The sequence below is a fragment of the Paraburkholderia oxyphila NBRC 105797 genome, from assembly GCF_000685075.1.
GTDB lineage: Bacteria > Pseudomonadota > Gammaproteobacteria > Burkholderiales > Burkholderiaceae > Paraburkholderia > Paraburkholderia oxyphila.
Genome location: NZ_BAYD01000025.1, coordinates 1 through 43,009 on the forward strand (window position 1 = coordinate 1; position 43,009 = coordinate 43,009).

35 protein-coding genes and 1 pseudogene are annotated in these 43,009 nt (G+C 67.1%); 17 read left to right on the top strand and 19 right to left on the bottom strand.

The window, feature by feature from the left end; all coding sequences use genetic code 11:
• Together BO1_RS17790 and BO1_RS17795 are read right to left on the bottom strand one after the other, a co-directional pair.
• Positions 1–612: SH3 domain-containing protein (locus BO1_RS17790; RefSeq protein WP_028218743.1), on the bottom strand; the 612-nt coding region annotated here is incomplete at its 3' end.
• A gap of 172 nt (positions 613–784) precedes the next feature.
• Entirely contained in the window at positions 785–1,114 is a 330-nt protein-coding gene (locus BO1_RS17795; RefSeq protein ID WP_028218714.1) for a carboxymuconolactone decarboxylase family protein, read from the bottom strand.
• A 324-nt stretch (positions 1,115–1,438) separates the two neighbouring features.
• Here BO1_RS17795 and BO1_RS17800 point away from each other — a divergent pair, with 324 nt between their 5' ends.
• Positions 1,439–2,515: a porin gene (locus BO1_RS17800; RefSeq protein WP_043285289.1), complete on the top strand. Its 1,077-nt coding sequence runs from the start codon at positions 1,439–1,441 to the stop codon at positions 2,513–2,515.
• A 48-nt stretch (positions 2,516–2,563) separates the two neighbouring features.
• Here BO1_RS17800 and BO1_RS17805 read toward each other — a convergent pair whose 3' ends face one another.
• The 3 genes and pseudogenes from BO1_RS17805 to BO1_RS61210 form a co-directional block, all read right to left on the bottom strand.
• Entirely contained in the window at positions 2,564–2,983 is a 420-nt protein-coding gene (locus tag BO1_RS17805; RefSeq protein WP_028218716.1) for a DUF3830 family protein, read from the bottom strand.
• Positions 2,984–3,108: 125 nt separating this feature from the next.
• Positions 3,109–3,474, bottom strand: coding sequence for a DUF488 domain-containing protein (locus BO1_RS61205; protein WP_167338360.1), 366 nt, complete (start codon positions 3,472–3,474; stop codon positions 3,109–3,111).
• Positions 3,475–3,543: 69 nt separating this feature from the next.
• Positions 3,544–4,119, bottom strand: a pseudogene (locus tag BO1_RS61210) (uracil-DNA glycosylase family protein); the annotation flags it as partial.
• A 176-nt stretch (positions 4,120–4,295) separates the two neighbouring features.
• Here BO1_RS61210 and BO1_RS59235 point away from each other — a divergent pair.
• The 5 genes from BO1_RS59235 (at position 4,296) to dld (ending at position 10,595) form a co-directional block, all read left to right on the top strand.
• Positions 4,296–4,445, top strand: a complete 150-nt coding sequence (locus tag BO1_RS59235) for a hypothetical protein (protein WP_156992306.1) — start codon at positions 4,296–4,298, stop codon at positions 4,443–4,445.
• The gene (locus BO1_RS17815) at positions 4,442–5,932 is read left to right on the top strand and encodes a GntP family permease (protein WP_043285271.1); all 1,491 of its coding nucleotides are present in this window, start codon (positions 4,442–4,444) and stop codon (positions 5,930–5,932) included. The genes BO1_RS59235 and BO1_RS17815 overlap by 4 nt, the downstream gene beginning before the upstream one ends.
• Before the next feature lie 184 nt (positions 5,933–6,116).
• On the top strand, positions 6,117–7,661 hold the full coding sequence (hpnR, locus tag BO1_RS17820; RefSeq protein ID WP_028218718.1) for a hopanoid C-3 methylase HpnR: 1,545 nt from the start codon (positions 6,117–6,119) through the stop codon (positions 7,659–7,661).
• A gap of 93 nt (positions 7,662–7,754) precedes the next feature.
• Positions 7,755–8,654, top strand: a complete 900-nt coding sequence (locus BO1_RS17825) for a LysR family transcriptional regulator (protein ID WP_028218719.1) — start codon at positions 7,755–7,757, stop codon at positions 8,652–8,654.
• 192 nt (positions 8,655–8,846) lie between these two features.
• Entirely contained in the window at positions 8,847–10,595 is a 1,749-nt protein-coding gene (dld, locus tag BO1_RS17830; RefSeq protein WP_028218720.1) for a D-lactate dehydrogenase, read from the top strand.
• Positions 10,596–10,662: 67 nt separating this feature from the next.
• Here the strand turns inward: dld and BO1_RS17835 are convergent, their stop codons facing one another.
• The 4 genes from BO1_RS17835 to BO1_RS17850 form a co-directional block, all read right to left on the bottom strand.
• Positions 10,663–11,424: a DUF4410 domain-containing protein gene (locus BO1_RS17835; protein WP_028218721.1), complete on the bottom strand. Its 762-nt coding sequence runs from the start codon at positions 11,422–11,424 to the stop codon at positions 10,663–10,665.
• Positions 11,425–11,625: 201 nt separating this feature from the next.
• The gene (locus tag BO1_RS17840; protein WP_028218722.1) at positions 11,626–12,984 is read right to left on the bottom strand and encodes an ATP-binding protein; all 1,359 of its coding nucleotides are present in this window, start codon (positions 12,982–12,984) and stop codon (positions 11,626–11,628) included.
• Between the two features lie 14 nt (positions 12,985–12,998).
• The gene (locus tag BO1_RS17845; RefSeq protein ID WP_028218723.1) at positions 12,999–13,712 is read right to left on the bottom strand and encodes a response regulator; all 714 of its coding nucleotides are present in this window, start codon (positions 13,710–13,712) and stop codon (positions 12,999–13,001) included.
• A 299-nt stretch (positions 13,713–14,011) separates the two neighbouring features.
• Positions 14,012–15,055 (bottom strand): hypothetical protein, encoded by a 1,044-nt coding sequence (locus BO1_RS17850; RefSeq protein WP_028218724.1) that lies wholly within the window; start codon positions 15,053–15,055, stop codon positions 14,012–14,014.
• A 266-nt stretch (positions 15,056–15,321) separates the two neighbouring features.
• Between BO1_RS17850 and BO1_RS17855 the strand changes: the two genes are divergently transcribed.
• Both BO1_RS17855 and BO1_RS17860 read left to right on the top strand, forming a co-directional pair.
• Positions 15,322–16,230 (top strand): sterol desaturase family protein, encoded by a 909-nt coding sequence (locus tag BO1_RS17855; RefSeq protein ID WP_028218725.1) that lies wholly within the window; start codon positions 15,322–15,324, stop codon positions 16,228–16,230.
• Between the two features lie 190 nt (positions 16,231–16,420).
• Positions 16,421–17,131 (top strand): SDR family NAD(P)-dependent oxidoreductase, encoded by a 711-nt coding sequence (locus BO1_RS17860; protein WP_028218726.1) that lies wholly within the window; start codon positions 16,421–16,423, stop codon positions 17,129–17,131.
• 18 nt (positions 17,132–17,149) lie between these two features.
• Here BO1_RS17860 and BO1_RS17865 read toward each other — a convergent pair whose 3' ends face one another.
• Positions 17,150–17,461 carry a hypothetical protein gene (locus BO1_RS17865; protein WP_028218727.1) on the bottom strand — a complete coding sequence of 104 codons (312 nt, stop codon included), beginning with the start codon at positions 17,459–17,461 and terminating at the stop codon, positions 17,150–17,152.
• A gap of 213 nt (positions 17,462–17,674) precedes the next feature.
• Between BO1_RS17865 and BO1_RS17870 the strand changes: the two genes are divergently transcribed.
• A complete protein-coding gene (locus BO1_RS17870; protein WP_028218728.1) occupies positions 17,675–18,235 on the top strand; it encodes a hypothetical protein in 561 nt (186 codons plus the stop codon).
• 89 nt (positions 18,236–18,324) lie between these two features.
• On the opposite strand, the gene BO1_RS17875 is transcribed toward BO1_RS17870, so the two are convergent.
• From BO1_RS17875 to BO1_RS17885, 3 genes are all read right to left on the bottom strand, one after another.
• Positions 18,325–21,807, bottom strand: a complete 3,483-nt coding sequence (locus BO1_RS17875; RefSeq protein ID WP_028218729.1) for a hybrid sensor histidine kinase/response regulator — start codon at positions 21,805–21,807, stop codon at positions 18,325–18,327.
• Positions 21,807–22,469, bottom strand: a complete 663-nt coding sequence (locus BO1_RS17880) for a response regulator transcription factor (RefSeq protein WP_028218730.1) — start codon at positions 22,467–22,469, stop codon at positions 21,807–21,809. Before BO1_RS17880 ends, BO1_RS17875 begins: the two co-directional genes overlap by 1 nt.
• 193 nt (positions 22,470–22,662) lie before the next feature.
• Positions 22,663–23,139: a hypothetical protein gene (locus tag BO1_RS17885; protein WP_028218731.1), complete on the bottom strand. Its 477-nt coding sequence runs from the start codon at positions 23,137–23,139 to the stop codon at positions 22,663–22,665.
• 411 nt (positions 23,140–23,550) lie between these two features.
• On the opposite strand from BO1_RS17885, the gene BO1_RS17890 reads away from it, so the two are divergent.
• The 4 genes from BO1_RS17890 (at position 23,551) to BO1_RS17905 (ending at position 28,638) form a co-directional block, all read left to right on the top strand.
• Positions 23,551–24,141, top strand: coding sequence for a BPSL1445 family SYLF domain-containing lipoprotein (locus BO1_RS17890; protein ID WP_028218732.1), 591 nt, complete (start codon positions 23,551–23,553; stop codon positions 24,139–24,141).
• A 213-nt stretch (positions 24,142–24,354) separates the two neighbouring features.
• Complete coding sequence (locus BO1_RS17895; protein WP_028218733.1) at positions 24,355–26,622, top strand: thiamine pyrophosphate-dependent enzyme; 2,268 nt, start codon at positions 24,355–24,357, stop codon at positions 26,620–26,622.
• Between the two features lie 30 nt (positions 26,623–26,652).
• Positions 26,653–28,158, top strand: a complete 1,506-nt coding sequence (locus tag BO1_RS17900) for an indolepyruvate oxidoreductase subunit beta family protein (RefSeq protein WP_028218734.1) — start codon at positions 26,653–26,655, stop codon at positions 28,156–28,158.
• A 27-nt stretch (positions 28,159–28,185) separates the two neighbouring features.
• Positions 28,186–28,638 carry an acyl-CoA thioesterase gene (locus BO1_RS17905; RefSeq protein ID WP_028218735.1) on the top strand — a complete coding sequence of 151 codons (453 nt, stop codon included), beginning with the start codon at positions 28,186–28,188 and terminating at the stop codon, positions 28,636–28,638.
• Positions 28,639–28,683: 45 nt separating this feature from the next.
• Here the strand turns inward: BO1_RS17905 and BO1_RS17910 are convergent, their stop codons facing one another.
• Complete coding sequence (locus BO1_RS17910) at positions 28,684–29,133, bottom strand: MarR family winged helix-turn-helix transcriptional regulator (RefSeq protein ID WP_028218736.1); 450 nt, start codon at positions 29,131–29,133, stop codon at positions 28,684–28,686.
• 195 nt (positions 29,134–29,328) lie between these two features.
• On the opposite strand from BO1_RS17910, the gene BO1_RS17915 reads away from it, so the two are divergent.
• Complete coding sequence (locus tag BO1_RS17915; RefSeq protein ID WP_028218737.1) at positions 29,329–30,108, top strand: cyclase family protein; 780 nt, start codon at positions 29,329–29,331, stop codon at positions 30,106–30,108.
• A 53-nt stretch (positions 30,109–30,161) separates the two neighbouring features.
• On the opposite strand, the gene surE is transcribed toward BO1_RS17915, so the two are convergent.
• Entirely contained in the window at positions 30,162–30,950 is a 789-nt protein-coding gene (gene surE, locus BO1_RS17920) for a 5'/3'-nucleotidase SurE (RefSeq protein WP_028218738.1), read from the bottom strand.
• Between the two features lie 232 nt (positions 30,951–31,182).
• Between surE and ydiK the strand changes: the two genes are divergently transcribed.
• Entirely contained in the window at positions 31,183–32,247 is a 1,065-nt protein-coding gene (ydiK, locus tag BO1_RS51520; protein WP_043285274.1) for an AI-2E family transporter YdiK, read from the top strand.
• Positions 32,248–32,609: 362 nt separating this feature from the next.
• The gene (locus BO1_RS51525) at positions 32,610–35,285 is read left to right on the top strand and encodes an ATP-dependent Clp protease ATP-binding subunit (RefSeq protein ID WP_043285277.1); all 2,676 of its coding nucleotides are present in this window, start codon (positions 32,610–32,612) and stop codon (positions 35,283–35,285) included.
• A gap of 99 nt (positions 35,286–35,384) precedes the next feature.
• Here BO1_RS51525 and BO1_RS17935 read toward each other — a convergent pair whose 3' ends face one another.
• From BO1_RS17935 to BO1_RS17950, 4 genes are read right to left on the bottom strand one after another with little or no spacing between them, the layout of a single operon-like run.
• Complete coding sequence (locus BO1_RS17935; protein ID WP_043285279.1) at positions 35,385–36,554, bottom strand: DUF2827 domain-containing protein; 1,170 nt, start codon at positions 36,552–36,554, stop codon at positions 35,385–35,387.
• Positions 36,551–37,714, bottom strand: a complete 1,164-nt coding sequence (locus BO1_RS17940; protein ID WP_043285281.1) for a DUF2827 domain-containing protein — start codon at positions 37,712–37,714, stop codon at positions 36,551–36,553. The genes BO1_RS17935 and BO1_RS17940 overlap by 4 nt, the downstream gene beginning before the upstream one ends.
• Positions 37,711–38,892: a DUF2827 domain-containing protein gene (locus tag BO1_RS17945; RefSeq protein WP_084688030.1), complete on the bottom strand. Its 1,182-nt coding sequence runs from the start codon at positions 38,890–38,892 to the stop codon at positions 37,711–37,713. The genes BO1_RS17940 and BO1_RS17945 overlap by 4 nt, the downstream gene beginning before the upstream one ends.
• Positions 38,889–40,046, bottom strand: coding sequence for a DUF2827 domain-containing protein (locus BO1_RS17950; RefSeq protein ID WP_028218742.1), 1,158 nt, complete (start codon positions 40,044–40,046; stop codon positions 38,889–38,891). The genes BO1_RS17945 and BO1_RS17950 overlap by 4 nt, the downstream gene beginning before the upstream one ends.
• A gap of 467 nt (positions 40,047–40,513) precedes the next feature.
• Between BO1_RS17950 and BO1_RS59240 the strand changes: the two genes are divergently transcribed.
• The coding region (locus tag BO1_RS59240) for an ESPR-type extended signal peptide-containing protein (RefSeq protein WP_043285285.1) at positions 40,514–43,009 on the top strand (2,496 nt) is incomplete at its 3' end.

The following is a 43,009-nucleotide window of genomic DNA, read 5'->3' on the forward strand; positions in this document are numbered from 1 at the left end:
GTTGCCCGGCGGGCGTCCACCGCCTTGTCCCGGTGGCCTCGCGCCGCCTTGTCCTGGTGGCCGCGCGCCCTGGTTGGGTGGGCGATGGTCGTGTCCGTTGCCGCCGCCGGGCCGGTTGCCGTGATGGCCGCCGGGGGGCGGCGGCTTCGGGCCATGCGCGGGTGGCCGCCCGGGCGGGCGGATGGCCGGGGGCGGCCCCGGACGCGGCCCGGGATGCCGATACCAGCGCGATTGATTGCCATACCACGGGCGGTCGCGGTAATAGCTGCCCCAGTACGCGCCGAGCGTGAATGTGACGATGGGCAAGCCGATGGCCGCGCCATAGTTCATCAGCGGCACTCTCGCACCCTGATACGGATACGCGATATAGGCGCCGTAGACCCAGCCGCGCAGGCCGGGCAGGCTCACATCGCACCAGCTGTAACCGGCCACGCAGCCCATCACGGCGAGCGAGACGCCGCCCGGAAGTTGCGCCACGACGGGATAGTCGCCGGCCGGTCCGGCATAGAGATTGACGGTTGTGTTGGTGAACGCCTGGGTCTGCGCGAGCGCCGGTGTTGCCGACACTGCGGCCAGACCGGCGAGCGCCGCGCCGACGAGCTGCTTGCGCATCGCTGTTCCTCCTCGATGGGTACTGCCCGACGACTATTTATTGCGATTTCAACCAATTCGTAACCGTAACGGTAGCAGATATGCGTCCGGAGGCGCGGCTGCGTATGTAACGGGAGATTGCTTCGCGAGGCCGGCTCGCGCTGGATGCGTGCGGCCGGCCTTGCGCAACCGCTCAGTCGCCGAGCGCGTCGAGCACGCGTGCCGAATACACGAGCGCCGCGCCCGCGTTCAGCGCGACCGCCACACCGAGCGCCTCCGCAATTTCATCCCTGGTCGCGCCATGCTTCTTCGCCTCCGCCGTATGCACCGCGATGCAGCCGTCACAGCGCGTCGTGACGGCGACGGCAAGCGCGATCAGCTCGCGGGTCTTCGCGTCCAGATGGCCCGTCTTCGCCCCGGCTGTGGACAGCGTCTTGTAGCCCTCGAGCGTGCCCGGAGACAGCTTGCCCATTTCGCCGACGCGCGTCGCCAGCTCCTTGCGGTATTCGTTCCAGTTCAGCATCGGAAGTCCTTTTCAAAGTTGGGCGATCCCGGCCCATGCCCGGATCGCGGGGTAAGGCCCGCCTATTCTGAGCGCTTCACGGCGCACGTGCCACACGCTCGATGTATTCAATTTTCAACTGAATTTCAGTTGAATATTTAAATTTTTAATGGGAATTGGCTTCGCTAACATCCGCTCCGCTGACGAAGTGATCCCCTGCGGCTCGATCTGCAAACGGGGCGCAACGATCGTCGCAGACCAGAACAATCAATAACGAGATCGCATTCTTCAAAGGTGGAGAGACAGGTGAGCAATACCCTCAAGATCGCAGCGGCAGGCGTCGTAATGAGTTGCGCGTGCGCTCAGGCCGCCAACGCGCAGTCGACGGTCACGCTGTACGGCATCGTCGATGCCGGCGTGCTTTACACGAATAATCAGCAAGGCCATTCGTCGTGGCAGTTGGCGGGCGGCAACGAGTCGGGCCCGCGCTGGGGCCTGATTGGCTCCGAGGATCTCGGCGGCGGCACGAAGGCAAACTTCCGGCTGGAAAACGGCTTTAACGTCGCGAACGGCGCACTGGGCCAGGGCGGCCGAATGTTCGGCCATCAGGCTTGGGTCGGCCTGAGCAGCGTCAACTGGGGCGCGTTGACACTCGGCCGCCAGTACAACTCGACGCAGGACGTGCTCGGCACGCTGCAGATGAGCAGCTATCTGGCACAGTACTCGACGCACCCGTTCGATAACGACGACATCAACAACACGTTCCGCACGAACAATGCGGTCAAGTACGTGTCGCCAACGTGGGCCGGCCTGCAGGCGAACCTCGTGTACGGCTTCTCGAACGCCACCGGCTTCGCGGACGACAACAGCTGGAGCGCCGGCGTCACCTATGCGAACGGGCCGCTGAACGCGGGCGCTGCGTATGCGCGGATGAACCGTCCGGCGACGAGCGCGTCGGGCGCGGTTGCCTCGGACAATTACTATCCTTCGTCGGCGAGCGTGTTCGGCGCGAGTCTGGCGAGCACGACGCGCCAGCAGATCTGGGGCGCGGGCGGCACCTACGCGTTCGGGCAAGCCACGCTCGGCCTGCTCTACACCGGCACGAACTTCGAGATGGAGACAGGCGGCGCGCTGCGCTTCAACAACTACGAAGGCAGCGTGCGCTACATGCTGACGCCCGCGCTGATGGCGATGGTCGGCTACACGTACACGCAGGTGGCGCGAGGCGACGACGACGGCCACTATCATCAGGTGTCGGCGGGCGTGCAGTATCTGCTGTCCAAGCGCACCGACCTGTACCTGAACGGCTTCTACCAGAAGGCCTCATCGGGTATCGGCAGCGCGTGGATCGACGGCACCGGCGGGCCATCGTCGACGACTACGCAGGTCGCGGTGGTCGCCGGCATCCGCCAGAAGTTCTGAGCGAAGCAAACGGCTGCGGGACATCCACGACCTGAGCTCACGCCGGCGTCATTCGTCGGCGAGGCGGAACTCGATGTCCTGCGCGCCTGCCCACAGCACGAGCTTGCCGAACGCGGCGAGATGCTCGTGGCCTTCGAGCAGCGTGAAGAAGTGATTGCCGGCGAGCTGGCCCATCTTGCTCGCGAAGATCGAGCTGCCATACACGAACAGGAACTCGGTCTCGCTGAATCCGCCCGGATAGAGCAGGATGTCGCCGCGCGACGCGTGGCTCGTGTGATTTTCGAAATCGAGGCCGGTATCGAAATCGCCGAGCGGAATCCACACCGCTTCGCCGCTCCAGCGCGAATGGATCACCTTGTTCTTGAACGGCAGCAACTGCAGGAAGCGCTGGCAGGTCAGCGGCGCCTTCTCTTCCTCGAGGCGGCCAACGAAGCGGTACGGGCCGGCGTTCACGACGATCTTTTTCATGTGGGGTTCTCCATGGGATACGCATTTGCACGCACGTACATTAGCGCACTTTGCAGGCGTGCCGGTGGTCGAATAGTGGAGTTTCGTCGGGCCGGGATGTTGCTGCTCGAGGAAGGCACGCGGCGCTATTTGCGCCGCTTCTTCATCAAATAGTCGCGCAGCACGGTGGCGTTGTTGCGCACGGTCTCGTGCGAGCTATAGAGCAGCACGACCGGGCGCGTTTTGCTCGCCTCGGCGATCGGCTCCCATGCGGCCCGGTTCGCATCGAGCTCGGCGATGTAGCGCCGCTCGAACTCGTCCCATTGCGCGGGGTCCTTGTGGAACCACTGGCGCAACTCCGTGCTCGGCGCGACGTCCTTCACCCAGCTCACATGCGCGAGCTTCTCCTTGCGCATGCCGCGCGGCCACAGGCGGTCGACCAGAAAGCACGCCTGTCCGTCTTCGGGCAGCGCTTCGTAGACACGCTGGACGGTGATCGCTGGTTGGGTCATCTTCTGCTTCTCCTTGTTGTGCGGATCCACGGCCGATTGCTGCCTGTGCTGTGTTTGGGATAAAGCCTCGGCGACGCGCTCGCGCAGCGCGGGCAGCACGTCGTGCGCAAACCACGGATGCCGCTGGAGCCACGGCGTATTGCGTGGCGAGGGGTGGGGCAGCGGCACACAGGCGGGCGCGTACTCGCGCCAGGCCTCCACGGTCTCGGTCAGCGAGGCCTTGCGCCGGTTGCCGAGGAAGTAGCGCTGCGCATACTGGCCGACCAGCAACGTGAGGCGCACGTCGGGCATCAGCGCGAGCAGGCGTTCGTGCCAGAGCGGCGCGCATTCGGGACGCGGCGGGTTATCGCCGCCGCCGCCACGGCCCGGATAGCAAAAGCCCATCGGCACGAGGGCGATGCGCGCGGCGTCGTAGAAGGTCTGCGCATCGATGCCCATCCAGTCGCGCAGGCGCTCGCCGCTCGCGTCGTCCCACGGCACGCCCGAAGCATGGACCTTCGCGCCGGGCGCCTGGCCGACGATCAGCAGACGCGCACTGGCGCTTGCCTGCAGCACCGGACGCGGGCCGAGCGGCAAGCTCCCGGCACAGACGCGGCAAGCGCGGATTTCGGTCAAGAGGCGCGGGAGCGAGCGGGTATTCGACACGGCGCGATGGCGATACGGACAGTGGGCGAGAGCGGGAGTCCCAGTCTACCAAAGCAGCGCCGCGCTTTTGGCGTCTCCTGACCGGCAGGCGAGGCCGTGCAGCGCGGGCGTCGCGCGTGCGCCGGTTTTGGCTTTTCCTGTAACCTCGCGGCTGGTCGACCTTCAACGGAGCCGCCATGGCCGCCGAAAGTGACACGACACCGCTAAGGGCGCGCGCGTTTCGCAGGGCCCGCCGCACGCCCGATGCGCTGCTGGCCTCCCTGTGCCTGGTCACGCTGTTGCGAGCCCTGGAGATCGGCGGCGTGCGGCCTGGAGCCGGGCAATGAGCGCGGCCGCGCTTGCGCTGGGCCTCGGCGGCATGCTCGCGAGCCTTGCGCTGCTCATCTGGCTCGCTTATCGCGGCTGGAGCGTGCTGCTGCTTGCGCCGCTCTGCGCGATGCTGGCCGCACTCATCTCGGGCCAGCCCGTGCTCGCGCACTGGACCCAGACCTTCATGGGCAGCACAGGGCGTTTTCTCGCGCAATTCTTTCCGCTGTTTCTGCTCGGCTCGCTGTTCGGCAAGCTGATGGAGGACAGCGGCTCGGTGGACGCCGTCGCACAGTTCATGATCGACAAGCTCGGCACGCGTCACGCGCTCGCCGCCGTGGTGCTGGGCGGCGCGCTCGTCACCTATGGCGGCGTCAGCCTGTTCGTGGCGTTCTTCGTGCTCGCGCCGATGGCGCAGGCGCTCTTTCGCTCGGCCAATCTTCCGCGCCGCCTGATGCCGGCCGCGATCATGCTGGGCACGGCAACCTTCACCATGTCCGCGCTGCCCGGCACGCCTGCGCTGCAAAACGCCATTCCAATGCCGTTTTTCGGCACCACGCCGTTCGCGGCGCCGGGGCTCGGGATCATCGCGGCCATCGTGATGGCAGGCTTCGGTCTCTGGTGGCTCGGGCGCATGGCTGCCGTGGCGCGCCGCAATGGCGAGGGCTTCGTCGAGCCCGCGGGCGGCGGCGCCGACGATACGGCGCGCGGCAAGTCGGCGCTCGTGCGCGAGCGCGCGAGCCTCGCACAGACCTTCGATCCCGCCGAAATCGACAACGGCGCCGTTGCGTCGGACGACGCGGGCCCGCCGCCCCCCTTCGTTGCGCTCGCGCCGCTCGCGGTGGTGGTGGCGACGAACTTCGTCATGAACGTCGTGGTGTTTGCGCACATGGACGCCGGCTATCTTGCCGAGCCGCGCTGGGGCGCGACCTCGCTTTCGGCGGTGGCAGGCGTATGGGGTGTTTCGGTGGCGCTCGCGGTGGGGATCGCCGTGCTCATCGCCCTGAACCGCGGGCGCCTCGCCGCGTTGCGCGAAAGCGTGGATGCGGGCGCGAACGCCGCCGTGCTGCCGGTCCTCAGCGTGGGCAGCCTCGTGGGCTACGGCGCCGTGATCGCCGCGCTGCCGGCGTTCGAGGCGGTGCGCGACTGGGTGCTCGGCATCGGCGGCGGTCCGCTCGTCTCGCTCGCGGTCGCGGCGAACCTGCTCGCGGGGCTCACCGGCTCGGCCTCGGGCGGGCTCACCATTGCGCTCGACGCGCTCGGCGGCACCTATATGCAGCTTGCCGCGCAGCATCATATCGATCCCGCGTTGCTGCATCGCGTCGCCGTGATGTCGTCGGGCACGCTCGACAGCCTCCCGCACAACGGCGCCGTGGTGACACTGCTGGCCGTTTGCGGGTCGACGCATCGCGAGAGCTATCGCGATCTCGTGGTGGTCAGCATCGTGGGCGCGCTGATTGCTCTAGCCGTGGTGATCGTGCTGGGGTCGTTTTTCGGCAGCTTCTGATTATCGGCGTCACACGGGCTCGAGGCGGGCGTGATGCCGGAAGTGGCGGCGCCGCGAGCGCCGCTGTGTGAAGGCGCGTAGACTCGCACGAAGCAGCAGTGCCGGAGCAGTGCCACAGCAGTGCCATACCGCAGGCGCGCCGCGATGCACACCGCGTCGGGCAGGCGCCTCGCAAGGAGGCTTCATGAGATTGCTCGCTGTCCACCCGAGCGGCCTGATGTATACGCGCGTGTTCCTGCGCCTCGAGCCGCTGGGTCTCGAATCGGTTGCCGGCACCGCGCGCGACGCGGGCCACGACGTGCGCCTGATCGACCTGCAAGTGGAGACCCATCGCGACCTGATGCGCAGGGTGCGCGACTGGCAGCCCGAGGCGCTCTGCTTTTCGGGCAACTATCTGGCGAACATTCCCGAGATCGTCGACCTCTCCCGGGCCGTGAAGGCCGCGCTGCCTGCGTGCTTCGTGTTCGTGGGCGGCCATAGCGTGTCGTTCACGGCGCACGATCTGCTGCGTCACGCCGATGGCGCCATCGACTGCGTCCTGCGCGGCGAAGGCGAGGCGTCGGTCAACATGCTGCTCGAGGCCGTCGCGCAAGGCGGCGATCTGCTCGCGGTGCCGGGCGTGGTCACGCGCGAAGGGTCCGGGCCGCCGCCGCGCTTCGTCGAAAATCTGGACCCCGTGCGGCCCGCGCGCGACCTGCTGCGGCACCGGCGCAAATATTTCATCGGCACGCTCGACCCGTGCGCGTCGATCGAATTCGCGCGCGGCTGCCCGTGGGACTGCACGTTCTGCAGCGCGTGGACCTTCTATGGGCGCAGCTACCGCACGCGCAGCCCCGAGGTCGTGGTGGAGGAACTCGCGTCGCTGCGCGAGCCGGGCGTCTTTATCGTCGACGACGTGGCCTTCGTGCACGCCGAGCACGGCATGGCGATCGCCGATGCGATCCGCAAACGCGGCATCCAGAAGCGCTACTACCTCGAAACGCGCGGCGACGTGCTCCTGCGCAACAAGGAGGTGTTCCGCGCGTGGCAGACGCTGGGCCTCAAGTACATGTTCCTCGGCCTCGAGGCGATCGACGACGAGGGGCTCAAGGCGTTTCGCAAGCGCATCAGCCTCGACCGCAATTTCGAGGCGCTGGAGTTCGCGCGTTCGCTGGGCATCACGGTCGCGGTCAACCTGATTGCGGACCCCGACTGGGACCATGCGCGCTTCGAGACGATACGCCAGTGGTGCATGGAGATTCCCGAGATCGTGAACATCAGCGTGAACACGCCGTATCCGGGTACCGAGAACTGGCAGCAGGAGGCGCGGCGCCTGACGAGCCTCGATTACAGGCTCTACGACATCCAGCATGCGGTGGTGCCGACGAAGCTGCCGTTGCCCGAGTTCTACGCGGAACTGGTGCGCACGCAACAAGTTCTGAATCGCAAGCACCTCGGCTGGACGGCGCTGCGCGGCGCGCTCGGGCAGGCGACGCATCTGCTGTTGCGCGGCCAGACCAATTTCGTGCGCATGCTGTGGAAGTTCAACTCGGTGTTCGATCCGCGCCTGCAGCTCGCCGACCACGCGCGCGAGGTGCACTACGAGATGACGCCGCCGCCCGGCATGACCGGCGAGCGCCATGTCGACATGAAGACCATCTATATTCACGGCCCGGCAGGGCGCAAGGGCCGCAAGATCGACGACGCCACCGAGAAGTTCGTCGACGAGACCCGCATGGGCACGGGCTGAACGCATAGCCCATTGCTCCGGATGGACGCCCGCGCAGTTTCGGTTCACACTGCGCGCTCCATCCTGCGCGGGTCGAATCAAGACGAAAAACCTATGGAATTGCGCCAGCTACGCTATTTCCTCGCTGTCGCCGAGCATCTGCACTTCAGCGAAGCCGCGCGCGTGCTCGGCATTGCACAGCCGCCGCTGAGCCAGCAGATCCAGAAGCTCGAAAAGGAGCTTGGCACGCGCCTGTTCATGCGGCATTCGCGGCACGTCGAGTTGACCGAGGCCGGGCGGCTCTTTCGCGAGCGCGCGCGGCGCATCGTGGAAGACGCCGATCTCGCGCTGGCCGAGGCGCAGAACGCGGGACGCGGCGAGACGGGCCGGCTGATGCTGGGTTTCGCGGGCTCCACGGTGTTCCATCCGCTCGTGGCCACGCTGCTGCAGCGCTATCGCAGCGCGTATCCAGGCGTGGCGATCGGCTGCGAGGAAAGCAATAGCTCGGTGCTGCTCGAGCGCGTGAGCGAGGCGAAGGTGGACGCCGCCTTCGTGCGCCTGCCGCTCGACTGCCGGGGGCTCGCCACCGAGCCGCTCGTGGAGGAGGACGTGCTCGCGGTGCTGCCGCCGCGGCATCGTCTCGCGCGGCGGCGCAGCATCGATCTCGCCGATCTCGCAGGCGACCCGCTGATTCTCTTTCCGCGCCCGATCGGCCCCGATCTCTACGATTCGATCCTCAGCGCGTGCCGTGCCTCGGGCTTCAATCCGGTCATCAGCATGGAGTCGCCGCAAATCTCCTCGGCCGTCAACATGGCGGCGGCCGGCTTCGGCGTCACGCTCATTCCGTCTTCGATGCGGCAGATCCGGGCGCTCGGCGTCACTTATCACGCGCTCAAGGGCGGGTCGCTCCATACCACCATCGCACTCGTGCACCGGCCGGGCGAGCGCTCGCCGACGGTGCAGCATTTCGTGCGCATCCTGCGCGAGACGGCCCGGCACGCTTCGCGCGATTGAGTCCGGCGTCATGCGCGGGCGCTCGAATCCCGCTTGCGCGGCGAATCTATATGTTTTTCATATCGATTGACCGCATCCGCGATATTGGACGTAATGGATCGCGCGGCCTATGCTCGGCTCCTTTGATTCGAAGGCAAGCGAACCGCCGCGTGAATGTGGCGTCCGCATGCCGGCCCAGCAGGAGTTGCCCGCATGTCCGCCGTTTCCGATCGTTCTGACTCGCCGCGCGCGCAGCGTGGCGAGGGGCGAGCGCCGCTCGTCGACGCCTTGCAATCCATCGTCGGCCGCCGCCACGTGCTTACCGGCGACGAGGCAACGCTTCGATACCGCAAGGGCTTTCGCTTCGGCGAGGGCAAGGTGGCGGCGGTGGTGCGCCCCGGCTCGCTCGTCGAGCAATGGGCCGTGCTGCAAGCCTGCGTGAGCGCGAACGCCATCGTCATTTCACAGGCCTCCAACACGGGCTTGACGGGCGGCTCGACGCCCGATGGCGACGGCTACGACCGCCCAATCGTGATCGTGAGCATGGCGCGCATGCGCAAGGTCTACGTGATCGACGGCGGCAAGCAGGTGGTCTGCCTGCCGGGCGCCACGCTCGATCAACTCGAGAAGGCGCTCAAGCCGTTCGGCCGCGAGCCGCATTCGGTGATCGGTTCGTCGTGCCTCGGCGCATCGGTGGTCGGCGGCATCTGCAACAACTCGGGCGGCTCGCTCGTGCGGCGCGGGCCGGCCTACACGGAGATGAGTGTCTATGCACAGGTCGATGCGCAGGGTCAGCTCAGCCTCGTCAACCACCTCGGCATCCGCCTTGGCGAGACGCCCGGGCAGATCCTCGCGCGCCTCGATCGCGGCGAACTGCCCGAAGCGGACAGCCGCCACGACGCCGGCGCAGCCTCGGACCGGCACTACGCCGAGCACGTGCGCGACGTGGACGCGGCGACACCGGCGCGCTACAACGCCGATCCGCTGCGCCTCCACGAAGCCTCGGGATCGGCCGGCAAGGTGATGGTGTTCGCGGTGCGGCTCGACACGTTTCCTGTGGAGAAAGGCGCGAAGGTGTTCTACATCGGCACCAACGCGACCCCGGAGCTGACCGACGTGCGCCGCCATGTGCTCTCGGCACTGTCCAGCCTGCCGATTGCGGGCGAGTACATGCACCGGGACGCGTTCGATATCGCCGAGCGCTACGGCAAGGACGTGTTCCTCATGATCCAGTATCTGGGCACCGAGCGGCTGCCTGCCTTGTTCGCGCTGAAGAGCCGCTGCGATGCGTTTTTCGAGCGCTTCGGCTTCTTGCCCGCGCATCTCACCGACCGCGTGGCGCAGGCCGCGAGCCGGCTGTTTCCGAGCCATCTGCCCGCGCGCCTGAAGGACTATCGCAACCGCTACGAGCATCATCTGATGCTCAAGGTGTCGGCCGATACCGCCGATGAGACGCGCGCTTATCTGCAGCGCTACTTCGCGCAGGCGGGCGGCGACTTTTTCGAATGCACGGCCGAGGAAGGCGCCAAGGCCTTCCTGCACCGCTTCGCGGCGGCGGGGGCGGCCGTGCGCTATCGCGCGGTGCATGGCGACGAAGTGGAAGATATCGTCGCGCTCGACATCGCCTTGCGGCGCAACGACCGCGAGTGGTTCGAAAAGCTGCCCGAGGCCGTCGAGCGGCCCATTGCGGTCAAGCTCTATTACGGGCATTTCCTGTGCCACGTATTTCATCAGGACTACATCGTCCGCAAGGGCAACGATTGCCTCGAACTCGAGCACGCGATGTGGAAGCTGCTGGACGCGCGCGGCGCCGAGTATCCGGCCGAGCACAACGTCGGCCATCTCTACCCCGCGAAGCCCGCGCTCAAGGCGTTTTATGAAAGCCTCGATCCGTGCAACTGCTTCAATCCGGGTATCGGGCAGACCTCGAAGTTCGCGCATTACCGCGAGACCGCGCAATAGAAAAGAGAACGGCGGCGCATGTGCGCCGCCGTACGGGTCTACAGATTGCCGCGTTGTCGGGCTGTGATCAGCTGGCCTTGCTGACCGGCACCCAGCCGTATTGCGTGGCCGCTTGCGCAAGCTGCTTCGCGATCGAGGTGGCGAGCTTGCCGGCGTCGGCGGTGGTCGTGTCGCGCTTGGCCTCGGACACGCCGTGCAGCCCTGCGCCTGCCGCCGCCGACATGGCCACCTGGCCCGCCGCCGCGCCCACGCCCGCCGTTTCGGCCATGCCGGGCATATGGCCGCTGTCCGCCTTCGCCTCGAAGGTGACGAGCGATTGCGGCGCGCCGTTGGCCGGCAGGTACGACACGGCAATGGTCGCGCCCACTTCGCTCTTGCCCGCGCCTAGCCCGATCAGGACGCGGCGGCGACGGCTGCCAGCATCGACGGTATCGATGCGGCCTTCGACCACGATCGCGCTGCGTCCCGCCGGCACGGGGCCTTCCACGCGCAGGGCGGGCAGGCCCATCTTCTGCAATTGCGCGACGATGTTGTCGGCCAGCTTCTCGCGCGCCGCGAGCGCCATCTGTTGCTGCTGCTGCGCCGACGACTCGCCGCTCGCCATCATCTTGAGCTTTTGCGCCATGCCGCTGTCGAGCTTCACGACATCGGGCGAGATCTCGAACGCGGACACGTAGATCACCTCGGCGCGCACTTGCGGCAGCGGGCCGGCTGCCTGCAGCGCATTCGCGGCCGAGGCGCAACCCGAAGCGAACAGCGAGCCTGCGAGCAGGGCTGCGCCGGCGAAACGACGGGTCTTGTTGAAGAGGGATTGGAGCATCGTGTTCATCTCGGGTTGCCTGGGTGCTGGATCCGCTATTCGCCAGTTAATCAGGATGTCGAAATAATGGATCGGGTTCATGAGGGCCGGCGGGACGTCTTGCCTGCTCTTGTCTCGTGGCAGCGCGTGTCGCTCGGTACAGGCGCAAGTATGGGAGAAGGCGCGTGCTGACGCCACGCGCGAATTATGTCGCTGTATGTCGCCCGCGCGTCACCCGTGCGCGGCGGGCTCCGGAAACGGGGCGCGTTCGAGTGGCAGCCTCACCACAGCTTCGAGCCCGCCGCCCGCGCGGTCGGCGAAGGTCAGCGAGCCGCCATGCAACCGCGCGATTCGTTCGACGATTGCAAGGCCCAGGCCGGTGCCGCCCGTGTGGCCGCGCGCGTTGGTCCCGCGGCTGAACGGCGATTTGAGCCGCTCCAGCTCTTCTGCGCGGATGCCGCTGCCGCGGTCGCAAATGGCCACGCAGGCGTGGCCGTCGGCCTGCCACGTGCGCACGCAAAGGCCCGTGCGGCCATAAACGACGGCGTTCTGCATCAGGTTCATCAACAGGCGCATGACGGCCACGGGCCGGAACGCGAAATGGGGCAGATCGCCTTCTTCGAAGTCGAATTCGTGCCCGAGCCCCGCGAAGTCGGCCACGAGCTGCCCGACGAGCGCATTGAGGTCGCCCGGCTGCGGTGCTTCGCGCTCGCCGCTGCCCGCGTAGTCCATGAACTGCTGGAGGATCGTGTCGATGTGGTCGAGATAGCCCTCGGCCGAATCGACGAGCTTGTCGTTGGTGCCGCGCGGCAGCGCCATGGCGATGGCGAGGCGCAGCTTGGTGAGCGGCGTGCGGATGTCGTGCGAGACGCCGGCGAGCATCAGCGCGCGCGTCGCTTCCGCTTGCTGCAGCGCAGCGGTCATCTGGTTGAACGCCTGGCTGACCTGAGCGATCTCGGTCGGGCCGTCGGTGGGCAGGGGCGCGGGTGCATCGCCTGCGCTCACGCGGCGCGCCGCGTGAGCCAGATCGCCGAGCGGGCGGTTCAGATGGAGCTGGATCAGCCAGCCCGTGAACGCCGCCAGCAGCGCGAGGCCGATCGACAGCGCGATGGCCGTGGTGATGCCGCTCGCGCGTGCGTCGGCGGTCATCGGCAGGGCCACCCAGACGGGCTCGCCCGCCGCGTGCACGCGGATCCAGAGGCGCTCTTCGTCTGAGATTTCCCAGCGCACCGGCATGTCGCCGGGCAGATGGCGCCGGAGCGCCTCGATGAAGACGTCGCGCTGCCAGGTCTGGAAAACATGCAGCGGATTCACGCCGGGCAGGTCGACGCTCGCGTTGGGCGCCTCGCGGTGCGCATTCAGGCGCGCGGTGGCGGCGCGGCCTTCGGCCGGCGGCATCGAGGCGAGCGTGCCGTCGAGCATCTTGACGTAGTCGGCGAAGATGATCGAGGCGCGCTCGATATGCGGGCGCTGCACGAAATGCAGCAACGCCGCCAGCGAGCACACCTGGGTGAGCGCGACGAGCGCCACCAGCAACGCGATATTGCGCGAGAGGAGCGAGCGCGGCAGCCAGCGCGAAAGCGTACGCATGAACGAGTGACGCATCAGGCGTCGACGCCGGCCACCAGCATGTAGCCGATGCCCCAGACGGTCTTGATGAAGCGCGGCTTGGCGGGATCTTCCTCGACGATCTGGCGCAGCCGCAGGATCTGCACGTCGACGCTGCGGTCGAGCGCGGCATGGTCGCGCCCGCGGGCGCGCGCGAGCAGGTTCTCGCGGCTCACGGCGCGGTTCGGTGAGGAGCCGAGCGCGTGCAACAGCAGCATTTGCGCCGAATGGATCTCGATGGGCACGCCGTCGCGCAGGAGCGTTTGCTGGCCGACGTCGAAGACGAAATCGCCGAAGCGCAGCCGCTGCGTCGTGACCGTGGGGTCGCCCGCGGCCATCTTCTGGCGGCGCAGCAGCGCCTTCACGCGCGCGACGAGCTCGTCGGGCAGGAAGGGCTTGGCGAGGTAGTCGTCGGCGCCGGTTTCGAGGCCGATCACCTTGTCGGCGGCATCGCCCTTGGCCGTGAGCATGAGGATCGGCAGCGTATGGCCTTCCGCGCGCAGCCGGCGGCATACGCTCAGGCCGTCTTCGGGCTCCATCATCAGATCGAGCACGAGCAGGTCGTAAGGCTCGCGTTGCAGCATGCGGTCGAGGCGCTTGCCGTCGGCGACGGCGCGCACTTCGAAGCCATGCCCGCTCAGGAAGCGCTGCAGCATGTGGCGCAGCTCGGCTTCGTCGTCGAGCACGATGATCCGGTTTGCCTGCTCCATGGGCCGCCTCCGGCGTTGCGCTACGGGGTCGGGATGCGTCCGGCGCCATGCGGCGCCGTCATTCAGGCGCGCGACTCAGACGCATTGATAAGGGGTGCTATCGGCTTGCGGCCGCTCCTTCGATATTAGATGAGATGAGCGAGCACGAACGTCGTGTCGCGCACGTTGCACGGGAACTCGCGACGCCGTGGGCGGGCAGTGCGCTCGTGGCCGTGGCGCCCGGATGTGCCGGTTGGGCGCTCGGGCCGCAGCGGGGCGGCCGGCGCGCGCCCGTGGAAACGGGCGCCGCGCGTTCGCGATCAGGCCCAATGCGCGGGCACCCAGACACCGCCTGCCCAGTGGCCCGGCACCCAGATCGCGGCGCGCGGGGCGGGCGCGACGTAGACCGGACGCGGGGCGACATAGACAGCGTGCGGCAGCGGGCGGCCGACATACACGACGCGCGGCGCGGGCGGCGCGACGTACACGACCTTGGGCGCGGGCGGCGCGACATACACGACCTTCGGCGCGGGCGGTGCAACATAAACCGGCTTCGGCGGCGGGGGCGCGACGTAGACGGTCTTGGGCGCCTGGGCGACGACGACGGTGCTCGGCGCCGGCGGCGGGGCCACATAGACCGTGTTGGCCGGCGGCGGGGGCGGCGGCGTGACGACCACCGGCGCAGGCGCGACGGCCACCGTGGCGCCCACGGCTACCGTGGTCCCGCCCTGGACCACCGTGGTCCCGCCCGTCGTGACCGTGCCGCCGTGGACGACGGTCGAGCCGCCCGACGTCGTCACCACGCCCGGTGCGACGCTTGTCGCGCTGCCCGAGTGCGTGACCGTGCCGCCTTCGCTGCCCGTGGCCGTGCCCGAGCGATAGCAGGTCGAGCCCGCGCAGCTGGTCGAGGCGTTGTGGCTCACGCTGTTGCCGTTCGCGGCGGTGACCGTGCCCGAAGACGAGTACTGGCCCGGCGCCGTGCGCGTCACGCTGCCCGAGGTCGATGCGCTGCGGCCGTCCTCGCCCGTCATGGTGCCGGTGTGCGAGCAGGTGCCCCCTGCGCAGCTCGTGTCGCCGGAATGCTGGACCGAACGCCCGTTCGGGCCGACTGCCGTGCCGCTGTTCGAGAACTGTCCCGGCGCGGTGCGCGTGACGGTGCCCGTGTTGGTCGCGACGCCGCCCCATGGGCCGGCCACGCCGCCCGCGTGCGAGCAGCTGCCGCCGCCGCACGAGCCGTAGTGCGCGCCGTTGTACGTGCCGCGCGGCGTGTAGGCGGTGCCGTGGCCGGACCAGCCTGCGAAAGCCGGTGCGCTGGCGAGGGCGAGGAGGGCGGCGGCGAGGGCGGAGCGGGTGAGCGATTTCATCGGGGATCCTTGCGTTTCGGTTCGGAGCACGCAGTCGGCGTGTCAGCGGAACGAACTATAGGGCGATCCCTTGTGCGAGTCTCGCGCAAAACCATGTCGCGGTATTTCACGCCGGGCGCACGACATGCGGCGACATACTTTGTCAGTGGTTCTGCGCGTCGCGCGTCACTACAGTGCGGTTCATCCGACGCGACGCCCGATCCAGCAGCGCACGACGCGTCCTTTTCAACACCGCGCCAGGCGCTTCTACTCGCACACTGTTCATCATGCTATCGACAGGAAAACTCGCGTCTTATGTCACGCTCTTCATCGTTGCCGCCTCGCTGATCGAGGCGGCGGTGCTCTCGCTGCGCAAGCGCTGCGACGGCCAGGCGCCATTCAACTGGTCCGAGGTCTGGCTCTCGCTCGCCGATCTCGTCGGACGAAAACTGTTGGCGTTCCTGCCCATTTCACTCGCCACGCCGGTCTTCCACTTCGCCTGGGAGCATCGTCTCTTTACGCTCACGATCGATAACGTGCTGCTCGTGCTGCTCGTGTTCGTCGGCCAGGAATTCTGCTACTACTGCTATCACCGCGCCGCGCACCGCATGCGTTTTTTCTGGGCCTCGCACGCGGTGCATCATTCGCCCAACCAGCTCACGCTGTCTTCCGCGTATCGGCTCGGGTGGACCAGCAAGCTTGCCGGCCCGGTCTTCTTCTTCGCGCCGCTCGTCTGGCTCGGCGTACGCCCGGAAATCGCAGTGGCGATTCTCTCGTTCAACCTGCTCTATCAGTTCTGGCTGCACAACACCTGGATGCCCAAGCTCGGCTGGCTCGAATACGTGTTCAATACGCCTTCGGCGCATCGCGTGCATCATGCGTCCAATGTCGATTACCTCGACGCGAACTATGGCGGCGTGCTGATCGTGTTCGACCGGCTGTTCGGCACCTACGTGGCAGAGCGCGCCGAGGAGCCGTGCCGCTACGGGCTCGTCACGCCGACGCGTTCGCGCAATCCGCTCGTCGTCGAGTTCGAGCACTGGGCGAGTCTCGCGCGTGACATCGTCGCCGCGCCCAATCTGTGGACCGCCGTGTGCCACGCGATCCTGCCTCCGGGCTGGCGCGCGGACGGCAAGGGCGAAACCACCGAGGAGCTGCGTCGGCGCAGTCTGGCAGCGGCGCGGACCGAGGCCTGAAATAGCGAGCCGTTGCGACACCAGGCGCCCGTGAGCACGGCTGTGCATCGATCATGCCGCGCAGGATGCGGCAGTTGATGGGATCGGCGCGCTCGGCTAACGTTGCGGCTCGCGGCGGCCACGAGCCGCCGCGGCGATTTTCAACCCATCGTTCGAAACCACCCGAACGAAAGACTGGCAGGCGCTCAAGATGGATAACTCAGTGAATGGCAAGATGGTGGCGATCACCGGCGGCTTCGGCAGTCTCGGCATGGCGAGCGCGCAGTTTCTCGCGGTGCGCGGTGCGCGCGTGGCGCTGATCGGCCGGGGCGCGGCACCCGGCGGCGACGCGTGGCCCGCCACGCTCGCCCAGGCGGTGCGCATCGGCGGCATCGACCTCGTCGACGCCGGCGCGGCGAATCAGGCGCTGGAGACGGCGAGCGAGGCACTCGGCGGGCTCGATGCGCTCGTCAACATTGCAGGTGCGTTCCGCTGGGAAACGATCGTCGAAGGCGACGCACGCACGTGGGATCTGATGTTCGATCTGAACGTGAAGACCGCGCTCAATGCGTCGAAGGCGGCGCTGCCGCACCTGCTCGCGCGCGGCGCGGGCTGCATCGTGAACATCGGCGCGGGCGCGGGCCAGAAGGCCGGGCTCGGCATGGGCGCCTACGCCGCTTCGAAGGCCGGGGTGGCGCGGCTCACCGAGGCGCTGGCCGAGGAGCTCAAGGACAAGCGCGTGACGGTCAACGCGATTCTGCCGAGCATCATCGACACGCCGCAGAACCGCGCCGACATGCCCGACGCCGATTTCACGCGCTGGGTGCAGCCTGATGAAATCGCGGCGGTGATCGCTTTCCTGATTTCGTCGGACGCGCGCGCGGTCACCGGCGCCGAGATTGCGGTGAACGGGCGGGTATAAGGGGCGTTGGGTGCGGGGCTAATGCCCGTGTCCGCTGCCGTGACTGCCGCCGCTTTCCCAGGTGTCGCCACCGCCGTGCCAGCCGCCGCCGCCATGCCAGCCTCCGTGCCCGCCATGGTAGTGGTAGCAGCATGCGCCGCCACCGCCAAAGTACGCGAAGCCGAAACTCGGCCCGTAATAGTAGGCGGGGTAGCCGTACCCGTACGGATAGCCGTAAGCGTAAGGATAGGGATAGCCATAGCCGTACGTGGCGTCGTAGTAGCCAGGGTAGGGCGCGACGCAGCCCGCAAGCGCCGCGGCTATCCCCAATGCAGAAATGAGCCGGAACACTGTTGTCTCCTGTCGACCGGCATTGGCGCAACGCGCTGACTCCGGTCCCATGCTTCGCGGTCGATCAGGGCTCGCGCAAAATGCCTGAGTCTGATCCCATGCAAGGCCTCGATATAGCTTAGAAACCCGATTGCAGGGTCGGGTTCAAGGGCAATTGTGTCCTCAGATTACCGCAGCTCGCTCGAAGCTGCTCTGTCGTGACGGCGAGCCTGCATGGGCGCGATCGTCTTTCTGTCAGGAAGGCGAAAGATTTTGCGGGCGACCGAATGCGAGCCGGTGTGGGTAAAGCAACGGCTCGATCTGCGGCTGGAAGCGCCTTTTCGTGGGCTGGAGCCGGCCTTTTCGAAGACGTTCTATGGCGAGCGCCGCTATGGCGAGCGACTATTGTTGCCGTCTGCAACGATTATGGCGCCGCGGGCTTCGCGGCGAACGATCATGCCTGTCTTTTCAATACGCCAGGCGCCCAGCCTGAAATGGATGGCCCGCACTGCCGAGCCCAGCGGTGTACGCGCACTGCGCCATGACGGCGGCGCGACGCGGGACCATGCGGCGCTCAAACGCGAAAGCGGTGTGCGGGCGACCCGCTGCGGCATCGAATTGCCCGACGCGTACGCGTTGCGGCTCGAGGCGCGCACGCATGCCACGCCGCACAATCCCGTCGGCTGCCCCCTCGAGGGCAGCGCGCTGCGTCTGTGGTGCGTACGCAGACAGCACGGTGAGTGCCCCGAGCAGGCGCCTGCGACGACTCCTGCATTTCTTCAGAAGCTCACTTGAGCGAGGCTCGAGGCGGGCTTGTGCCGCGCGTGTAGCGGCTGCGTCCCGGTCGGAACAAATCGGGCCACCTTGAGCCCCATCGGGCTGATTTACGCCGAATCGCGCGTCGCGGCCTGCTCGCGCAACGCCTCCAGTTCGGCCGCTACCGCCTCCGAGAGCTCGCCCACTTCATCGGTCCACCGTCCGGCTTCGCGCAGCGTCGCGCGCAGTTCCAGACAGGCTTCGTTGAGCATCGAAGGGCCCAGCACGGCCAGGCCGCCCGAGACGCGATGCGCCCAGTCGCGCAGGCGCTGGAAATCGTGCGCGGACGCGATCTGCGCATAGTCGGCGATATCGTGGTCGGCTTGCTCGACGAACAGCGGCACGAGCGCGGACGATAACGCGGGAAAGCGCGGCACGCCTTCGCCGGCATCGTCGTCGGGCTGGCCCATCTGGGGCTCGCCGATCTCGGGATGGCCCATCCTGGGCTCGTCCATAGCAGGCTGCACCATCTTGAACTGACTCCCGGTGTGAGCGGCAAGGGGTTGTACCGTCGCCGGCGGTGCGACAGCGCTCTGCGCCGCGCTGCGCAGATTCGCCGCCACGTCGGCGAGCACGCGTGCGAGCTCCGCGAGCGGCACAGGCTTGCTCAAATAGTCGGTGAAGCCGGACTGGCGGCCCTGCGCGATCTGTTCGGGCAGGGCATTGCCGCTCACCGCGTAGACGGGCAGCGCCGCCTGTTTCGCGCGCGCGGCCTGCAGCAACTGGTAGCCGTTCATCTTTGGCATGTTGAGGTCGGTGAGCACGACGTCGATGTGCGCGTCGTCGAGCCGGGCGAGCGCTTCTTCGCCATCCTTCGCGTCGGTCACGTTCGCGCCGAGCGTGCGCAACTGATCGCGCAGCAGGCTGCGGTTGAGGAGGTTGTCTTCCGCGATCAGCACGTTCAGCCGCCGGGAGTCGTTGCCTTGCGGCGCTTGCGTCTCGGCGGAACCGGCGCGGGAGCCAACGCCAGTTCCAGCACCAGGCCCAACGCCAGCCAGCATGGCGGGCGCGTTCGACGCCGCGTCGGGCCGGGCGCGCAGCATCTGCGTGGCGGTGCGAATGCCCGCGAGACTGTAGAGGCTCACTTCCACGCCGCCGTCCGCGCGCGCGAGCGGCACGAGCGGCCCGTCCTGGCGCAGCCACACGACGTTGGCCGTGCTGCCCCACAGGCGCTCGACTTCCTCGACCGAATGCTCGCCCGTCGCCAGCAGGTAATCCCACGTGCCTTCGCGCGGCGGTGCTTCGTTTGCGTTCAGCCAGGTCGGCGTGCTGACCGTGGGGTCGAAGAGATTCGTGAGCCATTCGTGGTTCTCGGGCGCGCGGCACAGCATGGCCGGATGCACGTCGGGCAGGGTCCATTCCTCGCCCGCCGTGAGCGCGCCGTCCGTGCGCAGCGGCAGGGTCACGATCACACGCGTGCCCACGCCGAGCGTGCTCTCCACCTCGCAGCGCCCGTGCATGAGCTTGGCGAGCCGCCCGCAGATCGACAGGCCGAGGCCGGTCCCGCGCGCCTCGGTGAGCCGGTGTTCGTCGCCTTGCGTGAACGGCTGGAACAGCCGCGCCTTGAGGGAGTCCGGCATGCCCACGCCCGAGTCGGCCACGCTGATTTCGAGTGCCTCGTCGCGCCAGTGCGCGCGCAGCACGATCTTGCCGGAGTGCGTGAACTTGAACGCGTTGCTCAAGAGGTTGTTGACGATCTGGGCGAGCCGCACGGGGTCGAAATACAGCCGCGCGGGAATGGCGCGGTCCACCACGAGGTAGAACGGCAGCTGCGAGCGCGCGGCGAGCGGCGCATGCGCGAGCGCGATGCGCACCAGCAACACGGCAATCGATTCGGGTTCCTCAGAAAGCGTCATCGCGCCGACGTCGATCTTCGAGAAGTCGAGCACGTCGCTCACGATCTGCAGCAGCTCCGAGGCGGAGATCTGCATGGCCCCGACGCGCGCCTCCTGCTCGGGCGCGAGCGGCCCGCGCGCCACCAGCTCGATGTTGCCTACGAGCGAGGCGAGCGGCGTGCGGATCTCGTGGCTCATCGCCGCGAAGAAGCTCACCTTGCTGCGCGCGGCTTCATCGCTCGTGCGCTTCGCTTCGCGCAACAGGCGCTCGGCCTCGTAGTGCTTCGACATGTCGGCGAAGGCGCAGAACATGACGTCCTCGCGGTTCATGGAGGCGGGGGCGTAGGTGATTTCCAGATGCACGCTTGCGCCGTCTTCGCGCACGAGCGAGAAAGGCAGGACGTGGATGGGGGTTTCCGCGCCCGTCGCGGGCGCATCGGGCATGTGCTTCTCGAACTCCACGCACAGCGCGCCGGGTAGCCGGGTGGCGTGAGCGTCGAGACCGAGCACGTTGCGCACGATCTGGTTCGCGATCACGATTTCGAAGTCGCGCTGGCGCACGATGCACAGGCCAACCGGCGTCGCGTGCACGAGCAGGTGGTTGAGCAATTCGCCTTCGAGCGCGCGCGTGGCCTCGGCATAGGTGCGCTCGAGCACATGCCGGTTCCAGTAGCGCGCAAGCGCCAGGAGCAGCGCCATGAGCGCTGCCGTCATCAGCACGATGATCGCGAGCGGCGTGCGGATCAGCGCGAATTGCGCGTCCCAGGGCAGCGCAAGCGTGTAATGGCCGAACTGATATTCGAGCGGCCGCTCGCGCAACACCCAGCCGAAGCGCGGCAGCAAATGAAAGCGCTCGACGGGCAGCGCCGCGACCACGCGGTCGACGTACTGCGCGGCGGGCGCTGATAAGGTGCCGGCCAGCATCGCGCCGTCGCCGTCGAACAAGGTCGGCTCGATGCCCGGTGCGTTCGCGGCTTGCGCGTGCGGCAGCGCGGCCAGATCGACGCTCGTGATCACGAGCGCATACGGTTTGTCATCCTTAAGAACGGTCGCCGCCGCCAGCACGAGCCGGGGCGAAAAGCCGAGCCCGGCCGGCGGGCGGAACCAGGTCACGTCGCGCCAGCGGCCCGAGCCCAGCGGGTCGATGCCGCGCGCACTCATGCGCAGGAGCGCGGCGTCCACCAGCATGCGTGCGTCGTCCGCGCCCTCGCGCAGCGGCTCGCGTCTGGCGCTGTGCGGGTCTGGCGCGAGCTGATATTGCCATGCGGCGCTGCCGTCGAGCAGCACGAAGAGCATGGGCGCGTCCAGGCTGATTTCCGAAGCCCGCTGCGCCGCGCGCTCGCATAGCGTGTGCAGCTCGGGGGCGCCCGCGAGGCCCGCGAAGGCCGGCGCGCAGCGTTGCGGCGTCGCGGGAGCGGGCGGCGGCGTGAAGATGCCTTCCTCCTGCAGCGAGAACAGCAGCCTCAGGCTCGACAGGAAGTTATAACGTCGCGCAACGTACTCGTTCGTTTGCGCCGTGATCGTGCGCAGCTGCGCAGCCTGGCTCGAGAGCGCGGCCGCGCCGATGCTGAATGCCGCCACGCACGCGGCAACGAGGCCCGCGAAGGCGAGTAGCGCGATCAGCATCGCGAAGACGCGCCGCTCGCGCTTCAGATTGCGCTCGAGCGCCTTGAGTGCGCCAAGGGGCGAAGCCAGCGAGGCGATGCGCCGTTCCATTATGCGAACCCGTGTTCACTCGCGTAACGGATCAGATCGGCATTGGAATCGAGATGGAGCTTGCGCATGGCCGCCCGCTTCTGGGTGGCGACGGTCGTCACCGAGCGGTTCAGGCGCCTGGAGATTTCCGTGACGCTCAGGCCGAGCGCAAAGAGCCGCACGACTTCGAGCTCGCGCGGCGAGAGGGGATGGGTGCGGCGGAATTCGTCGGCGGTCGAGCCTTCGGTGGCGAGCCGCTCGGCGATGCGCGCCGAGAGCGTCGTGCCCGGCTCGACGAGCGCGCGCTGGCAGACTTGCGCGAGCGTCGGAATGGGCTCGTCCTTGCCGACGAGACCGGCTACGCCCAGCTCGGCGAGCTCGTGCAGGATGCCGCCGTTGGTGAGCATCGTGAACACCACGACGGGGGTGTCTGGATAGAGCCGGCGCAGGCGGCTGATGAGGCGCAGGCCGTCTTCGTCCTCGATCTCGCCTTGCATCGAGAAGTCCGTGACGATCAGGTCGCACGGGGTGTTGCGCAATGTTTCGATAAGATCGGCGCCCGACCCGGCGGTCGCCACGACCTTCTGTCCGGGAATCTGGTCGAGGTAGTCGGTGACGGCCGTGAGCACGACAGGATGGTCGTCGGCCACCACGATCCGCAGGTCTTGTGTTGCGTTCGTCATGAGCGTGTGCGTTTTGCCTGGATTCGCAGTCTGAATGAGGCCGCGTGGAGCCGGGCCGTATGCCCCGCGGCTATACCGGATAGCTATCTCATTATATGTCAGGGGATTATTTGGCCTCCCGCAGGATGTCGGCGTATTCATGTCAGTTCCCGGCATGGGCACGGTCCGTTCGAACAAGGGCGGTTGCGATGCGTTATCGATCGGCTTGCGACGGTTCGTGAGCGATGCCGGGCGCATCGCCGGTGTTGGCCGTGGGGCAACGCGCGTGGAAGCAGGCGACCGCAAAGCGGGCTTCACCGCCCGTTGGCGTGCCGCAGGCCTGGTTGCACGCGCGCGTGGGCATCTGCACGAAACGCAGCGGCTCGGGGCGCACGCGCGGCTGAGGCGCGTGGGCCGGTTCCGCGCGGCCATGCACGGGCGCGGGCGCGGACCGCATGCTGGCCAGGCAGAACACGATCGCCCACGCCGTCATCGTCCAGCAAAGAGCGCCGCCCGCCGCCATCAGCCAGAAGGTGGAGCGGGGCTCGCGCCAGAGCAGATACAGCGCGGCGAAGAAGGCGATGTAGAAGACCGGCAGGAGGTAGACCCCAAAGCCGCTCGCCCATTCGCAAGCGCTCAGGATCCACGACGCGGCGGGTCGATTCCGACGAAGGGGTTTGGCGATGGACATGACGGTATCGGATTCAAGATGGCTGGGAGCAGAGGCGTGGAGCGCCCCCACGTCTTGACTCTATCGACCAGGGCTGACAGAAAAAATCGGACGATTTCGAGAAACCAGGAGATCGGCGTACGCAAAGTCGGACAACGCAAGATGAATGCAGGCGAGGGTGTTGCGTCGCAGCATTGCGCTGCGGCCGGCGCGGGCGCCGGGGATTTTGGGCCGGACGGCGCGAACTCGATGCGCGGCGCATGGTCCTATATCGCCAGAGGAAGGCGGGCATGGCCGCCGTGGCTGCCCGCGCGGGCCTGCAAGGCGTGCCGTTGCAGCGGCCGGCGACCACGCACGCTATCCTCAGGCGCTTCGCGCGGCACGTGTGCGCGGGCATCGACTTCACGGATCCGTCTCGACAGGAACACCTCAATGCGCCGACGTCAATTTCTCCTCAACTCCAGCGCCGCGCTCGCCGCGGGCGGCCTTGCGCTTGCCGGCTGCACGACGACCCCGCCAGGCTCGGGAAGCAGCGCCGCCCAGAACGCGGCCAGGCGCAATTCCATCGACGCGAGCGTGGACGCCACGCTCACGCGCCTCTACAGCACGGTGACCGGCTCGCGCGAGCTGCTCTCGAAGTCGAGCGGCGTGCTCGTCTTTCCGGGCGTGATCGCGGCGGGCTTCTGGGTCGGCGCGCAATACGGCACCGGCGCGCTGCGCGTGAACGGGCGCACCGAGGGCTACTACAGCACGCTCGGGGGCTCGTTCGGCCTGCAGATCGGCGCGCAGTCCAAGGACATCATCTTCGCGTTCATGAACCAGGGCGCGCTCAACGACTTCGTCAACAGCCAGGGCTGGTCGGCCGGCGCCGACGCCACGGTGGCGCTCGTCACCGTGGGGGCGAACGGCAATATCGACACGTCGACTGCGACCAGTCCCGTCGAGGCGTTCGTGCTGACCAACGCCGGCTTGATGGCCGGGGTCTCGCTCGAAGGCGTGAAGGTCTCGCGGCTGGTGATCTAGGGTCAGTTCACGCTGAAAACAGGCCCTGACGGGCCTGCCGTTTCCTCTCGCGCCGCGCGTCCGTCCCGCAACCGGGCGCGCAGGCGCGTTCCGCCGGACGCCGTCTTGCCGGGTTAACTATGATTTTGGAAATATTTAACTCTAAACTATACTGACTCGACGCGCGGCATGGGTCCGCCGGGCGGCAGAGGCAGATCATCGAAGGGGACGGTCATGGCAGAGCGGTCGTTTGTCGAGGAAGTGAAGAAGCTGCGCCTTGGCGCGGGTGAGGTATTCAGCGGCGAAGGCATTCTCGCCGTGACGAAGGCGCTGCTCGAATCGGGCGTGGCGTACGTGGCCGGCTACCAGGGCGCGCCGATTTCGCATCTGATGGACGTGCTCGCGGACGCGCAGGACATCCTGAGCGACCACGGCATCCGCTTCGAGAACAGCGCGAGCGAGGCCACCGCCGCGGCGTCGCTGGCCGCTTCCGTCAACTATCCGCTGCGCGGCGCGGTCACCTTCAAGGCCACGGTGGGCACGAACGTCGCGTCCGACGCGCTCGCGAATCTCGCCTCGGGCGGCGTGACGGGCGGTGCGCTCATCATCGTCGGCGAAGACTACGGCGAGGGCTCCTCGATCATGCAGGAGCGCAGCCACGCGTTCGCGATGAAGTCGCAGATCTGGCTGCTCGATCCGCGCCCCAATCTGCCCTCGATCGTGCAGGCGGTGAAGGACGGCTTCGACCTCTCCGAGGCGAGCAGCACGCCCGTCATGCTGCAACTGCGCATTCGCGCCTGCCATGTGCACGGCCAGTTCGTGGCTTCCGAGAATCGCCGCTCCGCCTTCACCATCAAGGACGCGCTCGAACATCCACAGCGCGACGTCGAGCGCATCGTGCTGCCACCCGCAAGCTTCCTGCACGAGCGCGAGAAGATTCACGAGCGCTGGCCGGCCGCCGTGAAGTTCATCGAAGAACGGCAGCTCAACGAATTTTTCTCGGCCGATGCGCGCGATATCGGCATCGCGGTGCAGGGCGGCAGCTACAACACGGTGCTGCGCGCGCTCGAGCGGCTCGGCCTCGCGGACGTCTACGGCGAATCGGAGATTCCGCTTTACGTGATGAACGTGGCGTATCCGCTCATCGATTCGGAGTGGGAACGATTCTGCGCGGGCAAGCGCGCCGTGCTCGTGATCGAAGAAGGGCAGCCGAACTTCGTCGAGCAGAACGCGAGCGCGATCTTGCGTCAGCGCGGTGTGAGCGCCGCGCTGCACGGCAAGGACGTGTTGCCGCTCGCGGGCGAATACAACGCGGCGACGGTCATGAAAGGCCTGCGCGCGTTCTTCGAGCGCTATGGCGTGCTCGAAGCGCAACCGGCGCCGCGCAAGGTGATTCCGGTGAAGGCGGTGCCCGCCGATGCGCCGGCGGGGCGTGCGGAAGCTGCCGCAGCGACGCCCGGGGCGGCGCGCTCAGGCGAGCAAGGTGGGGCAAGCGCCGCAGGCCTGGCAAGCGTGGAAAGCGCCCCCGCCGCAACCGTGCCGCCGCTCGACGACAGCGTGCATGCGCGCCCGCCAGGCTTCTGCACGGGCTGCCCGGAGCGCCCGATCTTCACGGCGATGAAGCTCGTCGAGCGCGAGCTGGGCCCGCACCACGTGAGCGCCGACATTGGCTGCCATCTGTTCTCGATCCTGCCGCCGTTCAACCTGGGCGCGACGACCATGGGCTACGGCCTCGGCAGCGCGAGCGCATCGGCGCTGAACGCGAGCGCGGACAAGCGCGCCATTTCGGTGATGGGCGACGGCGGCTTCTGGCACAACGGCCTCACGAGCGGCATTGCCAACGCGGTCTTCAACAAGAGCGACAACCTCACGATCGTCGTCGACAACAGCTATACGTCGGCCACGGGCGGGCAGGACATTCTGTCGTCGACGGCGCTGAACCCCACGCGCAGCACGGGCCACGAGATCGAGCAGGCGGTGCGCGGCGTGGGCGTGAAGTGGGTGAAGACGGTGCGCCGCACCTACGACCTCAAGACGATGATGGCGACGCTCAAGGAAGCGCTCACCACCGGCGCGAAAGGGCCGAAGGTGCTGATCGCGCAGAGCGAATGCATGCTGAACAAGCAGCGCCGCGAGAAGCCGAAGCAGCGCAAGGCGATTGCCGCGGGCGAGCGCGTGGTGCGCGAGCGCTTCGGCGTGGATTCGGACACCTGCACCGGCGATCATTCGTGCATCCGGCTTTCGGGTTGCCCGTCGCTCTCGATCAAGCCCAACCCCGATCCGCTGCGCACCGATCCGGTAGCGAGCGTGCTCGACAGTTGCGTGGGCTGCGGCCTGTGCGGCGAGGTCTCGCACGCGGCGGTGCTGTGCCCGTCGTTCTACCGTGCGCAGATCATCAGCAATCCTTCGAAATTGGACAAGCTGCGCCAGCGCGTGCGCGACGCGGCGATCGGCTGGCTGCAGCGCCGCGAGGCGCGCCGCCGCGCGCGCTATGCCTTTTGACCGTCGATCATCGAGACTCCGGGCAACACCATGAACAAAGCACAACCGATCAAGATTGCGATTCTCGCCATGGGCGGCGAGGGCGGCGGCGTGCTGGCCGACTGGGTCGTCGACCTCGGCGAGCACAACGGCTATTACGCGCAGACCACCTCGGTGCCGGGCGTCGCGCAGCGCACCGGCGCGACGATCTATTACGTCGAGCTGTTCGCGCGCGACGAGCGCGAGCCGCGCACGCCGATTCTCGCCCTGATGCCGCTGCCCGGCGACGTCGACGTGGTGCTGGCCTCCGAGCTGATGGAGGCGGGCCGCGCCGTGCAGCGCGGGCTCGTGACGGCCGAGCGCACGACGCTCGTGGCCTCCACGCACCGCGTCTACTCGATCGCTGAAAAGACCGCGATGGGCGATGGCCGGGTGGACGACGGCGCGCTGATCGCCCACGCGGGCGCAGCGGCGAAGCGCTTCGTGCGCTTCGACATGGCGCAGGCGGCCGAAGCGAGCGGCAGCGTGATCAGCGCGGTGCTGTTCGGGGCGCTGGCCGGCACTGGGGTGCTGCCGTTCAGCCGCCGCCAGTTCGAGGAAACGATCGAGCGCGGCGGCGTGGGCGTGAAGCCGAGCCTGCGCGCGTTTGAGCTGGGCTACGCACGTGCGGGCACCGACGAAGGCGACGCGCAAGAGGGCACACCGCCTGCTCAATCAATCGACGAAGCGCAGGCGCCCCGCGACCCGGCCGTGGCCCGTCTGCTCGAACGCGTGCGCGCGGAGCTGCCCGCCGAGGTCCAGTCGTTCGCCATCGAGGGCGTGCGCAGGCTGATCGATTATCAGGATCCCGAATATGCGGCGCTCTATCTCGACCGGCTCGCGAACCTGCGCCGCACGCTGCCCGAGGCGCCCGGCACCTTGCTGCGCGAGACGGCGCGCCATCTCGCGCTGTGGATGTCGTACGAGGACACGATCCGCGTGGCCGACCTCAAGACGCGTGCCGCGCGTTTCGAGCGCGTGCGCGGCGAGGTCCGCGCGCAGCCGGACCAGCTGCTCGCCATCAACGAATTCATGCATCCGCGCATCGAGGAAATCTGCGAGACGCTGCCCGCCGGCATCGGCCGCTGGCTCGCCAAGCCGCACGCCGTTCATCGTCTCGTCAAGCGCCATACGAAAGCGGGGCGCGTGGTCAAGACGAGCTCGCTGCGCGGCTACCTGATGCTCTACGCGGTCGCGCGCCTGCGCGGCATGCGCCGGCGCACGCTGCGTTACGAACTGGAGAGCGCACGCATCGAGGCCTGGTTGCAGCAGATCGTGCAGTCCGCGCAGCACAATCCGGCGCTGGCCGTCGAAGTCGCGCAATGCCAGCGTCTCGTGAAGGGCTATAGCGACACACATGCGCGCGGGCTCGCCAACTACCAGACGCTGATGGGCACCGTGGTGCGCGCGGGTGCGCGCCTTGCGCCCGCGACCTTGCGCGATCTGCGCGACGCGGCGCTCGCCGACGAGCACGGCCACAAGCTGCGCGCCGCGCTCGCGCGGCACGCGCTGGCATAATCGCAGGCCGTGGACGGAGACATCGCAATGACAACGCACGCACCCGTATTCAGCCGGCGGCACAAGATTCATTTTTCCGAATGCGATCCGGCCGGCATCGTGTTCTACCCGCAGTATTTCGTGCTGTTCAACGACCTCATCGAGTCGTGGATCGACGCGCTCTTGCCCGAGGGCTATCACGGCGTGATCGGCGCGCGGCGCGTGGGCATGCCCACGGTGCATCTGGAGGTCGATTTCAAGGCGGTCAGCAAGATGGGCGACGAGGTGTGGCTCTCGCTCGACGTGGAGCGCATCGGCCAGGCATCGCTCACGCTGGCCTGGGCGTGCACGGGCACGGACGGCGTCGTGCGCATGAGCGCGAAGCAGACGATCGTGACGACCTCGCTCGACACGCACAAGGCCATGCCGATTCCAGACGATTTGCGCCGCGCGATCGAGGGCGCCGCCCAGGATGCCGCCGCGCGCGCAGGCGAGCGCTGAGCCGTGCCTGCGCGCGGCGGCGGCAGCGCGCGCGTGCCCCGTTGTTCAGGCAGCCGGGCGATGCAGGTCGATCAGCATGCGCAGCGTGGCCTTCAATTCCTCGGCCTTTTGCGCGCCTAGCGGCGCGAGCACCTGATCCTCGTGCTGCTTCGCCTGCACGATCAGTTCGGAAACGAGCTTCTGTCCTTGCGGCGTGATGCGCACGAACGTGACGCGCCGGTCGGTCTCGCTGGGAATGCGCTTGACGTAGCCTTGCGCCTCCATGCGGTCGAGCAGGCGCGTCACGGTCGGCTGTTTCGTCACGGAGATCTGCGCGAGGCGGCCGATGCTCATCGCTTTCCCATCGGAAAGCGTCGACAGCACGCGCCAGTCCGAGATCTCGAAGCCGGCCGCCTGCACGATCACGTGGAACTCGCCGGAGATCAACTGGCTGACCTGGGCGAGCAGCGCCGGGGTGTAACTGTCGACAAAACTGCTGGTGGGAGACAGGCTCATACAGGGAAAGTGCGTAAAGAACGGCGACTGCGGACGGCGAGTATCGATGGCGAGCACCGACGGCCACTGCGGAGCGCGGACTGCCTGCGCGGAACGCAAACATACCACGTCCCCAAAGGGGTTAACCATGATTTTGAAATGTTTTAGACCTAAAGATAATTTTAGCGTGAACAGGCCCTGAGCGAGGAGCGCAAGATGACGAGCAGTCTGGAGCAACTGACCACCGATCTGGCGAGCGGCCGTGTGCGCGTCGTGGATCTCACCCAAACCCTGTCGCCCGAATTTCCGGCCTTGCAATTGCCGCCGCAATTCGGCCAGGTGTGGGCGTTCAAGATGGAGAAGATCAGCCAGTACGACGAGCAGGGCCCGGGCTGGTACTGGAACAACTTCTCGTGCGGCGAGCATACCGGCACCCACTTCGATGCGCCGGTGCACTGGATTTCCGGCAAGGACCATGCGCAGAACGCCGTGGACACCATCGACGTGAAAAACTTCATCGCGCCGGCCGTGGTGGTGGACGCGAGTGCCGAAGTCGCCGCAAATCCCGACTGGCTTTTGACGGTGGGTTTTCTGGAGGCGTGGGAGGCGCGGCACGGTCGCATTCCGGCCGGCGCGTGGGTGCTGCTGCGCTCGGACTGGTCGAAGCGCACGGATCCGGCCGAGTTCCTGAACCTGCGCGAAGACGGCGCGCATACGCCGGGGCCGACGCAGGAGGCCGTCGAGTGGCTGATTCATGAGCGCAAGGTTCACGGCTTCGGCGTCGAGACCATCAACACCGACGCGGGGCAGGCCTACGCCTGGCCCCTGCCATATCCGTGCCACACGCTCATGCATGGATCGAACCGCTATGGGCTGCAGTGCCTGAAGAACCTCGATCAGCTGCCGCCCACGGGCGCGGTGATCGTCTCGGCACCGCTGAAGATCCAGGCCGGCTCGGGCAGCCCCTTGCGCGTGCTCGCGCTGGTGCAGGACTAGGGCCTGCTCAGCCTGATAACGGGCGCTGGAGCGCCACGCGCACGGCCGCCCGATCAGCGCGCCGTGTCCAGCGCCGCTTCGAGCACCGAGAAAGTCCGCTCGTCGGTGCGGTCGAAATTGAGCGGCGTGACCGACACGCGCCCCGAGCCGACCACGGCCGTTTCCGAATCCGGCCCGTTCTCGCGCGGGCCGCGCGTGAAGCGCAGCCAGTGATATTCCATGCCGCGCGGATCGATCTGCGGAACGACGTCGATCCCCTGCACGAGCCCCACGCCCTGACGCGTGACGGTGAGCGGTCCCGCCGCGCTGGCCTCCACATCCGGGAAATTCACGTTCAGGCACACCGGCGCCTCGTGCGAAACCGCCGCGAGGCGGCGGATCACGTCGGGCGCGAGCGCGCGGGCCGTATCCCAGCGCACGTGCTCGCGGTCGCGGAAGGCCTGGCTCAGCGCGATCGACGGCAGGCCGAGCAGGAGGCCCGTCATGGCCGCGCCCACCGTGCCCGAAAACATCGTCTCCACGCCCAGATTGGCGCCGCGGTTGATACCCGAGAGCACGAGCGTGGGCGTGACGTCCCCCATCAGGTGGCGCACGGCCATCACCACGCAGTCGCCGGGCGTGCCGAGCACGCCGAAGCGGCGCTCGCCGCGGCGGCTCACGCGCAGCGGCGAGTGCAGGCTGATCGAATGGGAGGTGCCGCTCTGGTCGTGCTCGGGCGCGACGACCCACACTTCATGCGCGAGCTCGGCCGCGACGGCTTCGAGCACGGCGAGGCCGGGCGCGTCGATGCCGTCGTCGTTGGTGAGGAGCACGCAGGGGAGTTTCGAAACGGAGGCGGACATGGCGAGTCTCTTTCGCGATTTGCGGTTGGACGATTGGGCAGGAGGGGAGCGGCCATTATCGGCGATCGGGCGGATTGAGGGCTATTTCGCGCCGGATCAAGGCCCATCCGGGTAGACTAGCGGCTCGGCGGCATCGCGCTCCCGGGCCGCGCGTCCGGGCCCGGCGGCCGCCGCTCGAGTTCGTGTTCCAGTCCGTTGCGTTGATGCGGCCCGCCGGCCGCGAGGAGACCCCGTGAAGTCGCAAGACCTGCCAGATATTGCTCGCGTACTGTTCGTCGTCGCGATTCTCTGCGCATTGACTGTCGGCTCCCTCTACGTCATGCGCCCGTTCCTTCCAGGCTTGATCTGGGCAACCACGATCGTCGTCGCGACGTGGCCCGCGATGCTCGCCGTCGAGCGGCGCGTGGGCAATCGGCGCGGGCTCGCCACGCTCGTCATGCTGCTGATCCTGCTGGTCGTGATCGTCCTGCCGCTCTATGAAGCGATCTCGACGCTCGCCGCGCACGGCAGCGAGATCATGGATCTGATCCGCAAGCTGCCCGATTACGCCTTGCCGCCGCCGCCCGGCTGGATTCACGACGTGCCGGTGGTGGGCACGCGCGTGGCCAACGAATGGCAGACGCTCTCGGACGCGGGCCCGGGCGGCCTGCTCGCGCAGCTCGAGCCCTACGTATCGATCGCGGCGCACTGGCTGATCGGGCACGCCGCGTCGGTGGGCGTGTTCGTGATGCACATGTTCGTGACGGTGATCATCACGGGCGTGCTCTACACCCAGGGCGAGAGCGCGGCCGCTTACGTCACCCGCTTTGCGGCGCGCATCTCCCCGAGCCAGGGCCCGGAGGCCGTGAAGCTCGCGGGCGCCTCGATTCGTGCGGTTGCGCTCGGTATCGTCGTGACGGCCGTGCTGCAATCGGCGCTGGGCGGCATCGGCCTCGCGGTGGCCGGCGTGCCGGGCGCGGGCGTGCTCACCGCCTTGATGCTGATGCTGTGCCTCGCGCAGATCGGGCCGGGCCTGCCGCTGATCGGCGGTGTCGTCTGGCTGTTCATGCACGACGCGCACGTCGCGGCGATCCTGTTCGCGGTGTGGTCGGTCATGGTCATGATGCTCGACAACGTGGTCCGGCCGGCGCTGATCCGGCGCGGCGTGAATCTCTCGATGCTGCTGATTCTCTCCGGCGTGCTGGGCGGCATGTTCGCGTTCGGCATCGTGGGCCTCTTTATCGGTCCCGTGATCCTGGCGGTATCGTCGGCGCTGCTGAGTGCGTGGATGAAGCAGGTGCCTTCCACGCCCGCCTGAACTTTTGCGTTAACCCTTCCTCAAGCGCGCTTCTCGCCCGGCCTTTACGTGGCCCTTCACGGGCGGGAAGCGCGCGGCGCGCAACCAACACGCCGCCCATCGCCCGCCTGAGCCGATTCGTCTGACCTGGCGCCCCAGGTCCGGCAGCGGCCACGCCACTCGCCCTCAAGCAGCCTACCGGCACGCCAGCCGAATCGACGTTACGATGACGGCTGGACTACGCATTGCCCTTGCGTTCTTCGCATCTTCGCGTTCATTCACGCTGTCATGCGCCTGACTCGCTGCACACGTCGTCCCGGCTCCCCGGTGCACCCGTGCGCGCGCGCACGGCACATTGCTACCAAGGCTACCAAGGAGGGGAGATGGCTCAGTTCAACTGCGACATATGCGGCGTGCGTCCCGCGACCGTGCGGGTGGCCGTGTTGCAGGACGGCCGGCGGCGCTTTCTCGACGTCTGCGACTATCACTACGCCCAGCTCACGCGCCATCAGCGCACGTTGAGCCCGCTCGAAGCGCTGTTCCGCGCGTCCCAGCAGCAACCCGAAGAGGCCGGCGGCGCCAGTGCGCCGCACACGATGGAAGCGGGCGACGGCTCCATCGTCGAGCGCTATTTCAGCGACGTGGCGCGCGATTTGCTCCAGCGTGCCGCCGAGCGCGCCGTGCAGTTCGGCCGCCGCGAAGTGGACACGGAGCATCTGCTCTACGAGCTGGCCGGCAACGATGCGGCCGCGGCCGTGCTCCAGCGCCTCGGCATCGAGCCCGATGACGTGCGCGCGTTCATCGACGCCAACGCGCAAAAGCGCGAACCCGCCACCGTGGGCGAGGAGGGCCGCGTGGCCGTTTCGCCACGGCTGAAGAGCGCGCTAGACCGCGCGTTTCTCGTCTCGCGCGAGCTAGGCCACAGCTACGTGGCGCCCGAGCATCTGCTGTTCGGGCTCGCGCAGGTGCAGGACAGTTTCGCGGGGCATCTGCTGAGCCGTCTCGGCGTGACGCCGCAGAAGGTGTTGCAGCGTCTCGTGGAAGCGCAAGGCGACCAGCGCGAGCATGCCGCCGCCAAGGCGCCGAGCCCCACGCCGCAACTCGACCAGTACAGCCGCGATCTCACCGCGCTCGCGAGCGAAGGCAAGCTCGACCCCGTGATCGGGCGCTCGAGCGAGATCGAGACCGTCGTGGAGGTCCTCGCGCGGCGCCGCAAGAACAATCCGGTGCTGATCGGCGAGCCGGGCGTGGGCAAGACCGCGATCGCCGAAGGGCTCGCGCAGCGCATGCTGGGCGGCGACGTGCCCGAGTCGCTGCGCGGCCGGCGCCTCGTCGAGCTCAACGTCAACGGCCTGATTGCGGGCGCGAAGTATCGCGGCGAATTCGAAGAGCGCGTGAAGGGCGTGATGGAGGAAATCAACGCCCAGCGCGACAGCCTCGTGCTGTTCATCGACGAGGTGCACATGATCGTGGGCGCGGGCCAGGGCGGCAGCGAGGGCGGCCTCGACATTGCCAACGTCTTCAAGCCCGCGATGGCGCGCGGCGAGCTGAACCTGATTGGCGCGACCACGCTCTCGGAGTACCAGAAGTACATCGAAAAGGACGCGGCGCTCGAGCGGCGCTTCCAGCCCGTGTTCGTGACCGAGCCGAGCGTGGACCAGACCATCAACATCCTGCGCGGCCTGCGCGACAAGCTCGAAGTCCATCATCACGTGACGATACGCGACGACGCGCTCGTGTCCGCCGCCGAGCTCTCCGACCGCTACATCACGGGCCGCTTCCTGCCCGACAAGGCGATCGACCTTATCGACCAGGCGGCGGCGCGCGTGCATCTTTCGGCCACGTCGCGCCCCGCGCAGATTCTCGAGCTCGAGGCCGAGCTCGCGCAGCTCAAGCGCGAGCAGGACTATGCGGCCACGCGCAAGAATTTCGAGCGCGCGCATGCGCTCGACGAGCCCATCGCCGGGAAGGAGCAGGCGCTGGCCGACGCCACCGGCGAATGGAAGGGGCGCCTCGGCTCGGTGACCTCCGACGTGACGACCGAGCAGGTCGCCGAGATCGTCTCGAAGCTCACGGGCGTGCCGGTCACGCAACTGACCGCGGAAGAGCGCACGCGCCTGCTGGAGATGGAAAAGCGCCTGCACGAGCGCGTGATCGGCCAGGAGCAGGCCATCACGGCGGTCAGCGACGCGGTGCGCCGCTCGCGTGCGGGCCTGCGGCGCGGCCGGCGGCCGACCGCGGTGTTCCTGTTCCTCGGGCCCACGGGCGTGGGCAAGACCGAGCTTGCGAAGGCGCTGGCCGAAGTGGTGTTCGGCGATGAAGACGCCATCGTGCGCATCGACATGAGCGAGTACATGGAGCGCCATGCGGTGTCGCGCCTGATTGGCTCGCCGCCCGGCTATGTCGGCTATGACGAAGGCGGCCAGCTCACCGAGCGCGTGCGCCGCCGTCCTTACTGCGTGATCCTGCTCGACGAAATCGAGAAGGCGCATCCCGACGTCTACAACGTGCTGCTGCAAGTGTTCGACGATGGCCGCCTCACCGATGGCAAGGGGCGCGTGGTCGACTTCAGCAATACGATCGTGATCGCGACGAGCAATCTCGGCTCGGACGTGGTGTCGGGGCAGAAGCGCTCGGGCCCGGGTTTCCTCTCGAGCGCCGACGCCTCGATGCAGAGCGCGGTGCTGGCCGAGTTGCGCCAGCATTTCAGGCCCGAGTTCCTGAACCGCATCGACGACATCATCGTGTTCAAGCCGCTCACCGACGACGAGCTGCGCGCGATCGTGCGCCTGCAGCTCGAGCAGGTGCAGCGCATGGCGCGTAGTCAGGACATCGAACTGACGTTCGACGAGAGCGTAGTGGACTTCCTCGCCGCCGAAGGCTACCGGCCGGAATACGGCGCCCGCGAGCTCAAGCGCCAGATCCAGCAGACGCTCGAAAACGAGCTGGCGAAGGAGATGCTCAAGGGCGAAGTGAAGGAGGGCGCTAAGGTCGTCTGCCGCTACGATGCGGCGGCGCGCAGCATGGTGTTCGAAGCGGAGGCCGCCACGGGCGGTTGACGGGGCGGTTAAAACGGGCAGTTGAAGCGGGCGGCGGATTCGCGCACGCCGCTCGCCACGTCGCGCGTGCGTTCCGCGCGGCTCCCCGGCCCATTGCCCTCACCGCAGGGGACGCGCCATCAGTTCGTCGAGCAATGCCTGATACGTCTTCACGACCTGCTCGTTGAACGGCAGGAAGCGGGCGATCGCACGGCGCTGATTCATGCGCCAGCCGGCAACGTCGCGCCCGCGCGCATCGATCGCCTCGATCAGCCGCCGGGCACCCGCATGGGCGTCGTTGGCCTCGTAGTAGTAGCCGAGCTCAGGGCACAGCGTGGCGTTGTGCACGAGCGGATAACCCTGCCAGCACGCTTCCAGATAGAAGTAGTTGAGCGGGTTTTCGAGCTGGTGCGAGACCACCACGTCGGTGTTCTCGGCCAGGAAGGTCGGCGTGTCGTGGCGGCCGAGGAACACGGCCTTGTGCTCGCGCACGATGTCGAGCTGGTTCATCAGCGCGATGAAGTCGCGGTTCTCCTGCGCGAGCTTCAGCGCATTGGTCACCTGCAGCCGCTCGATGGCTTCGGGCCGGGCGCGGTAGGCCAGCTCCGCAATCAGCGCGGGGTAGAGGCAGAACTTCACGATGTTGATGTTGGGCTCCATCACCGTGAGCCGCGCCGGCGCGCGGCCCTCGTCGCGCGGCGCGTACACGCCGCCGCCGGGCAGCGCGCGGGTGCGTTCCTCGAGGAAGGTCGGGCTCCACACGAACGGCACGACGCGTCCGCTCGCGCGGCGCAGCACCTCGAAGTAGGACTGGCTGTTGCCGGCCACCTGCGGAATTATCCAGATGTCGTCGTAGCGCTGGTTGACGAACAGGTTGCCGTTCCACATCGGTTTGTTGAACAGAATCCCTTCGGTCGCGTGGATGTACTCGAATCCGCAGCAGTACGAGACGAGGCGCACGCCGTGTAACTTCAGCCACGCGGTGCGCTCGCCGTCGAGCTGGCCGCCCAGCTCGATCACGACGTCGAGCTCGTCCTTGACCTCGTCGAACGCGCGCGTCGGCCAGCGCGTCAGACTCCAGGGCAGCGCGTCCGTCACCGGCACGGCCGTCGTGTTGACGAGCGTGGCGCTCGCGACGCCTGGGCAATGACGCAGCGTGTCGGCGAGGAACACTGCGTTTTGCTTGATGCCGTTGTTCCAGAGCGTCTCGTTGGGCTGGTGCAGCCCGATCGTGATGCCGATCCTCAGGCCCTTCGCGCTGCGCGCGCCGTTTTGCGTGGCGGTGTTCATGCGGATTCCTTGTCGAACAGCGCGGCAATGGCCGCGCCATATGCGTAGACGTTCTCGGCGTACTCGGGATGCAGCGTCGCGAGGAACGCCTGCGCATCGCGCCGGTACGAGGCCAGGTTGGCGTCGTGCGTGGCGAACGCATGCAGCAGCGCGCGTCCGCCTTCCTCGCAATCGAAGTCCTCGTAGCGGTAGCCGCAGTTGCCGATCAGGTGCGAGTTGTGCACGAGCGGATAGCCGCCGTGCAATGTTTCGTAGTACAGGTAGTTCTGCGGGTTTTCCCATTGATGCGTGACGACCGCATCCACGTGCTGCGTCATGACCTGGTAGAACGGAAAGCGTCCTTCGAACGAGGTCAGCCCGTGGCGCACGATGTCGAGGCTATTGGCGAAGCTGCGAAAGCCCGCGTGGTCCCTGGTCTTGAAGGTGTTGTAGGCCCACACGTGCTCGAGCATGTCGGGATTCGCGCGGTGCGCGGACTCGCAGCACAGCATCGGAATCTGGCTCGTCTTGACCATGCAGATGTTGGGCTCGAAGATGCCCGCGCGCCAGCGGCGGCGCCCCGGCTCGTAGCCGAAGCGCTGGCCTTCGGGCAGCGCGGCGGCGGCGCGCTCGAGCACGAGCGGGCTCCAGAGGTGCGGCATGATGCGTACCGGTGCGCGCATGGCGCTGCGATAGTAGGGCATGCAGGTGTTCTCGTACTCGGCGAGGGTCCAGATCTCGTCGTAGCGCGCGCCGCTGATGAGCAGCGCGTGCGGCAAATCGAAGGTCATGCGCTCGATGTCGATCACGTAATCGTTGCCCACGCGCATCGAGACGACCTTGCCGCCGCGCTCGCGGAAGTTGGCGATCCACGCGCGGTCGAGCTGCGCGCTCATCTCGATCATCAGATCGAGCCGCGTGGCGGCGTCGGTCATGTCGATGAGCGGCGCGGGCGCATCCTTGATGAAGCGGCGCGCATCGTCGAAGTCGCCGTCGCCGCCGCCGATCACGAGATAGACCTCGGCCACCGACGGGACCTGGCGCAGCAGCATCACGAGAAAGAGGCAGTTCTGGAAGATGCCGTTTTCCCACAGCGATTGCTCGCCCTTGCGCACGTAGAGCGAGACGCCGACCTTGAGGCCCTGCGTTCTGATCGCGCTGTCATGAGTTCCGGTGTTCATACGGATTCCTTCTTGAAGAGGGCGTCGATCGCGGCGCCATAAGTGCGGACATTGTGTTCGTTCTCGGGGTGGAGCGTCGCGAGAAAGGCCTTTGCGTCGCGGCGGTACGAGGCCAGATTGGCGTCGTGGGTTGCGAACGCATGCATCAGGGCGCGGCCGCCTTCCTCGCAGTCGAAATCGTGGTAGCGATAGCCACAGTTGCCGATCAGATGCGAGTTGTGAACAAGCGGATAACCCCCATGCAACGCTTCGTAATACAGATAGTTCTGCGCGTTCTCCCACTGATGCGTGACGACCGCGTTCACGTGGCGCTCCATGAGCAGATAGAACGGATAGCGCGCCTCGATTGAAGCCACCCCATGGCGCACCATGTCGAGACTGTTCCAGAAGCTGAGAAAGCCGGCGTGCTCCGCGAGCTTGGCCGTGTTGAACGCCCACACGTGCTCGAGCAAATCGGGATTCGCACGGTGCGCGCTCTCGCAGCACAGCAGCGGGATCTGGCTCGTCTTGATCGTACCCACGTTGGGCTCGAAGATGCCCACGCGCCAGCGGTCTAGCCCGGGCTCGTATCCGAAACGCCGCGCAGCCGCGGCCCGTCTGAGGACCGACGGGCTCCACAGGTGCGGCATGATACGCACGCTCGCGCGCAAGACGCTGCGGTAGTACGGCACGCAGGTGGTTTCGTATTCGGCGAGGGTCCAGACTTCGTCGAAGGGCTCGCCGGGCAGGAGCGCTTCTTGCCGCCGGTCGAAGATCATGCGCTCGATGTCGATCGCATAGTCATTGCCCACGCGCATCGAAACGATCCTGCCGCCACGGTCGCGGAAGCCGGCCATCCACGCGCCATCGAGCCGCGCACTCATTTCGATCATCAGGTCGAGGCGCGAGGCCGCGTCGGCCATGTCGATGATGGGCACGTACGCGTCGCCGATGAAGCGTCGTGCGTCGTCAACCTCCCCATCGCTGCCGCCAACCACGAGATACACCTCGCCGATCGACGGGACCTGGCGCAACAGCATCGCGAGAAACAGGCAGTTCTGGAACACGCCGTTTTCCCACAGCGATTGATCGCCTTTGCGCACGTAGAGCGAGACGCCAGCCTTCAGGCCTTGGCGCGCCGCAGTAGCGCGGCGTTGCCGGGATGAATGACGCGGCGTGGCGGTTTCGAGCGTGTTCATACGGACTTCCGCACGGGCGCGCCGGCGACGAGCGCGTGCAAGCGCTCCGCATAGGCCTGCAAGTTGGCATCGCTGAACGGATCGACCGCTTCGAACACGGCGCGTGTGCGTGTGCGGTACGCGTCGAGCCCCGCCTCGTGACCGTGCGCGGCGGCGATCAACTGCCGGCCGCCTTCGTATGCATCGAAGCCCGGGTAGTAGTAGCCCGCGCCAAAGCCGGCGAGCCACGGCGAGTTGTGCACGAGCGGATAGTCGCCGTACAGCACGTCGAGATAGCTATAGTTCTGGTCGTTGTCCCACTGGTGCGCGAGCACCGCGTCCGCGTGCTGCCCCATGAAGCCGACAATGTCGTGCCGCCCGTGAAAGGTCGCGCGATGCTCGCGCACGAGATCGAGCGAGTTGGCGAGATGCAGCATCGTCAGATGGTCTTTCATGTGCAGCGTGTTGAGCGCATGCATTTTGGCCACGCTCGTGCGGTCGGCGCGATAGGCCTCGTCGCAGGCGAGCATCGGAATGCTCGAGCACTTCACCACCGAGATATTGGGCTCGAAGATCGCCACGCGCAGCGCGCCGCCGGCGGCTTCCCGCGCGTTGCGGCTCGGCGCGGCTTCGTAGCCGTACTGCACGCCATGCCGCGCGACCTCGTCGATGCGCGCCTGCAGGAAGCCCGGGTGCCAGATGTACGGCACTTCGTGTGCGGGACAGCGGTGCAGCGTGCGCATCATCGGCATGTGCCGGCGGTCCTTGGCGACGACCCAGATCTCGTCGCAACGGTCGGGGCGCGAGGTATGCACGGGCTTGTTGAATACGGCAGGCTCCACGAGCCCCACATAGGGTTGCCCGCAGCAGTAATAAACCACCTTGCGGCCACGCGCGCGCATCAAATCGAGCCATGCGTTGTCTAGCGCGCCGGCCATCTCGATGACCACGTCGACGGCGTCCGTGGCTTCGCGCTGCGTGAGGAGTGCAAGACCCGGCGCGATTTCGTCGACCTGTTGCGGCAGTTGCTGTTCGCTGCCGACGTCGATGAGCACGACGGACTCCACGAACGGGAGCCGCTGGAAAGACTGGGCGACGAAGATGACGTTCTGGCCGAGCCCGTTTTGCCAGATATTCTGGCCCTTATGGCTGAGCACTGAAATGCCGATTCTCATGATGGGTTTTCCGTGTAGGGGCGCGGGTGATGTCAGGGACCTGCGATGTGAGGCAGTGTGCGCCCGCGGTGGAAACGGAGATATCGGATTAATTCGAATATCTCGAATTTAGTCTCAATGGAGTGGCGCCCGATTTTCTCGCCGGCATGGCTGAAGTAAAAGTTCGAAATGCGGGGCCATCGTTTGTCGGCGTCAATAATCGGTGTGGCCATTTATACGAATTTAAAGGTATGGTGTTCCATGCCTTGGAAATACGTGCTTCCCGCGCTGTAGCGGGCTGCGTAGGTAGGACAATTCTGAATACGGGGCGACGCCCAGGGGGAATAGAAGGATTTCTATAGAGCGGGTTGGTGCCGGATGGAATGCTTTGCATATCGATTTCCGAACAGAAAAACGGAAACGTCTGGCCGGTTAAAAACCGAATTCAAAGAGCCGGTTGTGGCTCACGAGTCCAACCCGAGGGTGGTATGAACAAGGCATATCGTTGTGTATGGAATGAGGCGCTGGGCGCCTGGGTTGCTGTATCCGAACTGGACAAGGCCCGCGGCAAACGCACCAAGTCGAAATGCGTGCTTGCCGCGGTCGCTGCGAGCGTTTCTCTGGTGGCGGCGCTCGCGCCGGCTTCCGCATTCGCCTCGTTTGTCATTACCGATACCGGCATGACGAGCAACGCTTCCGGACCCAGCACGCGGGCTGCCAGCTCCGGCGGCCTGGGCGGCACGGCATCCGCGAACTCGCTGGCGATGATGGGCGACGGCGACTGTAACCGCCTGACGAACATCAGCTACGCCGGCGTCTACGGCAGTGGCGACTCCAAGTACACCGGCGGCATCTACGGCTTTGGCGTACAAACCTCGGCCACGAGCTACGACGGTCCCTACAACGTGGGTCCGGGTCAAACCAGCGGCTACACGGGCTATTCGAGCATCAACCGTGGCAACGTCACGCAGTCCGCCAACGGGATCACGCAGACCCAGTCGTGGGGCTTGAACACGATCGCATTGGGTTGCGATACGCAGGCTAACGGCTTCGGTGCCTTTGCAAGCGGCTGGGGCGCGCAGGCCAACGGCGCGGGCGCGGTGGCATTCGGCATCTATTCGGTGGCGAGCGGGCAGGGCTCGTTTGCGTCGGGTATTGGTGCGACTGCTTCGAACACCGACACGATCGCGATTGGCTCGCTTTCGAAGGCAACCGGCACGAGCTCGATCGCGCTCGGCGCCCAGTCGACGGCGGCCGGCACCTCGGGCGTGGCGCTTGGCTATCTTGCCGTTGCACAAGGCAACTATGGCATCGCGCAGGGCGATAGCTCGGTGGCGGGTGCAATGGGCCAGAACGTGGCGATCGGCTCGGCCGCCACGACGGCGAACAGCTCGACCGCCGCGGGTGGCGCAGTAGCCATTGGCCGTGCACAGAGCGCAACCGGCGACGGCGCCGTCGCGCTCGGCAGCGCCAACCAGGCAACGGGCAACGGCGCGATCGCGCTCGGTCTCACCACGACCGCCACGGCCAACGGCGCCATCGCCCTTGGCAGCACCACGGTGGCCGGCGCCGCGAATGCCGTGGCGATCGGCCCCAACGCGAACGCCGCCTACGCGAACAGCGTGGCGATCGGCGCCAACAGCACGACCGGCGCAGCCGCCCCGACGGGCAACGGTTACGCCACCGGCACGGCCGCTCCGGCAGCCGAAGTCTCGGTCGGCAATGCCAGCGCGCAACGCCGCCTGACCAACGTCGCGGACGGTTCGGCCCCGCAGGACGCCGTGACGGTCGCGCAGTTGAGCACGAGCGACTCGAGCCTTTCGACGAGCATCAGCTCGCTCTCGACCTCGGCGTCCACGGGTATCGCCTCGCTCTCGACCGGCCTCGATACGACCAACAGCAACCTGAAGTCGCTGTCGACGTCCACTTCGACGGGCATTGCTTCGCTGTCGACGGGCGTGGATTCGCTGTCTTCGTCGACTTCGTCGAGCGTGGCATCGCTTTCGACTGGCATCGACACGACCAATAGCAACCTCGATTCGCTGTCGACGTCGACCTCGTCGAGCGTGGCATCGCTGTCGACCGGCATCGATACGACCAACAGCAACCTGAATTCGCTGTCCTCGTCGACTTCGTCGAGCGTTGCGTCGCTCTCGACTGGCATCGATACCACGAACAGCAGCCTGAACTCGCTGTCGTCGTCCACCGCGGCCGGCTTCAATTCGCTGTCCACGAGCATCGATACGACCAACAGCAGCCTGCAGAGCCTCTCGACGGCGAGCGCGAACAGCTCCGGCAACCTCGATTCGCTGTCGACGGCACTGGACGATCTGGCCGCGTCGTCTTCGACCAGCATCAGCTCGCTGTCCACTTCGACCGAGACGGGCCTGAGCTCGCTTTCGACCTCGACCTCGACGAGCGCCAGCTCGCTGTCGACGAGCATCGACACGCTCTCGACCTCGGCTTCGACGGGTGTCAGCTCGCTCTCCACGGGCCTGTCGACCACCGATAGCAACCTCGCGAGCCTCTCGACCGGCGTCGATTCGCTGTCCACGTCGACTTCGACGAGCGCCAGCTCGCTCTCGACGAGCGTCGACACGCTGTCGACCTCGACCTCGACCGGCGTCAGCTCGCTCTCGACCGCCATCGACAATCTCTCGACCTCGGCTTCGACGGGGCTGAGCTCGCTGTCGACGGTCACGTCCACGGGGCTGTCCTCGCTCTCGACCGGTGTCGATTCGCTGTCGACCTCGGCTTCGACGAGCGCCAGCTCGCTCTCGACGAGCGTCGACACGCTGTCGACTTCCGCTTCGACGGGCCTGAGTTCGCTTTCGACCGTGACGTCCACGGGGCTGTCCTCGCTCTCGACCGGTGTCGATTCGTTGTCCACGTCGGCCTCGACGGGCATCAGCTCGCTCTCGACGAGCGTCGATACGCTCTCGACGTCCGCCTCCACCGGCCTGAGCTCGCTGTCGACCGTGACG

What these genes read in the sequence shown, in the direction of transcription:
- BO1_RS17870 (WP_028218728.1), top strand. Translation starts at nt 17,675, where the DNA reads ATGGGCGCGATCGTCTTTCTGTCAGGAAGGCGAAAGATTTTGCGGGCG.
- BO1_RS17840 (WP_028218722.1), bottom strand. Translation starts at nt 12,984, where the DNA reads ATGCGTACGCTTTCGCGCTGGCTGCCGCGCTCGCTCCTCTCGCGCAAT.
- BO1_RS17835 (WP_028218721.1), bottom strand. Translation starts at nt 11,424, where the DNA reads ATGAACACGATGCTCCAATCCCTCTTCAACAAGACCCGTCGTTTCGCC.
- dld (WP_028218720.1), top strand. Translation starts at nt 8,847, where the DNA reads ATGTCCGCCGTTTCCGATCGTTCTGACTCGCCGCGCGCGCAGCGTGGC.
- BO1_RS17850 (WP_028218724.1), bottom strand. Translation starts at nt 15,055, where the DNA reads ATGAAATCGCTCACCCGCTCCGCCCTCGCCGCCGCCCTCCTCGCCCTC.
- BO1_RS51525 (WP_043285277.1), top strand. Translation starts at nt 32,610, where the DNA reads ATGGCTCAGTTCAACTGCGACATATGCGGCGTGCGTCCCGCGACCGTG.
- BO1_RS17860 (WP_028218726.1), top strand. Translation starts at nt 16,421, where the DNA reads ATGGATAACTCAGTGAATGGCAAGATGGTGGCGATCACCGGCGGCTTC.
- surE (WP_028218738.1), bottom strand. Translation starts at nt 30,950, where the DNA reads ATGTCCGCCTCCGTTTCGAAACTCCCCTGCGTGCTCCTCACCAACGAC.
- BO1_RS17950 (WP_028218742.1), bottom strand. Translation starts at nt 40,046, where the DNA reads ATGAGAATCGGCATTTCAGTGCTCAGCCATAAGGGCCAGAATATCTGG.
- BO1_RS17795 (WP_028218714.1), bottom strand. Translation starts at nt 1,114, where the DNA reads ATGCTGAACTGGAACGAATACCGCAAGGAGCTGGCGACGCGCGTCGGC.
- BO1_RS61205 (WP_167338360.1), bottom strand. Translation starts at nt 3,474, where the DNA reads ATGACCCAACCAGCGATCACCGTCCAGCGTGTCTACGAAGCGCTGCCC.
- BO1_RS17805 (WP_028218716.1), bottom strand. Translation starts at nt 2,983, where the DNA reads ATGAAAAAGATCGTCGTGAACGCCGGCCCGTACCGCTTCGTTGGCCGC.
- BO1_RS17875 (WP_028218729.1), bottom strand. Translation starts at nt 21,807, where the DNA reads ATGGAACGGCGCATCGCCTCGCTGGCTTCGCCCCTTGGCGCACTCAAG.
- BO1_RS17900 (WP_028218734.1), top strand. Translation starts at nt 26,653, where the DNA reads ATGAACAAAGCACAACCGATCAAGATTGCGATTCTCGCCATGGGCGGC.
- hpnR (WP_028218718.1), top strand. Translation starts at nt 6,117, where the DNA reads ATGAGATTGCTCGCTGTCCACCCGAGCGGCCTGATGTATACGCGCGTG.
- BO1_RS17915 (WP_028218737.1), top strand. Translation starts at nt 29,329, where the DNA reads ATGACGAGCAGTCTGGAGCAACTGACCACCGATCTGGCGAGCGGCCGT.
- BO1_RS17890 (WP_028218732.1), top strand. Translation starts at nt 23,551, where the DNA reads ATGCGCCGACGTCAATTTCTCCTCAACTCCAGCGCCGCGCTCGCCGCG.
- BO1_RS17945 (WP_084688030.1), bottom strand. Translation starts at nt 38,892, where the DNA reads ATGAACACGCTCGAAACCGCCACGCCGCGTCATTCATCCCGGCAACGC.
- BO1_RS17910 (WP_028218736.1), bottom strand. Translation starts at nt 29,133, where the DNA reads ATGAGCCTGTCTCCCACCAGCAGTTTTGTCGACAGTTACACCCCGGCG.
- BO1_RS17905 (WP_028218735.1), top strand. Translation starts at nt 28,186, where the DNA reads ATGACAACGCACGCACCCGTATTCAGCCGGCGGCACAAGATTCATTTT.
- BO1_RS17885 (WP_028218731.1), bottom strand. Translation starts at nt 23,139, where the DNA reads ATGTCCATCGCCAAACCCCTTCGTCGGAATCGACCCGCCGCGTCGTGG.
- BO1_RS17895 (WP_028218733.1), top strand. Translation starts at nt 24,355, where the DNA reads ATGGCAGAGCGGTCGTTTGTCGAGGAAGTGAAGAAGCTGCGCCTTGGC.
- BO1_RS17855 (WP_028218725.1), top strand. Translation starts at nt 15,322, where the DNA reads ATGCTATCGACAGGAAAACTCGCGTCTTATGTCACGCTCTTCATCGTT.
- BO1_RS17815 (WP_043285271.1), top strand. Translation starts at nt 4,442, where the DNA reads ATGAGCGCGGCCGCGCTTGCGCTGGGCCTCGGCGGCATGCTCGCGAGC.
- BO1_RS17800 (WP_043285289.1), top strand. Translation starts at nt 1,439, where the DNA reads ATGAGTTGCGCGTGCGCTCAGGCCGCCAACGCGCAGTCGACGGTCACG.
- BO1_RS17825 (WP_028218719.1), top strand. Translation starts at nt 7,755, where the DNA reads ATGGAATTGCGCCAGCTACGCTATTTCCTCGCTGTCGCCGAGCATCTG.
- BO1_RS17940 (WP_043285281.1), bottom strand. Translation starts at nt 37,714, where the DNA reads ATGAACACCGGAACTCATGACAGCGCGATCAGAACGCAGGGCCTCAAG.
- BO1_RS17845 (WP_028218723.1), bottom strand. Translation starts at nt 13,712, where the DNA reads ATGGAGCAGGCAAACCGGATCATCGTGCTCGACGACGAAGCCGAGCTG.
- BO1_RS17935 (WP_043285279.1), bottom strand. Translation starts at nt 36,554, where the DNA reads ATGAACACCGCCACGCAAAACGGCGCGCGCAGCGCGAAGGGCCTGAGG.
- BO1_RS17880 (WP_028218730.1), bottom strand. Translation starts at nt 22,469, where the DNA reads ATGACGAACGCAACACAAGACCTGCGGATCGTGGTGGCCGACGACCAT.
- BO1_RS59235 (WP_156992306.1), top strand. Translation starts at nt 4,296, where the DNA reads ATGGCCGCCGAAAGTGACACGACACCGCTAAGGGCGCGCGCGTTTCGC.